The organism is Paludisphaera rhizosphaerae (assembly GCF_011065895.1).
Taxonomy (GTDB): domain Bacteria; phylum Planctomycetota; class Planctomycetia; order Isosphaerales; family Isosphaeraceae; genus Paludisphaera; species Paludisphaera rhizosphaerae.
Window position 1 is genome coordinate 285,994 of sequence record NZ_JAALCR010000006.1, and the last position, 56,093, is coordinate 342,086.

Genomic DNA, 56,093 nt, shown 5'->3' on the forward strand with positions numbered 1-56,093 from the left:
CCCGCGAACTGGCCCGGGAAGGCGTCGTCGCCGTCGGCTTCGACCCTGCGCTGATCGCCTACCCGAAGCCCGAGGGGCCTTATCTGGAGATGGGTCTGATCGACGGTTCCCGACTCGGCGTGGTCGGGGCTAAGCTGGAGCGGGGACGGGTGTCTGGGGTTTCGCGGTTCGCGGCGAAGGTGGACGTCCCGATCGACTCCGTGATCCAGGCGACGCCTCGGACGGAGGCCGTCCAGTATCTCTCCGAGCGTCCGGTCGACGGCAAGATCTACGTACCGTTCTTCGACATCGTCCGTCCGTTCCAGGTCGACGCCTCGGTTGAGGGCCGGCCGCTGCTGCTCAACGGATTGACGTATGATCGGGGCTTCGGCGCGTCGAGCCGGACGCTGCTGGCCTTCAAGCTCAAGCCGGGCGACCGGCGATTCCAGGCCCTCGTGGGGGTCGACGGTCGCGCCGGACCGTCGGGGAGCGTCGTCTTCCGCGTTCTGACCGACGGCAAGGCTCGCTTCACGAGCGATCCGCTCACGTACCGCGATGCGCCCATCGCCGTCGACGTGGACCTGGAAGGCGCCAAGCTCCTGATCCTGGCCACCGAATTCGGCGAGCGCGGCGACGCCCGCGACCTGGCCGATTGGGTCGAGGCCCGCATCGTCCGCAATCCCTGATTCACCCTCGCCGAGCCCGACCCGCCATGATCGAAACTCCCCAGGGCCCGACGACGAAAGCCGCCCTCCCCGAGGTCCGGCCGGACGTGCTGGGTCACGTGGCTTCGGCCGTCGTCCACAGCGTCATCAACCGCTTCAGTGCGATCGTCAGCCAGGCGGAGATGCTCAAGGCCCGGCGGCCCACTCCCGCCGAGGCGGCCCGCCAGGCCGACGCCATCATCGCCGCCGCGCTCGAAGGTTCGACCCTCGCCCGCCGACTGGCCGAGTACGCCCGCAGCTCGACCGTCTCCGCGATGACGTCCGTCGATCTTGACGCTCTGATCACGTCCCGCCTGGCCGTCCGCCGCAACGACGCTCCCGACGGCGTCGCCCTGGTCGGCGACCTCGCCGCGCGCGCCGTCTTCCCCGGCGATGCTCCGAGGCTGTCGATCATGCTCGATTGCCTGATCGACAACGCCTTCGAGGCTCTCGAATCGGTCGGGAGAGGCGGCCTGGTCACCGTCGCCACCCGGACCGACCCCCAGGGCTGGCTGGAACTGGACGTCCGCGACGACGGACCCGGCATGGCCCCGGACGTTCTGGAACTGGCCCTGGAGCCCTTCTTCAGCACCAAGGCGGAGCACTCCGGCCTGGGCCTCCCCCTGGCCCGCAGCCTCTGGCGCCGCCACCGGGGCGCCTTCTCCATCGACGCCCCCCTCGGCCGAGGAGCGCTGGTCAGGCTCACCCGGCCCCTTTCGGATTGAGGCTCGGCCCGGCGGCGGTTGGCGTTCTCAGGTCGTCACGGACCCTCGCAGGCGGTCGCCGCCTTCGCACGTGTCAAACCGACCTTGCATCGCGGCCCGACCTCACCGAGGATGTGGCGCTTCACAACCCAGTCCGGGAGACGACTGCGCGATGTTCCCACAGGATCAGCCCACCCTCGGCACGGATGCTCGCCGCCGGTTCCTACCCGTGCTGCTTCTTCTCTTCGTCGGCAGCGGCTGCGCAGCGATGATCTATGAGGTCGTCTGGCTGCAGCTTCTCCAACTCGTGATCGGCTCGACGGCCGTCTCGTTGGGCGTGGTGCTGGCGTCGTTCATGGGAGGCATGGGGGCGGGGAGTCTGCTCCTTCCCCGGCTGGTTTCGGCCCGGCGAAACCCCTTGCGGGTCTACGCCCTGCTCGAACTGGCCATCGGTCTGATGGGGTTGATGCTGCTGTACGGCATGCCCTACGTTGAACACGTCTACGTGCTTTACGCCGGTCGCGGTGCGCTGGACGTGTTCTTTCGAGGCGTCGTCGCCGGGGTTTGCCTGTTGCCCCCCACGCTCCTGATGGGAGCGACCCTCCCGGCGATCGCCCGGCGGGTCGAGACCGATCCGGAAGGGGTCTCGTGGTTGGGGTTCTTCTACGGCGGCAACCTCGCCGGAGCCGTGCTCGGCTGCCTGGCGGCAGGCTTCTACCTTCTTCGCGTCTACGACATGGCGACGGCGACCTACGCGGCCGTCGCTCTGAATGTGGCCGTCGCCGCGATCGCGCTGGCCCTCTCGGTGGTGCCTGGGGGCTCGGAGGCTCCGTCCGAGCCGGGACCCTTTGAGATCTCTTCACGGGGCGACCGAGCCGTCTATCTGGCGATCGGTCTCTCAGGCATGTCGGCCCTGGGCGCGGAGGTTGTCTGGACGCGTCTGCTCTCGCTGATGCTCGGCGGTACGGTGTACACGTTCTCCCTGATCCTGGCCGTCTTCCTGACGGGACTGGGGATCGGCGGCAGCGTCGGGGCGCTGGTGGCTCGGCGGGCCGAATCGGCCCGAGCGGGACTGGTCGCCTGCCAGTGGCTGCTCACCCTGGCGATCGCCTGGACTGCGCTGATGATTTCGCAGTCCCTCCCCTACTGGCCGATCCTGCCGGAGGTTTCCTCCAGCCCCTGGTACACATTCCAGCTCGACCTGGCGCGCTGCCTCTGGGCGGTCCTGCCGCCGGCCTGCCTCTGGGGAGCGAGTTTTCCGCTGGCCCTGGCGGCGGTCGCCTCGCCGGGTCAGGATCCGGGGCGGCTCGTCGGCCGGGTCTACGCGTCGAACACAGTCGGTGCGTTGCTCGGGGCGCTCGTGTTCAGCCTGCTGCTGGTCCCGGCGGTTGGCACGGCTCATGCGGAACGCGTGCTGATCGGCCTGGCCGCGGCGGCCGCGCTGGCGGCGTCGATTCCCCTGCTCCGTTCATCGTCGAGGGGGCCGATCCGTCCCAGCCTCGTGCTCGGGTCGGCGGCGGCGACGGTCGTGGCCGGTCTGCTGGCCTGGTACCTGGCGCCTTTGCCGTGGCAGGTCGTCGCATTCGGACGACAGACTGCGAGCGCCCTGCCTCAGGCCGTGCCCGGCATCCATCAAGAGAAGCCGGCCGACCTGGGCGAGGCCGACTTCTTCTGCCGGTACGTCGGCGAGGGAGCGAACGTTTCTGTGGCCGTCACCGAGTCCTCGGACGGCTATCGCAGCTTCCACGGCGCGGGCAAGGTCCAGGCGTCGACCCGCCCCGTCGATATGCGGCTCCAGCGGATGCTCGGGCATATCCCGGCTCTGGTTCATCCCAAGCCGGAGTCCGTGCTGGTCGTGGCCTGCGGCGCGGGGGTTACCGCCGGCTCCTTCATTCCGCACCCCGAAGTCCGCCGCATCACCATCTGCGACATCGAGCCCCTGGTGCCCCAGGTCGTCACGCCGATGTTCGGTGAGGCGAACTACCACGTCGTGGATGGGATCGCCCGCGAGAACCCGCATAACGTCGACGGCAAGCAGGTCGAGGTGATCTACGACGACGGCCGCCACTTCCTCCGCACCACCCGCGAGAAGTTCGACGTCATCACCTCCGACCCGATCGACCCCTGGGTCAAGGGATGCGCTGCGCTGAACACGGTTGAATATTATCAGATGTGCAAAGAGCATCTGAAGCCGGGCGGGATCGTCGCCCTCTGGATCCCCCTCTACGAATGCAACGAGGAGACGGCCAAGAGCATCATCGCCACGTTTTTCGAGGCCTTCCCCAACGGCATCCTCTGGAGCAACGACCGCGAGGGGATCATCTACGACGCCGTTCTCTTCGGCCAGGTGGAGCCCACGGTGATCGACGTCGACGCCCTCCAGGCCCGGCTCGACCGACCCGATCACAAGGTGGTAAAGCAGTCGCTCCGCGAGGTCGGATTCGGACCGGCTCGCGAGGACGGCCTGGAAGAGGGCGTGGACCTGCTCAACACTTACGCCGGTCAGGCGTCCATGCTGAAGGAATGGACGCGAGGCGCCCAGATCAACACCGACCGCAACCTTCGGCTCCAGTATCTGGCCGGCATGTGGCTGAACTCCAGCCTGGACGAGCGCATCCTCCGCGGCATCCGCTCCGAGTATCGTTTCCCCGAGCAGACCTTCGTCGGCTCTCCGGAGCGTATCGCCGTTTTGAAGAAGCTCCGGCACCGACCGACCCGGTGGGAGTGAGGCCCGACGGGACCCTCAGCCCTCGCCTCGATACCCGCGCAGCTCCGGCGGCGTCGGGGGTGAGACCCCGGGCGGCGGCCCGTGGCGAAAGCTCGGGTCGGGAGTCCCGCGCCATAGGCGGGGGATGAAGGGAAATTCGTCCGTCAGCACATAATAATACGTGCCGTCCGGAAATTCGGGAGTCGGGCCGGTGCGGCCGTTGCATTCGTCGAGGTCGCCTCGGCCCGGGTCGTACTCGAAATCCTCGACGAACCGCCCGTCGAATCGCCCGCCGGGGCCGTCGCTGCGACGACCGCCGCGCAGGCGGTAGCTGGAGCGCAGCCGTCGAGTCCGACTCTTCACGTCGACCGGGTCGCCCGGGCATTCGGGCCCGTAGATCGGGAAGCCGTCGGCCGCGAAGCCCAGCAGGTGCATGGGGCGCCCTGGATCGGCGACGGAGCGGTTCCAGAGCAAGCCTGTGGGGAGTCCGTGGTAATGGTAGGCTCCCCTCCCCTGGGTATGGGCATGGTTGCCGTCGATCCCCAGCGCCCGGGCGTTCGCGGGGTGGAGCACCTCGAACTGCCAGCCGCTGCGGCCGTCGGCGTTCCAGAACGGCCCCGAGGGGTCGAACGGCACCCCGTTTACCGCCACGCCGAACAACCACATGGCGATCGGCGAAGGATGCTCCGCCGCGACCGGCGCCGTCGGGGTCTCCAGCACATACCTTTGCGGCCGGAGCGATACCGGGTCGTGGGGGTTGGGAAAGTCTCCGGCGGGGTGGTCGGGAATCCCGTTCGACGTGATCCTCCGCCGGCCGTCCGCCGCGACGATCAAGACCTCCGCCGGGTTGTCTCCCCCCGAGCCCGCTAGCAGCCGGACGCCGCCGGCCGCGACGACCGGCGCGGCGAATCCTCCGACGATCAGCTTGCGACGATCCAGCTTCATCGGTCCCCCCCTTCAACGATCAGGTTACTCGGCCCACTCGCCGACTTCGACCATAATCGCTCGAGCGTCGGGTATAATGGACGCGTGGACACAGTGGGAGTCGTTCGGGAGGGAGCAGGCTGATGGCTCGGGAATCGACGGGCTCGCTGTTCGGCAGGTCGGACGAGCCGGCGTGGGCGGAGGAATCGGCGGCGCCGGTCGTATCGGCCGACGCCCCGTTGGCCGAGCGCATGCGTCCTCGGTCGCTCGACGAGTATGTGGGGCAGCAGCATCTCGTCGGTCCGGGGCGATTGGTCCGCAGGCTGGTTGAGGGGGGCGGGCCGATGCCCTCGTTGATCTTCTGGGGAGGCCCGGGCGCAGGCAAGACGACGCTCGCCCGCCTCGTCGCCGGCCCCAGCGGGGCGCGGTTCGTGCAGCTTTCGGCGGTGCTCTCGGGCGTGAAGGAGCTTCGCGAGGCCATCGCCGAAGCCCGCACCCGGCGCAACCGAGGCGTGCGGACCGTCCTCTTCATCGACGAGATCCACCGCTACAACAAGGCCCAGCAAGACGCCTTGCTCCAGGCGGTTGAGGAGGGCGTCGTCAGCCTGATCGGCGCGACGACGGAGAACCCGTCGTTCGAGGTGAACTCAGCGTTACTCTCGAGGTCGCGAGTCTTGACGCTGGAACCGTTGACGCCCGACGACGTCGCCATGATCCTCCGCCGCGCGTTGACCGACGCCGACCGCGGACTTGGCACGCTCAATCCCCAGGTCGCCGAAGTCGAGCTAGCCCGCCTGGCGAAAGCCGCCGGCGGCGACGCCAGAGTCGCGCTCACGGCCCTGGAAACCGCCGTCCTCGCCACGCCCCCCGCCGAGGACGGCTCGCGGACGGTCGAGCCCGAGACCCTCGTCGAGGCCCTCGGCCGCGCCCGATACGCCTATGACAAGGGGGGCGAGGAGCACTACAACCTGGCCAGCGCTCTGATCAAGAGCCTGCGCAACTCCGACGCCAACGCCGCGCTCTACTGGCTGGCCCGCTTGATCGAGGGAGGGGCGGATCCGATCTTCATCGCCCGCCGGCTCTGCATCCTGGCGTCTGAAGACGTCGGCCTGGCCGATCCCCAGGCGATCGTCCAGGCCGCAAGCGCCGCTCAGATCGTCCAGCTCATCGGCCTCCCCGAGGGTCTCTACCCCCTCGCCCAGGCGACGATCTACCTGGCGAACGCCCCCAAATCCAATGCCATCAAACGAGCCTACTTCGCCGCCGCCGAAGACGCCGCCGCCACCGCCCGCGAACCCGTCCCCCTGCACCTCCGTAACGCCGTGACCTCACTGATGAAGGCGAACGGCTACGGCCAGGGCTATCGCTACGCCCACGACGACCCCGCTGCGAAGGACGAGATGCCTTGCCTCCCTTCGGCTCTGCGAGGAAAGACCTACTTTCGTCCATAACCGTACCGCGACGACCTGGCCGCGGGACTGGCGTCCCATCCCGAATCGAGGACCTTTTGCACCTCTTGTCAGGCTATAAAAGGCTTGATCGAGGTGTTCGTTTTTTGAATGGCGTTCTGCCGACGGTGGTACACCTTCGGCGTTGGTCTTGCATCAAGACATACGATGCCTCGACGATGCAGGGAGCCCTGGCCCCAAGCGGCAACCTCGGCCGGGCTCCAAAGCCGCGATCTGGGACGATAACGTCGGATGTGCGTCGCAGACGCTCGTAAATCCTTTCACTCTCGGCGTTTTGCTCGACCGACGACTGGTCCGGGTGTGTCCGGAGGAGTACTCATGGAGGGGCGTCTCTGGTCTCTTCGTTGGAATTCCCATAGCTCCCATCGACGTCCCCCTCTGTGTCCGATTTCCCAACTCCTCCTGTAACGCCTACCTAACCTTTGAGGCGGCGGGAATTTTCCGATGGACGGCGTCGATTAGGTCGATTTATCTTGTTCGTCGACGCCTCTCACCCCGGCGGCCGATTCGATCGGCCCGTCCTCACCGTTTCTACCGGATTGCGAAGGACCCGCCCGATGAGCGACCGTTACCCGTGCGGCACGTTGAAGCGTCGAGCCTTCCTGGGAGCCGCCGCGGCGGCGGCTGGTGCGCCCTGGATCGCCCGCGGGCCCGTTCGGGCCGGCGCGATCGACGATCCGGCCGGAGCGACGGCTCACGGGCCGAAGGTTGAAAAAAGCAAGTTCGACCTCCCCGGCCTGTATCCCGGTCGCGTGGTCGAGGTTCGGAACGCGGCCATGATCCGCGACATGAAGAAGGATCGCGCCGCCATCAAGACGAGCCTCGACAAGGGGCTGACCTCGCTCACCGGTGCGGACGACGCGGTCTCCGCTTGGCGGACCTTCTTCGAGCCCGGCGACGTTGTCGGCATCAAGGTCGTTCCGAACGGGTATCCTCACTCCTTCTCTTCGTACGAGCTGGTGCTGGAGACGATCGAGGGACTCAAGGCGTGCGGCGTCAAGCCGACCGACATCTTCGTCTATGAGCGGTTCCGCTCCGAGATGCAGTCCGCCGGCTACGATAAGATCCTCCCCGACGGCGTCCGCTGGGGCGGTCTCACCGCGACGGGCGGCCCGCAGATCCAGATGGAATTCGACGGCTTCAAGGACGACCCGATCGCCGGCTACGACCGCGACGTTTACATCCAGATGGACCTCGTTCACTACGGCGAGGACCCCAAGGACGACCGCCAGTATCGCTCGCACGTCGGCAAGCTGCTGACGAAGCACGTCAACAAGGTCGTGGCGATTCCCTGCCTGAAGGACCATCGCTCCGCCGGCGTGACCGGGGCCCTGAAGAACATCAGCCATGGTTCGGTGAACAACGTGGCGCGGTCGCACGCCAACAACTTCACCAACACCTGCAACCAGTTCATCCCCCAGGTGGTCAGCCACCCGCTGCTCCGCTCGAAGTTCGTCCTCCAGATCATGGACGGTATTCGCGGCATCTACAACGGCGGGCCGCAGGGGACGAAGGACGGCCGTTGGAGCTGGGACGAGAACGCCCTCTTCCTCGCCACCGACCCCGTCGCCATGGACCGCATCGAATGGGCGCGGATCGACGAGCGGCGGAAGATCCAGAATCTTCCGCCCGTGGCCGCCACCGGCAAGACGGCGCTCGATCCTCTCAGCATGGAAGGCTTTGACGTCCGTCAGCCGCAGCACATCGCGCTGGCCGGGACGCTTGGCCTGGGGACCTACCTGTTCGAGGGGAAGAAGGGCCCGTTCATCCGCCACGACGTAATCACGGTTTGACGACCTCGGCCGCCCGCCTCGTCAGCGACGGCAAGAACGCCAGCGCGGCGAGGCCGGCGGCCAGGATCAGGAACAAGGGCGACCAACCGGCGGCCGGAACGACCATCCCCGGGATGAACACGGCCGTCTCGCCCACCTTGCGGCTCCCCCGGTGGATCACCTGCACCGGGCGGAGCGTGCCGTCGGGGATGCGACGGTCGCTCTGGTAGGTCAGCGAATAGCCGGCGCCCAGGCGTTCGGCGATCGCCTCGTAGACCTTCCGCAACTCCTCCGCTCGACGCGCCGGGTAGTACTCTCCACGAGTCCCCGCGGCGAGCTGCTTCAGGCCGTTGACGTCGATCTCGCGCTCATTGCCGAAGCCCAGGGTGTAAATCGGCAGGCCGAGCTGTTGGCCGCTCGCGACGTCGTCCTCCAACGGGGTCGAGCTTGAGGTGTCCAACCCGTCGGTCAGGGCGACGATCACGCGCCGGCCGGTCTGGTCTTCGAGCAGCTTCAGCGCCATGGCGACGGCGTCGTAGAACCGCGTTGGTCCGTCGGCGAACAACTCGTCGACGGCCTTGCCGACCTTCACGCGGTCGGTGGTGAACGGCCGGATCAACTCAACCTGCGAGCTGAAGGCGATCACGGCGATCTTGGAGCCCTGGGGAATCTTCTCCAGGAACCGGGCCACCGCGCCCTTCAGCGAGGCGAGTTTCGCCTCCTCGTTCATGCTGCCGCTGCGGTCGACGACCAGGACGATCGTGGTCGGGACGTTCTCCTTGGTGAGCGGGGCCTGGAAATCCAGGATCGGCCGCTCCTGGCCCTCCTCAGTGACGCGAAACTCGTCCTTCGTCGCATCGCGGACGAACGTCCCGTCCGGCTTTCGCAGCTCGAACTGCACGCCGATTTTGGGGAAGTCGTCCTGGCTCGCACCGGTGACGACGACGGAGAGGTCGTCGGAGGCGGGGGGAGCAGGAGCGTCTTGCGCGCGGACGGATGTTGCTGCGACGAGGAAGAGAACCAGGAACAGGATGCCTCCGATCGGGAACCCGACGGCCTTCCCCCCTCGCGGGGGAAGGTGGCCGCGCAGCGGTCGGATGAGGGGGGATAGGCGCGGCTTCGAAGTTAATGTGCCGGATGCGCGAGCGACGCCGGTCGCCCCCTCATCCGGCCCTTCGGGCCACCTTCCCCCGCAAGGGGGGAAGGCCGGTTGGGACTGAATCGAACTCGTTCTTCGGTCGTTCATACGGTCCCCCCCTTCCCCGGCGGGAACGCCAGGCACGAGGCCGTCGCCAACGCCAGACCGAGCGCCGCGGCCGAGAGTGCCGGCGATCCGAAGAGGCTCTCGAAACTCCGCATCGCGGCGAAGACGACCGAGGCCGCCAGCACGCCGACGACGGCGCCGGCGAACGTGGAGGCGATCGAATCGCGGACGCCTCCGCTCATGCCGACGGCCCAGCCAAGGACCGCACCGACCAGCGCGGGGAACGCCGCTGCGCCCGTGAGGCGGGTTTCGCCCCCGCTTGCCAGGAACGGCAGCCGGTTTCCCAGGGCTGCCAGGCCGCGGAGGGCCAGGACGACCACCGGGAACATCCAGAGCCGATTGGCGACCGAGATCCCTCCCAGTCGATCGCCAAGAGGACGCATCGGCGACCACCCGGGGCCGACCGGCTCGGGCGAGTCTGGGATCGTCTCCACGCGAGGCCGCTCGACGCGGACTCCGACTCGGCGCGAGACCCCCCCGGCGGTGATGACCACCGCACCGAGCGTGGCGTCGAAGGCGCCTTCGGGCGGTTCAATCTCGACGACGATCTCGGCTTCGTCGACGATCGCCCGTGCCTTGTCCTTCGATCCGGGCGCAACGCGGATGGCGTCCGGCGATCCGACGGCAGCTTCGACGGTGATCGTCGGCCGCAGGATGCGATAGCCGACGTTGGCGATCCGGATCGACTTCCGAACCACGCCGCCGACCGTGTTCGACGGAACGCGCAATTCATCGGGATGGACGTCCAACTCGGGAGCCGCCGGCTTCGTCGTCGGCAGTCGGCCGAGCCAGTCGTCGAGCACGTCGTCAGGCGACCAACCCGGCTCCCGGCGCGGGAGGAGATCGGTCCTTCCCACGCGCTTGAGGTGCTCGCCGATCCTTCCCGTCGCCAGCTCGTCGCGGACCGTCGTCCACTTCTGTGCGGAGAGCGTCAGGAAGTCGTCCCAGGTCCGGCACGCCGAACCGTCCTGGAAGGCGTAGGGGATTGAAAGCGGGCCGGTTCTGACCGGTGGCGGCGTGGGTTGTGGTGGCGATGGAGGCGGCGGCGAGGGTTTCGGTTTCTCGGCCGCCGGGGCGGGGCGGGCCGCGCCGTTCGTGGGGGCCGAGGCAGGTTGGGGCTCGGGCTTCTTCGCGGCCTCGGAGCGGACGACGAGTTGGATCGCGCCGATCTGCACGACGTCGCCGGGGGCGAGCGCTCGCTCCTGCTTCGTGAACAACCGCTGTCGGTTGACGAACGTGCCGCCGGGGCTCTCAAGGTCACGGATCGAGAGAATCTCGCCGGCCAGCGTCAGCACGGCCTGTCTCGGCGCCATCTTGCGCGGGGTGTCGCCTTCCTGGTCGGCCAGGCTGATGAATGAGGGAGCCCAGGGGCCGTTGCCGAGGATCGTCTCGCCGCCGTCCAGCGAGTATCGGCGGCCGGGCTCGCGGCCCTTGGCGATCTCCAGGATCCATCGCGTCTTGGTCGTGGTGGTCGCGGCCATGAGGTCCTACCGTCGTCGAAAGATCATGGAGGTCTTCCCCAGCTCGATCCGGTCGCCGTCGCCGAGCTTGCGTTCGCTGGGGCAAGGCGAGCCGTTGACGCGGGTCGCGCCGGAGCGGGAGAGGTTGCGCAGGACGTAGCCGTCTCCGGAGCGGACGATCTCCGCGTGAGAACGCTCCACGGCCGAATCGCCGAAGACGCCCACGTCGGCCTGTTCGTCCAGTCCCAGCCGATTCACCGACCGCGCCAGCAAATAAATCCGTCCTTCCTGGCGACCGCTGGCGATCTGGATCCAGGCCCGTCGCAGGGCTTGCTCCACCAGGGCCAGAAACAGTCCCAGGCCCGCGCCCAGGATCACGATCCCGAGCGACTGGCTGACGCTGTATCGATTCCCGAGCGCGATCCGCAGCGCCTCGAAGCAGAGCCCGCCGATGAACCCACCGATCCCGCCGCCGATGAGGCCGAAGACGAGTCGTTGGAACGACCGATCGGCGATCCCCTGCCCCAGCCCGATGCCCAGCCCGAGCACCGCCCATGAGAGGGCCCGGCCCATCAGACCGCCCTGGAAGACGCCGATGACGACCTCGCCCAGCAACAGCCCGATCGCGCCGCCGATCGCGGAGGCCGGCGTGGCTCTCGCCACGGCGCGGGCCGTCTTCCGCCAGGAGCCGTCGCGCAGCGGTCCCCAGGCGTTGAGGAAGAAGCCGATCGCCCCGCCGATGATCGCCCCGGCCCAGGCGTCGCGGACGTAGACGGATTTGGCGTCGACCGTCTCGACATAGAGGTAGAGGCCGAACAGAGCCCCCAGCGCGCCGGCCAGCGCCAGGTCATAAGCCTGACGGACGCTCGGCCAGAAGCGGCCGGGCTGGAGGGCCTGGGCCATGATGTAGGGATTCGGGTTGGCTGCTGCTGTGGTCATCGGCTCATGATCCGCAACGAGCGGCCCCCTTCGGCGATTACGCGGGCGATGTGGCCGAACGTCCGGACCAGTTCGCCGCCGCCCTGGACGAAGATCGATGCGGCCTCGCTGGAGGCCAGGCTGTCGAGATAGTCGCGATCCGCGTCGCCCATGCCAATGGCGACGATCTCGATCCCCTGTCCCTTGGCCGCCTCGGCCTGCTCCAGGGCGCTCTTGGCGGCGTCTGGGTAGCCGTCGGTCAGGACGACGATGTAACGGCGGGCGTCGTCGGCGACCATCTCGCCTCGGGCCAACTCCAGGGCGTCGGAGAGATTTGTCGACCCTTCGGCGTCGAGCCGGTGGATCGCCGCGTGCAGCCGGCGGACGTTGTTGGTGGCCGGGGCCATCAGCGCGACGTTCGTGGCGAACGAGATCAGGCCGACCTCCATCGACGTGAAATCGCAGCGCTCCAGAAACTCGCGGGCGGCCTGCTGGGCTTCGGCCAGCGGTTCGCCCATCATGCTCGAGGACCCGTCGATCAGGAGCATGACGCGGACCTTCTCGCCCGTCGATCCCTCGGCGGCCGTCCGAGGCGGCCCGGCGAGCCAGGAGAGGTCGTCGGGGACGGGCTCAACGCTCATTTCCAGCCGGTGTCCGGTGTCGCGCTGGGAGGCGTGGACCTGCACCACACCGTCGGCGTCGTACGAGAGCCCCACGTCGACGGCGACCTCGGCGTCGGTCGCGGCGATGCCGTGGAAGGCGTACTTGCCCAGGATCGTGCAATCGAGCGGCGCGGCGCTCTCGCCCTGGGTCAGATAGACCTCCAGCTTCGTGTTCATGCCGCCGTGGGTCTCGTGCATGTAAGTGCGGACGGCCTCGGCGGGGATGGGGACGTTGCGGCGGACGACCACGTCATTGACGTACTCCGAACCATCAGCCGAGACGGCGACGACCCCCAGGCTGTGCGACATCACGTCGATGACCTTCCGGGCCGGCGGCGGGGCGGCCGTCATGCCCAGAGTGAATTTCGGCAGCGCGTCGCCGATGGTCTCGCCGGCCTCGGTCGCCGCCTGCACGGCCGCGCCGAGGGCGACGACCTCGTCGACGTTCACGCCGGTCCGGGGCGGCTTGCCGGCCATGTGGGCGACGTAGGAGCGGACCATCGGCATGCGGGTCGAGCCGCCGACGAGCAGGACGCCGTCAAGCCGGAGCCAGTCGAGCCCGGCCTCGCCGAGGGCTTCTTCAGTGAGCCTTCGGGTGCGGTCCATCAGTGGGGCGGTCATGCCCTCGAACTCGTCGCGGGTGATCTCGAAAGTCCGGCGCTCGGAGCCGAGTTGCAGGGTGACGCGGGCGGTGGTGCGTTCGGAGAGGGTCCACTTGGCCTGCTCGCTGCGGACGAGGACTTCATTCAGGGCGACGGGGTCGTCGAGCGGGTCGAAGCCGGTCTCCTCGGCGAACTTCTCGGCGAAGTAGGTGGCGATCCGATCGTCCCAGTTCTTGCCGCCGAGGTCGTGGTCGCCGGCCGTCGCCAGCACGGCGACGTCCTCCGGCGTGATCCGAGCCACGGTGACGTCGAACGTGCCGCCGCCGAGGTCGTAGATGAGCACGGTCTCGTCGACGTCGGCCGAGCGGTTCAGGCCGTAGGCGAGGCTGGCGGCGGTGGGCTCGTTGATGATCCGCATGACGCGGAGCCCGGCGGCCTCGCCGGCGGCGATCGTCGCCTTGCGCTGGGCGTCGCCGAAGTACGCCGGGACGGTGATGACGGCGCGGTCGACCTCCTCCCCCATCGCGGCCTCGGCGTCCTCCTTGAGCCGCCTGAGGACGATGGCGGAGAGGTCGGCGGCCGAGTACGACTGCCCCTTGAACTCCAACTGATAGAGCGGGCTCCCCATGTGGGGCTTGAAGAAGCTGGCGATCTCCGAGTCGCCCAGCCGCGCCCACTCCTTCGCCTCCTGTCCGACCGCCGGCGGGTCGACGCCGAAGTAGATCACCGACGGCGTGATGTTCGCCCCCTCGCGATTCGCGATCACCTCCGGCCGCCCGTACGCGTTCCGCCGCGCCACCACGGAATTCGTCGTCCCCAGGTCGATCCCCACGAACGCGGCCATCGGTTCAGCCCTCCTTGCCCGGTGCGACGATTTCGCGGACCCAGCGGCGAAACTCCTTGATCCACGCTCGGTCGGTTCCTGAGCGGTAATCGCGAACGAATGCCGCGAGTTGCTCTGTCGGGACGATCGGGAAGCTAGGACTCTGCTTTGACGTCGAGTAAAGCTCATCCCGCAGGATGTAGACGACGATCGACGATCCGTCGAACCGCCATACCTCTGGGACCTTCAGCGCGGCGTATATTCCGAGGCGTTTTCGGGAATCACTCGTCACGTCGATCTCGACGGCCAGATCCGGCGGCGGGTCGGTCGCTGGATCGTACTCGCGCCAATCATCGACACGGGAGGCGCTGGCGATCAAAAAGCAAGCGTCGGGTTCTAACCCTTGTTCGAGGGCCTGACTGGCGAACGTCGTGGATCCGAGCGCGAAATAGTCGACCTCCAACTCGTCGGCAATGGTCTCGATCATGCGAGTGAACAGCGACTTGTATCTCTCGTGGATCGGGAGCGGCGTCATGAGTTCGAGCATCCCTCGATCATAAGTCAGGCGCAGGGAGCGATCCTTGAACAGGTCAAGAAGGGTTTCGTATTGCGACCACGGGACGCCGTGGAGCACCAATCGGCGGCCCTCGGTATCGGTATGCTCGGCGATGGACATAGCGGCTCCTGACGCGGCTTTACCGATCCGGCTTCGATTCGACAGTGGCCGGAGCTTGCAGCGTCTCGAAATACTTCCACATCATATCGAGGACGGCTGGAAACTCGCCGTAGCAGGAATAATAGATCTTGATCCAACGGTCATCGTGACGGGCGGCCAGCGTCGATCTGAGATAGCCATGGCGACTGATCGCGTTGGTTTGACGGCGATCACTTCCTATGTAGAACGAGGAATCAGGGGCTTGATACTTAGTCGTGAGTCAAGCGGATCGACCCAAGAAAGAGATCTCGTGGCCGACGGCCTCTCTCTCCGGCTCCTTCAAGGACCACTCTCCGGACAGAAAAGGGCTGTTCCTCGTCTGAATCCAGAAGGTGAAGTCGCCGTGAGAGACGTCAGGATTCTCTGACAGCTTCACCTCCCATCCAGAGGGCCGGACCATTAACCACGCGCTTGGAAGGTAGACACGGTACGACTCGTCGGGTGGGGATGTCGGGACGACCGGCGTCGAATACGGGAGCTGAAGAATGGGAGGAATGAGAAAGCAGATTAGTAGCCCGAGCACTGAGGCGACCACTAGCATTTCGCCCAGGCGGGATCTCAATCGGCGTTCCTCGGCCATGCCATTCTCTCCGGGACCTCACGACACCGTCAGCAGCCGGAGCGCCGTGGAGCGTTCCTCGACGGCCTCGGAGTCGCTGACGGCCTCGGTCTGGAAGTCGACCTCGATGGCGCCGCCGGCGGTCAGGTCCAGGGCGGTGACGTTGAGGCGGCCGTCTCTCGTGATGGCGAACTTGACGCGGATCGGGCTGTGGGCGGGGAGGCGTTCGGGGAGGTTCAGCGTCGCCACGCCGACTTCCTGGCAGTCGGTCGGCTCGGGGCTGTCGCGCTCGCCCGACATAACCTTGATGTCCACGGCCATCTGATTGTCGGCGTCGGTGCCGAAGTCGGTCGAGCGTTCGAAGGGGACCTCGGTGTTCCTCGGCAGGAGATAGACGACGACCTCTTGCCGTTTGTCGTTCAGGGCCACCACGCCCAGGCTCTTGGACAGGACGTTGACGATCTTCGTTCCGACCAACTCGCGGACCGGGCCCGTCAGTGTGAAGCCGAGCTGCTTCTCCAGGCGGTCGAGGGCCTCGGCCACCTCTTCCTCGGGGACGTCGCTCAGCTCGATGGGAGCCCGGTCGGCGTCGGCCGACGCCTCACCCGCTTCGGCGGCCTCGGCGGCGAGGATCTCCTGCACGCCCTGCTGGAGCGACTCCTTCAGGCCGTAGAGCGCCGCGCCCTTGGCGACGGCCTCGTCCGGGTCGTAGCTCTCGGGCTCGACGTTGAACTCGGCGATGATCCGGTCGCGGACCTGGGGCATTCGCGTGGCGCCGCCGACGAGGATGATCTTGTCGAAGGTCTGGCAGCCCTTGGCGCGGGCGTCGTCGAGCATCTCGCGGGTCAGCTCGATCGTGCGGTCGAGGAGGTGCTTCGTGACCTCCTCGAACTTCGCCCGGTCCAGTTCGACGCGGGCCTGCTTGCCGGCGTGGGTCACGCGGAACGGGGCCTTGTCGCGCTGGGAGAGCGTCTTCTTGCCGCGCTCGGCCTGGAGCGTCAGATCGTTGAGGACCTCAGGGTCGTCGAGCGGGTCGGACTCCTCGCCGGTCTGCTCGCGGAATTGTTCGGCGAGGTACATCACGACGGCCTCGTCCCAGAGCACGCCGCCGAGCCGGTGGTCGCCGCCGGTGCAGACCACGCGGATGAGCCGGTCCTTGATTTCGATCATCGTGACGTCGAAGGTGCCGCCGCCGAGGTCGTAGACGAGGACCGTCTGGTCGGCCCCCTGCTCCAGCCCATAAGCGACGGCCGCGGCGGTGGGCTCGTTGAGGATCGCCCGGACGTTCAGCCCGGCGAGCCGGCCGGCGTTCGCGGTGGCCTCGCGCTCGGGCGTCCCGAAGTAGGCCGGGCAGGTGATGACGACGTCGGTCACCGATTCGCCGAGCGCGACCTCGGCGTCGCCGACGATCTTGCGGAGGATGAACGAGGAGACGTCCTCTGCGTTGTACGTCTTCCCCTCGTTCTCGAAGACGAAGTTGGGGTCGCCCATGTGCTGCTTGACCCGCGAGACGACCCGGTGCGGCTCCACCTTGGCCGACTCCTTGGCCGTGTCGCCCACGATCACGGCGTCGCCGTCGAACAGGACGACCGAGGGGGTGATCCGCTCGCTCTCCTGGTTCGGCACCACCACCGCCTTGCCGTGCTCGTCGACGTACGAGATCACGGAGTACGTCGTCCCCAGGTCGATCCCGTAGACGCGCTTCAAACCCTCGGGCTGAGACATGTGGGGCGCTCCCGCTGGGTGCTGGATCAGGGCCGGCGATCGAGAAGGTGCGACGGCCTTCGTCGTGAACTGGACATGGACGCCTGGGTCGAGGGGCTCGATCGGTCGTGGCTGCGGCGACGGCCCTTCGGAGTGTTCGCCGTCCGCCTCCGTTTCTTCAACCGACTTCCCTATATTATTCGGATCGCCGGCGACTGATGGAAGCGCGCAGGCTCTTTGGAATCTCGGATCGGCGGTCGCCACGAGCGCCGGCCTCTCCCGTCGCGTCGGTCGACCGCCGATCGGCTCTGGACGGAGGAGCCTGGAATCCCTACGCTATAGATTGACCGGGAGCCGTGGGCGGCTCAGGCGTCCTCTCTCCTTCCCAACTGGTTTCCCGAGGCGGCGAACGGAATGCGCTAAATCAAGCGTGATTTCGGCGCGGCGATCGGTCGGGGCGGGCCACGGAACAGTCATCGGGACGACTCGGCGGTTCGTCTTATGCTCAAAGGCATCGGTGTCAGTCCTGGCGTGGTGGTGGGCGTCGCCTACCGGGTGGAGTCGGTGCTCGGCGCTGGGGAGCCTCAGTCGCTCGAGAGCGCGGCCATGGTCCCCGGCGAGATCGCCCGGTTCGACCGCGCGGTCGAGGAGACCACGGTCGAGCTGGAGACGTTCGTCCAGCGGATCGCCCTGGAACTGGGGACGCCCGCGGCCGACATCTTCAAGACCCACCTCCAGATGGTCAACGACCCGGAGATGACCGCGCGGGTCCATGCGGCGATTGAGAAGAAGCGGCTGACGGCGCTCTCGGCCTTGCAGTCGGTGATGAACGCCTACGCGGCGCAGTTCGCCCGGATCGATCAGGACTACTTCCGCGAGCGCGTCACCGACGTTCGCGACGTGATGACCCGGATCGGCTCACACCTGACGCGCAAGCCCGGCCCGGCCGAAAACGGCAACGGCGCAACCGAGTCGCATGCCGGCGAGGAGCCGGTGATCCTGGTGGCTCATGAGATCCTCCCCAGCCAGGCGATGAGCCTGGGGAACCTGGCGATCGCCGGGATCGTCACCGAGACCGGCGGCTCGACGAGCCACGCCGCGATCCTCGCCCGCAGCCGAGGCATCCCCGCCGTCTCAGGCGTCGACGGGATCATGAACGACGTCGTCGCCGGTGACCTCATGGTCGTCGACGGTCGCGAGGGCCACGTGATCGTTCGCCCCGACCGCGAGGCCACTTCCGCCTACCGCAAGGTCCAGCGCGAGTTCTTCCTGCTGAAGGATCGGCTGGTCGCCAATCGCGATCAGCCCGCCGTGAGTTGCGACGGCACCCACGTCGAAGTCCTGGCCAACATCAACAACCTCGCCGACGCGCAGGCCGCCGATTCCGTCGGCGCCGCCGGCGTGGGCCTCTTTCGGACCGAGTATCTCTTCCTCACTCACCACGACGTTCCCGGTGAGGAAGAACAGTACGAGTACTACCGTCAGATCGTCCTCAGCTCCCCCAACAAGACGACCACGATCCGCACCCTCGACCTCGGCGGCGACAAGACGGTCCCCTACCTGGGACGCCGCAACGAGCCGAACCCGTTCATGGGCTGGCGCTCGGTCCGGATCTTCTTCGAGAACCCCAAGCTCCTGGTGACCCAGATCCGCGCCATCCTCCGCGCAGGAAGGCACGGCAAGGTCTCCATGCTCTTTCCGATGATCACGACCGTGGAGGAGCTGCGTCGGCTCAACACGATGGTCAAGGAGGCCAAGAGCAACCTCAGGCGCGAGGGGGTCCCGTTCGCCGACGACGTCAAGACGGGCGTCATGGTCGAGGTCCCCGCAGCCGCCGTCTGCATCGACGCGCTCCTGCGCGAGACCGACTTCATCTCGATCGGCTCCAACGACCTCATCCAGTACCTGGTCGCCGCCGATCGCGACAATCCCAAGGTCGCCCACCTCTGCGAGCCCCTCAGCCCGTCGATCTTCCGGATTATCAACATGGTCCTGGAGGCCTGCCAGCGCACGGGGACGCCGGTCACGGTCTGCGGCGAGATGGCCGGCCAGCCCAGGGCGGCGCTGGTCCTCTTCGGCATGGGCCTGCGGCGGTTCAGCATGAGCCCCGCCTTCGTCCCCCAGATCAAGGCGCTGATCGCCTCCGTGACGACCGCTCAGGCCGAACGGTTCGCCCACCACGTCCTTCAGCTCTCCACGAGCGACGAGATCCGGGCCTACCTCTCCGAGCGGCTGCACGAGGTTTCCGCCGAGCTGGAAGCCATCGACTTCGCCTGACCCTCACGCCCGCTGGAAGAGCCGGGCGACGGCGAAACAAACCAGCGGCGCCAGGTTGACCAGGGCGATGAACGGGAACCCGCGATACCCGATCGTCGCGAAAAACACCGCCGTCGCCGCGACGGTCGCGAACGCGCCGGGCCACGCCCAAACCGTCGTCGCGGCGAGCGCCAGCAGCATTCCGAAGTGGAGCGCCTGCACCCACCAGACCCAGAGCAGCGGCCAGGCCGTGCCGCTGGCGAGGAACCATTCTCCCAGGTGCTCGACGAAGAAAGCGCCCCAGAACAGGAAGAGCAGCAAGGCGAATCCACGCCCCGCCCACTCGAATGCATCGGCGAACCAATTTGATGTCTGTTGCATGGTGAATCTCCCGGGGGCGATGATTCTCCCCGAATGATTCATGCTCAAAGGTCGACCGACTGTGCCGTCGGGCGGATGAATCCGCGAGCGTCGTGGGTCGTCCTCCTTGACCCAGTCTGCCCGTTGTGAAGCGCAGGCGGCAAGAAGACCGCGCCAGCCGTGAAATCCACGGTTGTCCGGGCGTTAAGGCCGATTCTACAATGATCGGTAGCGGCGAGAATGACCGTGCGCTCCCTGGGCGAAAGCGAGGCTGCCGTGGGTCGCGGAATGCTGGGGCTGGGCGTCGGTCTGTCGCTCGCACTCTCGGCTGCCGTCGCCGCGACGCGGGCCGATCTGATCGCGCTGAAAGGGGGCGGTCAGGTGCAGGGGAAGGTGGTCCCAGACCCTGACGACAAAAAGGGCGAGCGCATTTTCGTGGTTCTCCCCCGTGGGAAGACCCCCCTGACGCTCCGGAAGGACCAGATCCTCGACGTGCTGGCCCAACCCTCGCCGCTCGACGGGTACGCGGAGCGACGGGCGAAACTCGCCCCCTCGGCTCAGGCCGATTACGACCTCGGTGTTTGGTGCCAATCGCACGAACTCCCGGATCTGGCCGAGGTCCATTTCGAGGCCGCACTGAAACGCGACCCTGACTTCGCCGACGCCCACCGCAAGCTCGGACACGTCGAGCATGACGGCAAATGGCTGACGGCCGACGAACAGCGGCGGGCGGCGGGGATGGTCCTGCACAAGGGGAAGTGGGTCCTCGCTGAAGAGAAGGCGAAGGACGACGAGCAGGCCCAGAACTCGGCCGGATTCGCCTCCTGGGTGCGTCGGATCAAGGTGCTCGTGCAGGGGACTCAGTCCGAGTCGCCCGACCGCCGCCGCGACAGCATCGACCAACTGATGCAGCTCAGGGATCCGGAGGCCGTCGGCCCGCTGGTCAAGGTTCTGGGCGAGCAGGACCAGGACCTCCGAACCATGTTGGCGCAGGTTCTTGGCGAGATCCCAGGCGACGCCGCCGCCAGGTCCCTTGTGGACATGATCCTGCGCGATCCTGACGACGCCGTCCGCAACGTGGTCGTCGATCGGCTCCGGAAGCGGGAGGAAGCCATCGTTCCCTCGCGGCTGGTCAAGGCGCTCAAGTCGTCGGACGTCTCGGTCATCAACCGTGCGGCCTGGGCGCTGGGGCGTCTGGACGTCTTCTCCTCCGTGCCGAGGCTGCTGGAGGTCCTCGTCACGACGGAGGAGCGGGTCGTTCTGATCCCATCCAGTCGACCGGCCTATCCCGGGTACGGCCAGCCTCCCCTGATCGCCTACAACGGTAGTTCGGCGGCTTACATGACGGGCCCGGTGGTCGGACCGGGAGCCGTGGCGTATGGGGCGTTCGTCGTTCCCAACGTGATCGGTTTCGACCCACTGAACGGCGGGGCGCCGATCAGCGTCGGCGATGGCATGACCTCTGGTGGGGTGTTTGGCGCCGGGGTGGGCGCCGATCGCGGCCCACAGCCGGGAATCGTGTACATTACCTCGCAGAACGTGGAGGTCCGCACCGCGTTGAACAAGCTCACGGGTCAGGACTTCGAATACGACGTCGCCGCGTGGCGGGCGTGGATCTCTCGGTTCTTCAACCCTCGTCCCGACCCCATCCGTCGCGCCCCTCAGCCTTGACTTGATCCCGCGACGGCCTCGACGTACCATTCGGGCTCGGGACCGGGGGCCCTGGGGGAGAGGCTGACATGGAGGTCGAGATCGACGACGAACGCGACATCGAGCGGATCCGGCTGATCCGCGAGGTTCGCCAACGCCTCGAATCATTGGCAAGGGCCGGGGTCTCCACGCTGCCGAAGTCCCCGGAACGTCCGCCCGTTCCGCGTTCGGCCGTCGTTGAGCCCCCGCGCGAGGCCCCCCCCGTCATCTCCGCCCCTGCCTCTCCACCGGTGGTCGAGCAGCCCAAACCGGCGGCGGCCCCTCCGCCGCCGCCGAGGCCCGCCCCGCCGCCCAAGCAGAGACCGGTCGAAGCCCCGGGCTCCCTTTTCGGCGCCGTCGAATTCAAGGCTCCCTTCATCGAGCCGGCGGATCGTTCGGCGGCCCTGGCGGTGATCGCACAGGAAGTCGCCGCCTGCGTCCGCTGCCCGGTCCTGGTGCAGAACCGAACGCAGACCGTCTTCGCCGATGGATCGCCCACGGCCCGGCTCATGTTCATCGGCGAAGCGCCCGGAGCCGACGAAGATCGCCGCGGCGTCCCGTTCGTCGGCAAGGCGGGCCAACTCCTGACGGACATGATCACCAAGGGGATGGGCCTGCGCCGGGAGGACGTCTACATCGCCAACATCCTCAAATGCCGTCCCCCTGAGAACCGCGACCCCACGCCCGAGGAATCGTCGAACTGCTTCGGGTATCTCGAACGACAGATCGAGATCGTCCGCCCCGAATATCTCTGCTTGTTGGGGAGGATTTCGGCGACGACCCTTCTCAACACGGCTCTGAGCATGAGCCGGCTTCGAGGGCGCTGGCACCGCGTCTTCGGCGTCCCGACGATCGCCACGTACCACCCCGCCTACCTCCTCCGCAACCCTGCGGCGAAGAAGGACTCGTGGGAGGACCTGCAAATGCTCATGAGGGCGATGGGGCTGGTCGTGCCGAAGAAGAAGGGTTGATCGACCGCGTCCGCGGCTGTCTCGCCTGGATGATTCGTTACGTCCGTAAATCCGTTTTTCACTTCGGAAACTTGCGGCGGGGCCTGCTAAGATCATCCCATCCGACGCTCTGAGGGCTCTCAGCCCGCGGCTGGACCTCGACGGCTCGGCGTGGGAGGTCCTGGAAGATGAGCGAGCGATCACCCGAGGAGACCCACGGGCCTTCGCCCTCCGAGGTCCAGCGCATGGCCGAGGCCTGCGCGCGCTTTGAAGAGGCATGGCGGCGAGGCGATCGGCCCGATTTGGAAGAGAGCCTGGCGGACGCGGGGCCGCAAGCGGACCAACTGCTGGAACGGCTGCTGTCGCTGGAGTTGACCTTTCGCGCCGATGCCGGCGAGGAGCCGAAGCCGGAAGAATACATCTCTCGATTCCCGGCTTCTCGCGGCCTCGTGGAAGCGGCCTTCGCCGAGCTTTCGACGGCGGGCGGGGCGAGTCGCAAGGCCCCTCTGAGGGGTGTGAATTCCCGCAACCTGCTGGTCGGTATTCTTGCGCTTCAGAACGGGTTCATCGACCACGCGTCTCTCATCGCGGCGATCCAGGCGTGGGCGGTGGACAAGTCGCGGCGGCTCGGCGAGATCCTCCTGCGCGCCGGCAAACTGGACGCCAGGCAACTCGAACTGCTGGAGGCTCTAGCCGAGGAGCATCGCCGGCGGTTTGGCGACGACGTCCACAAGAGCCTCGCCGCCTTCGGCTCGCTCGCCCCGGTGATTCGAGCCGTCGAGGGGATGGGCGACCCCGACGTCGAGGCGAGTCTCACCACGCCGCCGACGACCGGCGACACAGATGCCACCACGGCCCACGATGCACCCGATGCCGAGGCCGGCGAGAATCCAGCCGGAGGCGGTGGAGCACGCGGCAGATCCTGGTCGTCCTCGCGGTTCCGAATTCTCCGCTTCCACGACGCCGGGATGCTCGGTCGGATTTTCATCGCTCTGGACCAGGAGTTGAACCGCAACGTCGCCCTGAAGGAGATCCAGGAAAAGCACGCTTACCATCCAGTCAGCCGAGACCAGTTCGTGCTAGAGGGGATGGTCACCGGCGCCCTGGAGCACCCGGGCATCGTGCCGGTCTACAGCCTCGGTACGCATGAGGACGGCACCCCGTTCTACGCGATGCGGTTCATCCAGGGGCCCAGTCTGCGCGAAAAGCTGAAGCAACTCCACGGCGCGACCGACGCTGCACCGCCGCCGCCCGGTGAGCCGCCCGTCACGCTCCCCAGGCTGCTCCGGCATTTCGTGAGCGCCTGCCAGGCGATGGCCTACGCTCACAGTCGGGGGGTGCTGCATCGCGACCTGAAGCCGGACCACATCCTCCTGGGTCCGTTCGGCGAGACCCTCGTCGTTGACTGGGGGCTGGCCATGCCGATCCCCCGGAAGGAGGGCGAATCGGCCGTCGTCGGCGACTCGATTCATCTGCCGCCAGGCGGATACGACTCGACCCTGGCGCAGGATGGCGTCGTCGTCGGAACGGTCGCCTACATGAGCCCGGAACAGGCGGGCGGCTTCATCAGTCGGATGGATCAGACCAGCGACGTCTACGCGCTGGGGGCCATTCTCTACGCGATCCTGACAGGGAAGGCTCCGTTCACCGGCGGAGACTTCGCCACCATGCTCGGCCGCGTCCGAAGGGGCGACTTCGCCCGGCCTCGCGAGATCAACCGCGACGTCCCTACCGCGCTGGAAGCCGTCTGCCTGAAGGCCATGGGCCATAATCCCGGAGATCGTTACCCCACGGCCGCCGACCTGGCGCAGGACGTCGAGCGATGGCTCGACGACGAGCCCACGATGGCGTTTCTCGAACCGCTTCCGATACGCGCCGGCCGCTGGCTCCGCCGGCATCAAACCACGGCTGCGGCGGCGGCCGTTGCGCTGATTTCCACGCTCGTCGGGCTCGCCGCGTTGAACGTCCAGACGGCTCGGGCCAATGCGGCGATCCGCAGCGAACGCGATCTGGCCGCCGTCGCGCGAGACCAAGCTGTGGCGGCTCGACGAGAAGTGGAGGAGAACTACGCGAAATCGCTGGATCTGACCGAACGCTTCCTCGAACGGATTGCGGCCGAGGATCTCCTCCTCATCCCGGCAGCGATCCCCCTGCGCGAGGACACGGCTGGGATGGCGGCCGGTTTTCTGGATTCGATCTCGAAGTGGAAACCGGCTGACCCAGAGGTCCGCTTCCAGACCGCGAGAAACTATCGAGAACTGGCCAATATCCGGAGGATTCAGGGGAAGCTGGACGAACAATCTTACGACCGGGCCGTTGCACTCCTCCGCGAAGCAGCGGTGATCCGGCCCGACGTTCCGAGGTACCGTGACTTCCTGGCGGAGACTCTGCTGGATCTGGGTGGGGCCCACCGCATCCGGAACGACCCCGATCGGGCCGCTCCGTTTCTCGCCGAGGCCGCGAAACTGAGCGAGGCGCTCCGCTTGGAATACCCCAAGGAGCCCAGGTACCAACGGACCGAGGCGAGGGTCTCCAACTCGTTGGCGAACAATCACCTCGGCGTCGGGAGCTTCAAGGAGGCTGCGGAAGCGGCCGAGCACGCTGTCGGTCTCATGAAACCACTGGCCGATTCCGAGAATCCGGGGAGGACCGACAGGCTTGAGGTGGTCTTGTTTCAGGATACCCTGGGCGAAGCGCTCCTGGAGTTGCGGGAATTCGCTCGGGCCGCCGCTGAACTCGGCGAGGTCGTCCGTCGGGCCGACGACGAAGTGCAGAAGAACCCGACCGACAAGCTCAAAACCGTCTTCCGGCAGCAACGTTCGAACGCGCGGACGAAGCTCGCGCGTTCGCTCGCCGGGGCGGGCGGGCAGGCCGAGCAGGCGAAGAAGGCCGTTGATGGGGCGGTCGGCGAACTGAGTGAGCTGTCGCGAATCAGCCCCAAGAACACGAACTACCGCAGGGCCCTCATCGAGGCCTTGCTCGCCCGCGCCGAATTGCAGGCCGCTGCGGGGGCCCTGCCGGAAGCTCGCAGCGACCTTACGCGCGCCGACGAGGAGGCTCAGGAGTTGATCAAGGCCGACGCGAAGAATTCGGCCTTCTCCGCGTTGAAAGGGCGGGCCCTCGGCAAGCTCGCTCTTCTGGACGTTCGCCAGTCGAACGTGAAGGCGGCGCGGCCCCGGCTGGAGGAGGCCCTCGTTCATCTCCGCTCAGCCCGAGATGTGAATCCCCGTAACGCGCGGACGCAGAGAAGCCTCGAAGAATTCGAGGTCGCATTGAGCGGCCTGCCGGCGGCCGGCGACTGAGAGCCTAGGTCTCTCCACTTGTTCTGTCAGGTATTCACGAGGACGTCATCGTCGGGAAGCTCGGGCGACTCGTTCTCCTCGGTGCTGGGATCTTCATCCGTCGCGACGATGTCGATGTCGACCGGATCGCTGCCGTTGGGCGGCTCATTCGTCAGGGTGATGTCTACCGAGGCTTGATCTTCCTTGACGTCGCCGTCCGCCTGCCCCTTCGTCGCCTTCTGCTCGATCAAAACGTATGGGTCTTTTTCGTATTTGAACCCCACGACAAGCAGAATGTACGTGGTCTTCTTGCCGAGCGACTGCTGACGAACGAGCAAACGTGTGATCTTATGTTTGCCATCGCCAAGTTGGACGTAGGGGATGGTGCCCTCTTTAATCGAGAGATCTCCTATGCCCTTCGCGAAGTGGAGAGCGACGCCTCGCCGGGACTTTTTGAAGATCTTGACGTGAGAGTCGGCCATGAAAGCGACCTCCCGATGTGGAGTTGCACAAATCCTTCTCGCACTATTACGCGTCTTGGTTTACTTCGTTGCAAGAAAAAATCGATATAGTCCGATCTGGGGCGTGGCGGCTGCGTTCGTTCGTGATTCAGTTGCTGAAGAGGAAATCGTCGAGCGGGTTTGGGACGTCGTTCGGTTCGGAGTCAACGCTGACGGCGGTCTCATGAATCGTCACGTTGCTCGGCGTGGTGCTTCCGGGCGGCGTATTTGTAACCGTGATATCGATGTCCGCTGTGTCGCCGAAAGTCACTTTCTCTTTTCTCTTGCTGAGCTTGCCGAAATGGTCGGCGTAGAATAAGCCGGCGATTAGTATGGAGTGTTTCGATCCGGGCCCAAGCGAGAGCTTTCGGATGACCGACCGAAGAATCGCTCGAGGATGCGTGGGATCGTTGCTCAGGGTCACTGTTCCCTGATTGGGAGCGACGGTGATGCGTCCGACGTTCTTCACGATCGCGACAATGACGACGGCACGCGCCTCCGCGAAGATTTTGACCCGAGGCGGCAACGCGGGCATGGCAGGGCTCCTCACGGTGTCTGGCGTCAGAGGTGGGCTTCGCGAGTTCTGCGTCTCGATGAAGTACAACGCCGAAGACGTGATGTTGCTTCTTCACCAGGCGAGGCGGGCTCTGCTCCGCGATCGTGCGAGTCCCGCCAACGAATCACTGCGGCAGAGTCAGGCGTTGGGGCGAATTGGTTCGGAATGATATTGTTGATCCGGATCCCATCGTATGCTCTCTGTCCGCCGCCGCAAGGGTGCAGAGATGCAGGATCGTCACGAATTCTCAACTCCAGCCATCCGCTCGAACTCAGCCTCGTCGAGTACGGCGACGCCCAGGGCGTGGGCCTTGTCGAGCTTGCTGCCGGGATCGGCGCCGGCCAGGACGTAGCCGGTCGATTTGGAGACGGAGCCGGTCACCTTGCCGCCCAGGCTCTTGATGAGCGTCTCGGCCTCCGCGCGCGAGCGTTTCGGAAGCGTTCCGGTCAGGACGAACGTCTTGCCCAGGAACGGGAGATTGGCGGCCGTTGATGAAACCGGGGTGTAGGGCTGCGGGTCGACGCCGAGTTCGGTCAACTCGTCGAGCAGGCGCTGGTGGTCGGGTTCCTGGAGGAACTCGTGAACGCTCGCCGCGACGACGGCGCCGACCTCGGGGACGGCTTCCAGATCGGCGAGGGACGCGTTGCGCAGCTCGGCGAGCGTCCGGAAACGCGTGGCCAGGACTTCGGACATCCGCACGCCGACGTGGCGGATCGCCAGACCGTTGATGAAGCGGTCGAGCGTCTTGCGCTTGCTCTGCTCGACGCCCGCCAACAAGTTCTCAGCCGACTTCTCCCCCATGCGCTCCAGTCCGGCGAGCGTCGCCGCGTCCAGCCGGTAGAGGTCGGGGAGGCTCCGGACGAGGTTGGTCTTCACCAGTTGATCGACGAGCTTGTCGCCGAGGCCCTCGATGTCCAGCGAGTCGCGGTGGGCGTACTGCCGCAGCCTCCGCTCGAACTGCTGGGAGCAGGCCGAGGGCCGGTTCGAGCAGCGGTAGTCGACCTCGCCGGGGTCGCGGACGACGGGGGCCTCGCAACTCGGGCAGCGGTCGGGGAAGACGAATTCGACTTCGTTGCCGGTGCGTGCCTCGGTCTCGACGCGGACGACCTGGGGGATGATCTCGCCGGCCTTCTGGACGACGACCGTGTCCCCTTCGCGGACGTCCTTGCGGCGGATCTCATCCGCGTTGTGGAGCGTGGCGCGCTTGACGGTCGTGCCGGCCAGGCGGACGGGTTCCAGCTCGGCGACCGGCGTGAGCTTTCCGGTCTTGCCGACCTGCACGGTGATCTGGGTGATCTTCGTGATCGCCTGCTCGGCCTCGTATTTGAACGCGATCACCCACCGCGGCGACTTGCTCCGCGATCCCAGCCGGTTGCGCTGGCCGAGGTCGTCCACCTTCACCACCAGGCCGTCGGTCTGGAAGTCGAGCGTGTTCCGCCGCGTCTCCCACTCCTTGGCGTGCTCGATGACCTCGTCGATCGAATCGCAGCGGACGACGTGCGGGCTGACCGGGATTCCCAGGGCTTTCAGCTTCTGGAATACGTCGTAGAAGGACGTCTCGTCGAGCCCTCGGACCTCGCCCAGGCCGTGGCCGATGAACTTGAGTCGGCGGCGGGCGCAGAGGCGGGAATCCAGCAGCTTGAGCGAGCCGGCCGTGGAGTTTCGCGGGTTCTCGAAAGGCTTGTCGCCGGCCTCCTTGCGCAGCTCGTTCAGGCGTGCCAGCTCGGCGTTGGTCATGTAGACCTCGCCGCGGACTTCCAAGACCTCGGGGGCCTTCCCGTGCAGCTTCAGGGGGAGGTCGCGGACGGTCCGCAGATTGGCCGAGATGTCGTCGCCGCGCTCGCCGTCGCCGCGGGTCGACCCTAGCACGAACTTCCCGTCTTCATAGCGGACGGAAACGGCCACGCCATCGACCTTCAACTCGACGACGTAGCGGACCGTCTCTCCTGCGTTGAGGCCGCGACGGACGCGTGCGTCCCACTCGCGAACCTCGTCGTAGTTGTAGGTGTTGTCGATCGAGAGCATCGGGACGGCGTGGACGACCGTCGCGAACTGGGATAGCGGCTCGCCGCCGACGCGCTGGGTGGGGCTGTCGGGTGTGGCGAGTTCCGGATGCTCGGCCTCGATCTCGGTCAGCCGCTGCATCAGCCGATCGTAGTCGCGGTCGCTGATCTCGGGGGCGGCTTCCTGATAGTAGAGCCGGTTGTGCCGCTCGATCTCGGCGCGGAGGGACTCGGCCTCGCGCTTCACGTCGTCCGTCGCCATCGTTCGGGCCTCCCTTCGCGCTTCTCATCTTATCGGCCCGAACCGGCCTCGGGGATCAGGACGAGCCTGTCGCGAGGAGGCGAAGCAGCCAGAGGACGACCGCGCCAAGGCCGACCCAGCCCGCGATCGTCCACCAGGTCGCGTAGATCAACATCCCGCGGCCGTCGACATGCACCTGCGAGCGAATCGGCGGCTCGATCCTGACATCCGGCGCGGAGGGCCGAGCCGGAGCCGCTGAATGGTCGAAAATGGGGCGGACGACAATGGTTGCGGCGGGCGGGCGGGTCGCGGCTTCCTCGGCTTTCTTCGCGCCGGTGCGTCGCAGGGCCTCGGCGAGGTCCTTCGTGTCGGTGATCTCACCGAGCGGGGGTAGCTCTCGATCGGCCGCAGGCGAAGCGACGGGCGAAGTTTCGGCCGGCGCAGTCGCCGGCTTCTGGGGGACCGGCTGGGCCGCCAGGCCTCTCGCCGCGGCGAGCTTGTCCTTCACGGACATCTTGCCGGCCGGCGCGGTCGGTGCCGGAGCGGGAGCCGCGGGAGGCGGCGTCGCGGCCGGCGACCCCTCGCCACGCGCGGCGGCCAGCTTCTCCTGGAGCGTCAGCTTGCGGCCCGGCGCAGCGGCGGCGGCGGCCGGTGCGGCTGCCGACGCCTGGGCCGGTGCGGGTGCCGTCAGGATGGTCGCGGGCTTGCGTTCGGCGCGAGCTTTCTCCAGCTTCTCGCGGAGCGTCAGCCGGCCCGGGGCGGCGGGAACGTCGGCGACGACCGGATCGCTGGACGCCGCCGCGCCGTTGCGGGCCGCGATGCGGGCCCCGCGCTCGACATTCGCCTGATCGAGCTTCTCCTGGAGCGTGAGGCGTCGGGCCGGTTCGGCCGTTGACGCGCCTGCGCGGGCCTCGCGCTCGAGCTGGGCCTGACCGAGCTTCTCCTGGAGGCTCAGCCGGGGCTGAGGACCGGCGGCCTTGGGCGTGGGCTCGGGAGCCGGCGGCGAAGGAGACGGCGCCGCTGGTTTCTGGGACTCGGCGGGGGTCTGGCCTCCGCGTCGGGCGGCTTCCAGGATCTCCTGAACACTCGGTCGTCTGGCCATCGTTCGCTTCCGGCCTGTCTGGCTCGAATCGCCCGAATCCGGCCGGCGTCCTCGGGACGTCGGTCGATCAGGCTCGGAGAGGTCCCGCGCGGGGGAAGGTCGGGGGCGTCGAGGACGCCCGCGCCGTTGCTCGCCGCCCACGACCCGACGCACCGGCCGCGGCGAAAATGGCGGGGCCGCGGGGCGTCGGACGACCTTCAGACTAGCACTTTCGCCCCCCTTGGTTCAACGTCGCTCACTTCATGGCGCTGTAGTCGGTGGGGGCCAGGAAGACGGATTCGACCTTCTCGGTGAGCGAGCCGTTCTTCTCGCTCTCGGCCTTGGCCTTGATCCACTCCGGATCTTCGCGGAAAGCCTTCCAGGTCTTGGTCGCGGCCTCGCGGTTGGGGTACGCGACGAGATAGATGAGGGTCTTGTCCTTGGCGTCCTTGTCGTCGGTGGGCACCCAGAAGCCGACTAATTCGGCCCCGTGCTTCTTGAGCAGGGCGCAGGTGTGGTCGCGGAACCGCTTGTGGAGGTCGACGAGCTTGCCGTCGGGCGTGTGATACGTGCGCAGCTCGAAGACGCGGTGGGGCTCGTCGGCCTTGGCCGAGAGGGTCATGGCGAATCCCAGCAGGAGCGTGGTCAGGGCGAGTCGCATCGTGATCGTCTCCCAGGTTCGGACGGCCGTCGCAATGGGCGGCGGCGGTTCGGGTTGTACCACGCGCCGAGCCGTCGACTCAAGGGAGCGGGCCTCCCGGTCGGTTGCGACCGAGACGATTGTTGAATAGAATTTGGATCGGGCGGAAGCCCAAGCCGATCCCCTCTCAACGGAGGACCCGCCATGACCTCACGACGGCTGTGGGTCGCCGCGTGGTCGGGGCTCACCCTGGGCCTGACCGCGGCGAACGCCCTGGGCGACGACGCATTCGAGGCCCAGATCCGACCCCTGCTCGTGGAACGTTGCCAGTCCTGCCATGGCCCCGACAAGCAGAAGGGGAGTCTGCGGGTCGACAGTCGCGAGGCGCTGCTGGAGGGAGGCGACAACGGCCCGGCCGTCGTCGCCGGCGACCCCGCGGGCTCGCCCCTGATCGAAGCCGTCCGGCGATCGGGCGAGCTGAAGATGCCGCCCGACGAGAAGCAGAAGCTGTCGCCCGAGGCCGTCGCCGCTTTGGAGCGTTGGATCGCCGCCGGCGCGCCGTGGCCGAAGTCGGCCGCGACGCCTGTCACGACTCGCAAGGACCTCTGGGCTCGCCACTGGGCATTCCAGCCGGTCGTCGATCCGCCGGTGCCGAAACCAGCCGAGACGTCCCTCATCCGGACCCCCGTCGACGCGTTCGTCCAATCACGGCTCGACGCCGCCGGGATTCCCCCGGCTTCCGAGGCCGATCGCCGCACGCTCATCCGCCGCGTCTCCTACGACCTGAACGGCCTGCCGCCGACGAATGACGAGGTCGCCGCGTTCGTCGCCGACCCCGATCCGGACGCCTATGAGAAGCTCGTCGACCGGCTACTCTCCAGCCCGAGGTACGGCGAGCAGTGGGGGCGGCTCTGGCTGGACGTCGCCCGGTACTCCGACACCAAGGGGTACGTCTACGCCCGCGAAGAACGCTTCTCCGTCCCCGCCCCCGCCTATCGCGATTGGGTGGTGAAGGCGTTCAACGACGACATGCCCTACGATCGTTTCCTCGTCGATCAGATCGCCGCCGACCAGTCTGATCCCTCGGCTGCCGCGGCCATGGGATTCCTGACCGTCGGCCGGCGGTTCCTGGGGGTGACGCACGACGTGATCGACGATCGTATCGACGTGGTCTGTCGCGGCACGATGGGACTTACGGTCGGCTGCGCGCGCTGCCACGATCACAAGTACGACCCGATCCCCACGGCCGATTATTACTCGCTCTACGGCGTCTTCATGAACGCCACCGAGCGGCTCGTCCGCGTGGGCGACGGCCCCCTGGAGGGGCAAAAGCGGGAGGCCTTTGAGGCCGAACTGCTCAAGCGACAGGAGGCCATGCGCAAGGGGATGGCCGAGGCTCGAGCGGAAGCGGCGAAACGCGCCCGGGCGAAGATCGTCGATTACCTCCTTGCCCAGCTCGATCTGGCGAGCGTGCCGCAGGAAGGGTTTGACATCGTCGTCGGCAAGGACGATGTCGTGCCCGCCTTCGTCCGCCGCTGGACGGCCTATCTCGATCGCCAGGCGAAGGCCGACGATCCCATCTTCCGCCCCTGGCGTCAGATCGTCGCCAAGGAGCCGATCACGTCCGCAGCGCCGCTCAATCCTCGCGTCGCCTCGGCTTTCGCGACGCCGCCGGCCTCGCCGCGCGAGGCGGCCGAGCGTTACGCCAAGCTCTTCGCCGAGGTCGACGAGCAGTGGCAAGCCAGCCTCAAGACGTCAGCCGACGCTCTCGCCCTACCCGATCCGGACGCCGAGGCCCTCCGTCGGGTCCTCTACGCTGAGGACTCCCCCTGCCTGGTCCCCGACGAGCCGATCGTCTCGACCGAAGGTTATTTCGACACCGGAACCATCGATGCGATGTGGAAGCTCCAGGGCGAGGTGGATCGTTGGCTGATCCAGCCTCAGGCGCCCCCCTTCGCCGTGGAGGTCGTCGATCGAGCCGACCTGCGCGAGGCCCGCGTCTTCCGCCGCGGCTCGCCGGCCAATCAGGGGGAAACAGTCCCGCGTCGGTTCCTTCGCGCCGTCGCCGGCTCGGACGCGGAGCCCTTCGATCACGGCGCGGGGCGGCTCGACCTGGCCCGAGCCATCGTCGATCCCTCGAACCCACTGACGGCCCGCGTCTGGGTTAACCGGATCTGGGCCCGCCACTTCGGCGCCGGTCTGGTGCGAACGCCCAGCGATTTCGGCATCCGCGCCGAGGCCCCGAGCCATCCCGAAATGCTGGACTGGCTGGCGAGCCGACTGGTTGAATCGGGATGGAGCACCAAGGCGATCCACCGCCTCATCGTCCTGTCCTCGGCCTATCGCCGCCGGTCCGACGCACCGACCTCGGCCAAGGCGGAGGCCGTCGACCCCGAGAACCGCCTGCTCTGGAAGATGAACCCCCATCGCCTGACCTTCGAGGAACTGCGCGACTCGCTGCTGGCCGTCTCCGGCGAACTCGACGACCGGATGGGCGGCCGGGCTACGGCCCTCTTCGGCGGATCGTCCAACAGGCGGCGGACGCTCTACGGCCTGGTCGATCGCCAGTTCCTGCCGGGCGTCTTCCGGACCTTCGACTTCGCCAACCCCGACCTTCACACGCCCAGCCGCAGCGAGACCACCGTTCCGCAGCAGGCCCTCTTCGCCCTCAACAACCCGTTCGTCGCCGACCGGGCGCGGAGCCTCGCCGCGAAGCTCCCGAAAGATGACTTCGAAGCCGGCGTGCAGCGACTGTACGAGGCGATCTACCAGCGACCGCCGACTTCCTCGCAGTCCTCGGCGGCCGTCGGCTTCCTGCAATCGTCGACCGCCGCTCCCGAGCCCTCGCCATCGCCTGAGTCGCTCGCCTGGAGCTACGGTTATGGCGCCGTCGACCCGAAGGAGGGCCCTTCCACGGCGTCGTTCACCCCCCTGCCCCACTTCGACGGCGAGGGCTGGGGGGGCGGCCCGAAGTGGCCCGACAAGAAACTCGGATGGGCGCGGATCACGGCCGAGGGGGGCCACCCGGGCGACGACCTCAAGCGCTCCATCTACCGCCGATGGACCTCGCCCGTTCGAGGCGAGGTCGCCGTGGCCTCGACTCTCGTTCACGAAGAAGCTGCCGGCGACGGCGTGCGGGGATGGCTCATCCACGGTCGACGGGGCGTCCTCAAATCGGCCGCCGTCCACAATGGTCGCGAGGACTTCTCGGTCGACTCCATCGCCGTCGAGCCGGGCGATACGCTCGACTTCGTCGTCGATATTCGCGACGGCCTGAACAACGATCAGCACCTCTGGGCGCCGACGATTCGGGTCGTGAAGGCCGAGCCGCCGTCGCCTTCTGCCTGGGACGCCCATCGCGACTTCGGCGGTCCGCCGCCCCGCCGGCTCAGCCCGTGGGAGCAGCTCGCCCAGGTGCTGCTGATGTCCAACGAGTTTACATTCGTCGATTGAAGGAGGGCCGGATCGTGAGCCACGACTTTGAAGGTCCGCTGTTCAGTCGACGGGCGATCCTGCAACGCTCGGCGCTGGGGCTTGGCGCCCTCGGCCTGGGCGGGCTGTTGAGCGATGAGAAGGCCTTCGCCGGCGAGGCGACCCCAGGCGGGTTGCTTGCCGCGAAACCACCGCATTTCCCCGGCAAGGCGAAGCGGGTCATCCACTTCTTCCTCAACGGAGGCCCGAGCCAGGTCGACACCTTCGACCCCAAGCCGGCGCTCGCGAAATACGCGGGACAGCCGATCCCCATCAATCTGACGACCGAGCGCAAAACCGGTGCGGCGTTTCCCTCGCCCTTCAAGTTCAAGCGTTACGGCGAGAGCGGCATCGAGGTTTCCGAACTCTTCGCACGGACGGCCGAGCACATCGACGACATCGCCGTGATTCGGTCGATGGTCGCCCAGGTGCCGAACCACGAGCCGTCGCTGATGCTGATGAACTGCGGCGATTCCGTCTTGCCGCGCCCCAGCGTCGGCGCGTGGGTCCTGTACGGGCTCGGCGTGGAGAACCAGAACCTCCCCGGCTTCGTCGCCATGTGCCCCGGCGGATTTCCGATCAAGGACGCTGAAAACTGGAATTCCGGCTTCCTTCCCGGCGTCTACCAGGGGACGTTCGTCGATCCCAAGAACCGCGAGATCGACAAGCTTATCGAGAACGTCCGCAGCCCCCACGCCTCGCGTGAGTCGCAGCGACGGCAACTCGACCTGCTCCGCACGCTTGATGAGGAGCATCGCCGCGAGCGTCGAGACCCCCGGCTGGAGGCCCGCATCCAGTCGTTCGAGACGGCTTTCCGGATGCAGGTCGAAGCGGCCGACGCCTTCGACGTGGACCGTGAGCCCCAGCGCATCCGCGAGATGTACGGCGACACCGTCCACGGCCGCCAGACGCTCATCGCCCGACGGCTTTTGGAGCGGGGAGTCCGCTACGTCCAGCTCTGGCACGGGGCCGGCCAGCCCTGGGACGATCACGCGGCCATTGAGAAGAACCACCGCGCCCACGCTGCCGACATCGACGGCCCCATCGCCGCCCTGCTGACCGACCTCAAGCAGCGTGGGCTGTTCGAGGACACGCTCGTCATCTGGGGGGGCGAGTTCGGCCGCACGCCGACCGTCGAACTGGACGGCTCCGGCAAGGCGGCCCTCGGCCGCGACCACAACCACTACGGCTTCACCGTCTGGATGGCCGGCGGCGGCGTGAAGGGGGGGACGATCCACGGCGCGACCGACGAGTTCGGCTTCAAGGCCGTGGAGGACGTCGTCGACGTCCACGACCTCCACGCGACGATCCTCCACCTGCTGGGCTTCGACCACGAGCGCCTGACGTACCGCTACGCCGGCCGCGACTTCCGCCTGACCGACGTCGCCGGCCGCGTCATCCGCCCGATCCTGGCCTGATGGGAATCCATCAAGGACGAGAACCATGAGCAAGGGACGATCCGTCGACGAGCATCGAGCCGAAGCCCCGAAGTCGCTCACCCTGGCCGTCCTGACCGTCTCCGACACCCGGACGACCGCAACCGACGCTTCCGGCGCGCTGATCGTCGAACTGGCCGAGACTGCTGGCCATCGCGTCATCGCCCGCGCCATCACCCCCGACGAACCCGAGGCCGTCCGCGCCTTCATCACGGCCCGCGTTGGCGAACATCCCGCGCAGCCGGCCGTCGACGCGGTCCTCGTCACCGGCGGGACTGGCATCAGCCCGCGCGATCAAACCTACGAAACGGTCTCCGCCTTGTTGACGAAGCCCCTTCCCGGTTACGGCGAGCTGTTCCGGATGCTCAGCTACGAGCAGATCGGCCCCGCCTGCATGCTCAGCCGGGCCGTCGGCGGCCTGATGGACCGGACCGTGATCCTCGTCATGCCCGGCTCCCGCGCGGCCGTCGAACTGGCGATGACGAAGATCATCCTGCCGGAATTGCCCCATCTGGTTCGCGAGGCGCGGAAGGGCTGAGCGGTTGTCGCTTCGGGCGATAGGTTTGCGGTTCGACGGTCTTCCCCCCTCGCGGGGGAAGACAGACCGCGCAGCGGTCAGATGAGGGGGCGACCGGCATGGGTCGAGAATCGAAGCATCGGACTTCGATCCGATGCCGATCCCCCCTCATCCGGCCCTTCGAGCCACCAGGGGGGAAGGCCGTTGATCTCCCTACCCGGGCTGTTGGTGCCAGGCCCAGACGCTTAGCCCCGCGACCGTCGCGACCACTCATAAAGCGCCACGGCCGTCGCCGTCGCCGCGTTGAGGGACTCGACGCCCTCGGCGATGGGGATCCGTCGCTTGGGCCCGCGTCGGAGGTGTTCGGGCAGTCCGGGACCCTCCACGCCGACGACCAGGCCGAACGTCTCGGGGAAAGGCTGGGCGTCGATCGATTCGCCGGCGGCGTCGAGCGCGATCAGCGGGTGGGTCGATGAAGACAACTCGCGGATGGACGGCCCCGTCGTCAGCTCGACCTGAAACAGGGCAGGGCCGGCGGCTCGGCTGGCGCGGGGGTGGAAGGGGTGGGCGGCCTCCTGGAGCAGCACCACGCGAGGGACGCCGAACGCCGCCGCCGACCTCACCACCGCGCCGACGTTCTCCGGGTCCTGGAAGGGGACGAAAAGCGTGCACCCCTCTGGCCAGGGTTCGGCGTCCGACCAGGGTTTCAACTCGGGCGCGCGGACCAGCAGCAACGGGGCGTGAGTTCCAGCGACGTCCAGGGTTTTGAAAAGCGGCCCGGCGAGACGGTGCCAGGTCCAGGATGAGTCGGGCGGCGGAGGGCCCTCGGGGTCGGTGATCCAACCCTCGACGCGCTCCGGGAAGCGCTCGGCGACCTCGCCGGTGATTCTCGGACCAGCCAGGATCGCCAGCCCGTGCTTGCGGACGCCCCGGCCGGCGAGCAAGTCGGACAGGAGCCGAAACGTCGCGTTCGACTCGCTGGCGATCTCGCGGATGGTCCCGGAGAACGACCGAGCGGCGCGGGCGGAATCGCTATGGCTCTTCTCGATCAGCGGCGCGTCGGCGTCGGTCCGCTCGTAGACGACCAGCCGGCGGTCGTGGGTCGTGCCGGGGATCGTGTAGGCGTGGTCGGCTTCCAGGCGGAACCAGGTCTTCCAGTCGCGCTCGGCCTCGGCGATCTCCGGGTCGCAGCCGGGCCCTTTCATGAAGATCATCTTGCCGCCGGGCTTGATGCAGGCGGCGACGCGCTCGAACGTCTCGGGGATCGCGGCGACCGCCCGGGTGACGACGCCTCCGACCTGACCGGGGTAGTCGGGCCCCAGCTTGTGGGCGTAGACCTCCACGTCCTTCAGGCCGAGACGCTCGCAGACCTGGCCCAGGAACTCGGCGCGGGCGGAGCGGGGCTCGCAGAGGATCATGTGGACGTCGGGCCGGGCGATCTTGAGCGGCACGCCGGGAAGCCCCGGACCGGAGCCCATGTCGATGATCGGCGACGGCAGATCGGCGAACTGCAGGACCAGCAGGCTGTCGACGTAGTGCTTCAGCACCATGTTCTCAAAGTTGTGGATCCGCGTCATGTTCAGCGACGCGTTCGCGGCGCGGAGCATCTGGTGGTAGGTCCACAAGGCGTCGTACTGGTCGGACGCCAGTTCCACGCCGCAGTCGCGCAGGATCGCTTCCAGTCCGCCTCGCCCGGGTCTCAACGCCGCCTCCAGCATCATTGGATCGCTTGCGCCCGTCGCGTCGCGGGCGAGGAACCATGTTACTCGCCCCGGCCTCTCCGCGACGACGCCAACCGGCGAACGCTTTTGACCTCGCGCTAGAATTGAGACGTCCGGGCGACGACCGCCCGAGGAGGTTCCGAGCGCCATGACCGCTGACAAACCCGGCCGACGCCTGCCCGTTCTCTTCATCCCCCACGGCGGGGGACCTTGCTTCTTCATGGACTGGACGATGGGGCCCCGCGACACCTGGGATCGGCTCGCCGCCTGGCTGCGGTCGGCGCCGGATCTCGTCGGCGTCCGGCCCCGGGCGATCCTGATCATCTCCGGCCATTGGGAGACCCGCGGCTTTCGGGTCACTTCGGGGGAACATCCCGAACTGATCTACGATTATTCCGGGTTCCCGCCCCACACCTATGAGTTGACCTATCCAGCACCGGGCGACCCTGCCCTGGCGAGTCGCGTGGTCGAACTGCTCTCCAACGCAGGGTTATCCGCCGCGCCCGACCCGGATCGAGGCTTCGACCACGGCGTTTTCATCCCCCTGAAGGTAGCTTTCCCAGACGCCGACGTCCCGGTCGTCGCCCTCTCCGTCGATCGATCACTCGACCCAGACCTGCATGCGCAGGCTGGCGCAGCGCTCGCTCCCCTGCGGGACGAAGGCGTGCTGATCGTCGGCAGCGGGATGAGCTTCCACAACCTCCGGGCGTTCTTCGGCGGCGAGGGCTCGGATCAATCGGACCGCTTCGACGCCTGGCTGACCGGCGCTGTGGAGGCTCCCTCGGCCGACGATCGACGGCGACTGCTCGATGATTGGGCTGCGGCTCCCGGCGCACGGTTCGCCCATCCGAGGGAGGAGCATTTGATCCCCCTGATGACGGTCGCCGGCGCGGCGGGGGCGGATCTGGGCCGCAAAGTGTTCGAAGACCGGATCATGGGGCATCTCTGCTCGGCCTTCGCGTTTGGGATCGACGGCTCCCCGCCTACCCCCTGACCTTTCGGCCGATCTTCGCTACAATTCCCAAATGAGCGCCTGTCGGCCGGCGTCGCCCGCTGCGCCGGGACCGATCGGGTCGAGACGAGAAGTCTCCCGGGCGACGTGAGAGAAACTGCCTGATCCCATAGAGTGAGATCGCATGGAGAACCGACCGCAACAGCCGGAGCCCCCCCGTCGTCCTTCGCCCCCTCCGGTGCGGAAGCCGAACGGCGCAGGAGGTTCGCCGACGCCCCCGTGGCTCTGGGTGATCCTCCTCCTGGGAGTCGCCTTCATCCTGTGGCAGTTCAAGCCGATGAACGAGACGCCCGTCGTCTACTCGCCCTGGTTCCTGGACCAGGTCGAGCAAGACAACATCAAGAGCGTCTCGCTGATGGGGACGGAGATCCGGGGTGAACTCCGCGAAGCGAAGGATTACAAGCCTTCGCCGAGTTCGCAGACGCAGGAAACTGTTCGCAAGTTCATCACGTACTTCCCCTCCGACGAGGCGATCCAACCCGTCATCGACCGGCTAAGCAAGAAGCCGGCCAAGGCCGGGGTGGAGCCGGTGCGGATCGACCCCAGCCCGGCCAACCAGGCGAGCGGGATCGTCTGGCTGATGCTGTTGCTCCCCACGTTCCTGATCCTCGGCTTCATCTACCTGATGATGCGTCGGGCGCGTGACCAGTTCGACGGCGGCATCCTCGGCAGCTTCGTGAAGAGCCCGGCCAAGCGGCACGACAAGTCCAAGCAGCGGACGACCTTCGACGAGGTCGCCGGCCTGGAGAACGCCAAGGGCGAGTTGCAGGAAATCGTCGAGTTCCTCAAGAACCCGGAGAAATTCCAGCGCCTGGGCGGGCGGATCCCCAAGGGCGTCCTGCTGATCGGACCTCCGGGCACCGGCAAGACCCTTCTCGGCCGCGCGGTGGCCGGCGAGGCGGGCGTGCCCTTCTACTCGATCTCGGGCTCCGAATTCATCCAGATGTTCGTCGGCGTCGGCGCCAGCCGGGTCCGCGACATGTTCAAGACGGCCAAGGAAAACAGCCCCTGCATCCTGTTCATCGACGAGATCGACGCCGTCGGCCGGATCCGAGGCGCCGGGCTCGGCGGCGGGCATGACGAGCGTGAGCAGACCCTCAACCAGATCCTGACCGAGATGGACGGGTTCTCGCCGAGCGAGAGCGTGATCGTCCTGGCCGCGACCAACCGGCCCGACGTCCTCGACCCCGCCCTGCTCCGTCCCGGCCGGTTCGACCGCCACGTCACCGTCGATCTTCCGACCAAGAAGGGGCGGCTGGAGATCCTCAAGGTCCACGCCCGCAACGTCCCGCTCGCGGCCGACGTCGACCTGGACCGGATCGCCCGCAACACCGTCGGGATGAGCGGCGCCGACCTGGCGAACCTCGTTAACGAGGCCGCGCTGCTGGCCACCCGCGAGGACAAGGCGGCCGTCGACGACAAGGATATGGAGGCGGCTCTCGACAAGGTCGTCCTCGGCGCCAAGCGCGAGGAGGCCATCACCGACCGCGACAAGCGCGCCACCGCCTACCACGAGGTCGGCCACGCCCTGGTCGGCTGGCTCACCCCCCGCTCCGACCCGGTCCACAAGGTCACCATCATCCCCCGAGGCCGCTCGCTGGGCGTCACCCACTTCATGCCCGAGGAAGACCGGCTCAGCCTCAACGAGAGCCAGATCCGGGCCAAGCTCTACATGACGATGGGGGGACGGGCCGCCGAGCGCCTGATCTACAACGACCTCAGCACCGGCGCCGCCCAGGACCTGAACCAGGCCACCCGGCTCGCCCGCATGATGGTCACCCAGTGGGGCATGTCCGAGCGCGTCGGCCCGGTTTCCTTCCGCTCCAGCTCCGAGCATCCGTTCCTGGGCCGGGAGATGTCCGAGCCCCGCGACCACTCGGAGCACATGCAGCAGATCATCGACGAGGAGGTCGCCCGGATCCTTCGCGAGGCCGAGGAGCACGCCTTCAGCCTGCTTCAGGAGCACCGCAGGGAGCTAGAGAAGCTGACCGAGGCCCTCATCGAGAAGGAAGTCCTCACCGAGGCCGAGATCACCCAACTCATTGGCAAACGCGCTGGACACGTCGAGCCCGAGCCCGACACCAGTGCGACCGTCGATACCAAGGACCCCAACCCGGACGAGGTGGTGGCGTCGATCGACAATCCGAGTTGAGCGTCGACAAGGTTTTCTCGATCCCGACTCGCCGATCATTCGTTGCAGGTGGACGTTCGTGTTCCTCGGTCTTGATCCTCGAACGCTCCACCTGCCTCCTTCCCTCCGATTCGGGGCCGATCCCGCGAAGCCCCAGCGACAGATCGCTCGATTTGTGAAGAAGACCGACGGGATGCCAGCCATCTGGGTTCAGCGAGGAGTGGACGGCGAGTTGGTGATCTCCGACGGCGTCACCCGCGCAACGCGGGTGGCGAAGCTTTTGCCGGGAGTCCTCGTCCGTGTCGAGGTGATTGGCGACCTGAAAGTGCCAGTAGGCCACTATCCAACGGTCGAAGAACGGCTCCCATGATGGACCTCGAGCGAGGAGAACTGCTGCGAGTCCTCGAAGAATTGAGTCAGGCCTGTCCTGAGTATCGCTTCGGGCAGATGATCGCCAATCTCGTCATGATGGCCCGGGGGGACGCGGAGGGCGCTCTTTGGGATCTGGACGACGACGAACTTCTCGATGCGGCCAGAAAACACCTGGCTGATATCAACGCCCGTCGAGAGCCAGCCGTCTGATTTTTCCCTCTCGACCATGCCGGCAAATGCTCTCCTCACGTCGTTTGATCCCCCGGAGATAGGCTGGCTCGGCCTCAGGCGATGCGCCTCGGGTCGTGCCTTGCGGCCGGGCTGGCTGCTGGTAAGGTAGATCGGCCGGGGCTTTGGCCCTGCGAGCGCCATCCGTTCGCGCGCATCGTCGCCTTCCACTTCGGGGACAGCCATCCGTGTCGACGCCCTCCTCTCCCTCGTCGCGACCCCCCGTCATCTCCGCGGGGATGGTTCTGGTCGACCATCTGACGCCGCCGATCCCTCGGATGCCGAAGGCCGGCGAGTTGATCGCCGTGGAACAGCTTTATCTCGCCACCGGCGGCGGTGTGTCGAACACGAGCATGGCGCTGGGGAGGCTGGGAGTGCCGGTCTCGGCGTCGGCCCGGATCGGCGACGACGCCTTCGGGCGGTTCATCGTCGAGACGCTGCAATCAGGAGGGGTCGGGACGGAGTACATCCAGGTCGACCCGGAGCGCGAGACCAGCCAGACGCTCATCGTGAACGTCCAGGGGGAGGACCGCCGGTTCATCCACACCCTGGGGGCGAACCGCGGCTATGAAGCGGCCGACATGGACGAGGCCCTCTCCGTCCCGCCCAAGGTCCTGCACATCGGCTACTTCCTGATCCTGCCGAAGCTGGACGGGGCCGAGTTGGCGAAGCGGCTCGCCCGCGTGCAGCAGGCCGGCGGCCACACGATCCTGGACGTCGTCACCCCGGGCGAGGGGGACTACATCACTCCCCTGCGCGAGGTGCTCCCCTACACCGACGTCTTCGTCCCCAACACCGACGAGGCCGCTCTCATCCTGGGCGAGCACGACCCGATCCGCCAGGCCCGCGCCTTCCGCGACATGGGAGCCCGCCGCGTTGTGGTGACGATGGGCGACCGGGGTCTGGTCTCGCTCTCGGACGACAACGAGGTCCGCATGGGCACCTTCCCCGTCACCTTCGTCGACGGCACCGGCGGCGGCGACTCGTTCAACGCCGGCTACATCGTCGGTCTTCTGGAAGGTCGCAATGAGATCGACTGCCTCACCCTCGCCAGTGCCGTCGGCGCGAGCTGCGTGCGTGAGGTCGGCGCCACCACCGGCGTCTTCCGCCGTGGCGAGGTCGACGAGTTTCTCGCCCGCCACGAGATCCCTGTCGACCGGATCGCGGTGAGCTGAGTTGGCGGGAAGTCGGCGAACCGTCGTCAGCGAGGCCGATAGTTGCTCCTGTCGAGACAGGCATCGTACAGGGGCCGATCGATTTCGATAGGGGTTGTGCCTCGGATTGGGTGCGGGTTCCTGGTTTTTCGACTCACCGGAAACGCGCTGAACATCTCGACGGAGCGGTTTTGGGATTTCGCAATTCCGCGAATCTCGGATACCGCCTCGGAGAGGTCTTGATCCTGACTGAAGACGACGCCGACGTCGTAGTCACTCCTCAGGGCGAGGCTGATCATATCCAGGGCGATGCGAACGTCGATTCCCTTTTCCTCGCCGGATCGCAAGATAATCTCACCTGGAATGCTTCGTCCATTGGGGAGCAGCAAGGACGTCGCCCTGTCCATCGGAGTTCCATCGCCAAGAGTCAAACGGGCGTGATCCCGGGCGAAGGAGATTCTTCGACTTCGAAACCGCAGGTCACGAGTGAAGACGTGCATGCGGGGGTGTCGACTCAGGAACCGCTTCTTGGCTGCCCAGAAATTGTGCCAGTATGGATCGTCGTCGAACTTGGGTACGCCCGTGTAAAAGCGAACCTGCCGGCATTCCCATCCCCGACCTTCGCAGATTCGGTCGGTCAGGGCGAGCGGATGATAATTCGGATAGTTGTAGTCGAACGCCTCGACGACCGAATGAAAGAGGTTCTGGCCGTCGACGAACGCCACCACTCGTTTGGGTGGAGTTGGAGGAACATGAGACGTTGAGACGGCGTCGTCTGGATTCACGTCATAAAAAAACCCTGCCCGGGGTCTCACTTTCATGAGACGAAGCGAGCAGGGGTTGAAAAGCCAATTTCAAGCACCCCATCCGGGGCCGGACGGCGAAGCGGATAGAGACGCAGATGGAGCGAAGAAACGATTGCCCGGGGCCTTTCGGCGATGCGTGCAACCATATTCCTCGTGGCTCTATTATCGTCGTCGACGCGGTGAGGTCAACAGATTTCTCCGAAGACTCAACCTCGCTTGGAGAGGTCGCTCCCGCCTTTCCATCTAGATAATACGATCCAAATGAGATAGTGGTTCGTGAATCGACCGGTCATCTCAGATGTCGACGATCACCTCGGCTCGCCAGCTATCCCCGGCCGGCTCCAGAACGAGCCCGTGATAGGTCGCGGCCTTGACCTCGTGGTCGAGGACGTGACGGTCGGGATCGATCGGTTCCCCGGCGATCGTCGCCGTGAGCGATCGGCCGTCGGGGGCGACCGAGACGTCGAACCGGCCGTAGAGCGCGTGACGAGTCTCGATCCGGAAGATCAGTTCATTGAGCCAGTCGACGAGCAGATGCGCGGGGGAGTCGGAGCCCAGTTCGACGATCTCTTCCTCGCGCGGCTCGATCGTCGAGCGGTCGGCGGTGACGACGTCGAACAGGCCCTCGGCGGCCGTGCGGAAGACGTCGTCAAGGTCGTCGGCCTCGATGCGCAGGCCCAGGTCGGCCGTATGGTCGAAGACTTCCACGCGTCCCACCGCAACCTCCCCTCGACGGCCGCCGCCGCCCCGATTACAAACGACCATCCGCCCGAAATCAGGAGCCTTCCCGCCATGCTCGAAACCGGTAAGCTCGCCCCCGACTTCACCCTCCCCGACCAGGACGGCAAGGAAACGACCCTCTCCAAGCTGAAAGGTTCGCCGGTCGTCCTTTACTTCTACCCCAAGGATGACACCTCCGGCTGCACCAAGGAAGCCTGCGCCTTCCGCGACGGCCACCCCGACTTCCAGGCCGCTGGTGCGACGGTCCTTGGGATCAGCCCGGATTCCTCGGCCTCGCACGCGAAGTTCGTCGGCAAGTACTCGCTCCCCTTCACGCTCCTGGCCGACGTCGACAAGACCGTCTGCGAGGCGTACGGCGTCTGGAAGGAGAAGAGCATGTACGGGCGTAAGTACATGGGCGTCGAGCGGACCACGTTCGTCATCGACCGCGACGGCAAGATCTCCCGGATCTTCCCCAAGGTCAAGGTTCCTGGCCATGCCGAGGCCGTCCTGGAAGCGGTCCGCGAGTTGAAGTGACCGCAGCTTGTTACGGTTGTGCGGATCGCGGGGCGTGTGCCGTTGCATACGCCGCGGTGTGCCGGAATCGCCGCGACGGAACCGTCGGTTCGGTGCCATTGTTAGTTGCGGGGATAATCCATCCCCGCGCTCTTTGGCATCCCGGTGGATACGAATGCCGACAGCGAATCATCGCGCGTTGTTTGCCGATCGAAGCCAACGGCGATGGTAGTAAACCCTTGGACCTCAGCGGGTTGCTGCCGAAACGAGGTTGGCTTCGATTGGAATCGAAGCCAAGCTGTCGGTGAGGCCCGCGGATTATGGTTCAGGCCGTCTCGCGCTGGGAACACTCAGCGCCGGGTGCCATGGCCACGCTTGCGTGGCCATGAACCGGTGTGAGACTAGAGAGCGACCGTCGGCGACGCATGGCCACGCAAGTGTGGCCATGGTACCCAGAGCCTACCTCATTCCGGCGGCGTTGAACGAGAAGCGTCGGAGACTGCGAGTCGAATCAATCCGGCCTGAAGTCGACTCCGGCGACTCGTCCATTCTTGATCGTGACGACTCCACACGCGACGTGAGATCGCGGGGCTGTCGGGTCTCGGAAGTCGATTGAGCCGTCGGAGATTAGACGCTCATCGGTCATGACTTCGCCGGATTCCTGGTAGCCCGCCATGTGACGGCGAACTTCCTCCACGGTCATTCCCGGCTTTATCGTGTCGAGTCGATGGCGAAGCGACCCCATCCCCGTCTGCGTTGCTTTGAAGGCAACAGCTAGGACAACCACAGCCAGTGCCAGTTGCTTGACGGAGAAACGCCTTCCAAGTAGACCGCCGATCAGGGCCAGATTCGCAAACCCATAGACGAAGCCTGAGACGGTCGAGAATTCGCCCTTCTCCACGAAGGCGGAGATCAGGATGGTGACAAGCCCACCCACGACAAGAGCCTGACGCATCGATCGAAGGGCCTCGTTACCCAGGATCGTCCCGCGATCCGCCTAAGAGGTTCCTCTGGTCGTGCCTTACATCGTCGCCTCAGGCCGTCTCGCGCTGGGAAGACTCAGCGCGGACCTGGGTTTCGGTGAAGGCGTCAAGCTCGTGACCGTGGCGGAGGTGTTGTTCGAGCTTGCGGAGGGCCTTGTACTTCTCGTCGCTGACCCGGTTGACGGCGATTTTGAGGTCGGCGCCGATTTCGGGGACCGACCAGCCGCGCATCCAGAGTTCGACGATCCGGTCCTGGCGGGGCGTCAGCACGGCGCGGCGGGCGGACTCGAGGATCTCGCCGAGTTCCAGGCGGTCTCGATGACGCTGCTCGGCGTCGGGGGCGGGAAGGGCCAGGGAGTCGAGCGGCTGGTGCCGCTTGGCGCGCTGGACGCGCTTGCGGACCATGTCGATCGCCCGGACGAGTTCCCGGCGTTCCGGGGTGTCGTCGGCGAGAACCTGGGCGAGGTCGAGCCGGCCGTCGCGAGCCTTGGTAAGCAGGCGGCAGCAGACTTCCTGGGTGCAGTCGTCCCAGACGCGGGGGTCGAGCCGGGCGTTCCGCCAGCAGACCGTGCAGTAGCGCTGGATGTCGCGCACCAGGTCCGATTCGGACGCCTGGGCCGTCAGCGCGGCCAGGCCGATGACCAGGGCCATCGCGGCCGGGCCGGCTTTATACGTGCGAGCCAGTACGCCTGCTCCACCTTCGGGAGTAGGCTGTTCGGGCTGGGCCGTCTTGTCGGTGGTTGCTTCCTTCATGTCGCCTGCGGCCTGATGGTTCGGGCAGGAATGACGGGGCCGCCGTCTTCGTCTTCTACAAGACGAGCGTCCGGCCGATCCTCGCCGGAAATCAACCCGATCTCTTTGGATTCGTGTCCTGGTTCTACACTAAGCCGGGACGGAATCGCAAGTTGAAATCGATCCAGTGGAGGGGCTTGTTGCCTAGCGGCGGTTCTCTTGAAGCAGAATGCGGCGGACTTCGGCGATCATCTGGGGGGAGTCCAGGCAGAAGTGGCCGGCCGGGATGATGGTTTCCGAGGCCGCGCCCTCAACGTGGGCGCTGGAGTAGGCGACCACGCCGTCGTTTCCGCTTGGACCGGCAGGGCCGTTCTTGACGGGGATGATCGAATGCCAGGAGACGGTCGCTGGAGGCCGCAACTCAACCATCTCGCGGATGATGGGTGAATTCCACCGCATGTCGTCGATGCTCGTCGTCAGGCTTCCCCGGAACGTCGGCTTGAAGAAGTTCGGAGGGTTGGCGGCGACCAGGCGGTCGTGGGCCTTCAGCAAGGCGTCTGGTCGTGGGACGAACCGTGTCGCAACGTCGTGGAGGAGCCACTGATTGGGGGTGCCGCCGCGATGGGGGGTGGCGAGGAAGACGACCGTCTTGACTTCGGGGATCGCCCGGAACATCAGCGTCTCTCTTGCGAGGGACAGGTCGGCGGGATCACCCGTGAGCTTCGAGGGCTCCTCGTCGCTGACGAGCCGCCAGAACCGGTCGCCGCCGTCGACGGCCGCGAGCTTGGCCACCAGCCCTCCCATGCTGTGGCCGATGAGGATCATGCGATCGAGTGCCGGGTCGCGTCGGTCGGGGTCGACTCGGTGGCGGGTCTCGGCGATCGCTCGTCGCAAGATCATGGTCGAGTAGGCGAGCGGGTCGTTGCTGGCGTAGCCGAAGGTCCAGATCTGATAGGCCGAGGTGAACTGGGGATCGGCCTCCAGGGCTCGGATCAGAGGCGTCCAGCAGGTGGGGTTGAACCAGAGCCCCGGAATCAGCACGACGGGGATTTTCCCCGGTTGGTAGGGGGAAGGGATCGACAGCCCCATCGGCTCGATTCGGAGCCGGTTGACCGATGTGGGGGATGGCGTCGACTCGTCCTCGCGAGCCTTGGCCGGCCCCGCCGAGACGGACAACGCGACGATCAGTCCCCAGATCGCAAGACGATGCACCGGACTCATGCCGTCCTTCCTTCATACGAGACTTCGAGAACGCCCTCGGTCGCCTGGAGCTTCGCCGTCAGGGCGAGCAGCGAAGCGTCGGACAGGCCGACGACCATCGCCTCCAATCGACGCGTCCCAGGCTTGTCGCCAGGACAGGATTTGAGCGAAGGAACGTCCAGGCCGGCTTCGACAAAGGCGGATCGCAGCACGCGGTCCGCCGCCTCAGGACTCTCCATCAGCAATGATACAACGCGGAGTCCAGGGCCGACGACGATTCGATCCTCGACCCACTTCATCAAGGTCAAGACGACCAGGATGATCGCGGTCGCCGCGACCGCCGCCGTGAACATGCCCCCTCCCGCCGCCAGGCCGACCGCCGCGACGGCCCAGATGTTCGCCGCCGTGGTCAGCCCCAACACGGCCTCATTGCGGCGGAGGATCGCCCCCGCGCCGAGGAAGCCGATCCCGCTGACCACCTGGGCGGCGACCCGCGAGGGATCGAGCTGGACCAGAGACGGCCGCAGAACCGGATCGAACCCGTGAGCCGAGACGATCATGAACAGGGCCGAGCCCAGGCAGACCAGCATGTGCGTCCGCAGGCCCGCCGCCTTATCCGCGCGATGACGCTCAACCCCGATCGCCCCGCCCAGCGCCGCAGCCGTCGTCAGCCGGATCATCAGGTCCAACGTCGTCATCGTCGACCCCCAGGATCAGCCGCCGGTCCGGCAGGCGCGGAAGAGCGGCCAGAGATGGACCCGATCGGCGGGCTCTTCCGGCGGCTCGCCTCCGGGATGGGCCGCAAGCCAGGCGTCCCACGCCGTGACGACTTCCGCGGGCGCGACGGCCGTTGCCTCCAACGTCTTCCCACGCCGGGCCATCCAGACGAGATGCCTCACGACCACTGTGGGATCGATCCCCCGGATCGCAGCCGCCTCGTCGATCGAGAACCCCCGATCCACCAGCCGCCAGGTCCACTCCTCGGTCGAGACGTGGTCGGAGGCCGTCGCGGGCCGTGGCTTCGGAGCCTGGGGCGGGACGGACACGGTGGGAGCCGGGGAGGGAGCGGGTCGCGCGGGAGGCTCCTCCGGGGTCGGCTCGATCGGGGGATTTCCGGCGGGAGGCGCGGTCGGCCGAGGTTTCGGCGGGGCCTCGGTCTTGGGGGGCGTCGCGGCGGGAAAGCCGGCGATGGCGGCGAGGATCGCGTCGCCGTAGCGATCGATCCGGGCTCGCCCGAGGCCTTTGACGTCGTTCAACTCGGCCGGCGAGGCGGGACGCTGGCGGACCAGGGCTTCCAGGGTTTGGTTGGTGAAGATGCAGTAGGCGGGCTGGGAGACCTCGCGAGCCCACTGCTGGCGGAGAGCCTTGAGCCGCTCATAGGCCGGATCGCCGGCGAGATCGGACGCTTCGGAGGACCCTCCGGCAGGTTCCGAGGTCGCCTTCGACGGGGAGGAGGAAGACCGGTGCAGCGAGCCGAACTTGCGGGCCACGTCTCGGGGGAGCGACAGGCTCAGCGCGGGGGCCTCGTCGCGGTCGCGGAGCCAGTTCAGGCCGGCCTCGCTCAGAGCGACGACCGGCTTGAAGCCGTCGACCGCCTGGCTTTCGACCATCCCCGCACCTCCGAGGGCCTCGATCAGGTCAGCGATTTCCTTGTGGGTGAGGCCGCTGTTGCGGAGGATGCCGTAGGTACTCAGGTTTTGGAGGCCGCTCCGGCTCATCTTCTCCGAGTCCGAGCCCGCGAGCATCTGGGCGACCGCCGTCTTGCCGAACTTCCCCTTCGCCCGGGCCACTCCGGAGAGGACCTTCTGGATCGTCTCGCGAGTCTCGGGGCTGTCGATCACCGTGGCGTCGACGCGGGCCGAGCCGCCGTCGTCGGACCGGCAGTTGTCGCAGCCGCCGCAGTGCTCGGAGAGGTTCGCTCGCTCGCCGAAGTAGCTGAGAATCAGCGACCGGCGGCAGATCGGGCTCATCGCGTACTGGGTCATCCGGTCGAGCTTCTCGTACTCGTGCCGCTTGCGGGCTTCCAGCCGGCGGAAGTCGATCTCCAGGTCGCGGGCCTTTCGCGTGCGGTCGACGACCCGGAGGGCGTTGCCTCGGAACGGGGGGACGTAGACGATCGGCAGTTCGGCGGTGAGCCCCTTCATCGCCCGGTTGAACGCCGGCCGGTCGATCGCCAGAGCGGTGGCCAGCTCGTCGGGGCGGAAGTAGCAGGATTCACCCACGCGGCCTCGGGCCATCGCCTCGAGCCCCGCCAGGACCGCCCGTTTCACCGGGGCCTGAGGGCTGACGCGGTCGACGAGGCTCCCCTCCAACTCATCCGCCTCGACGTTGAACCGCACGATCGCCATGTTCTCTCGGGGGGAGAATTTCTCGATCGCCCCGCAGTCGTCGAGAATCTTGAGGGCGGCTCCCACGCCCGATTCCTTCACATCCACGTCCGACTGCTCCAGGATCTGGGCGTGGGTCAGCTCGATCGGGTCGTCGTCAAGGGCTCGGAGGAACTCGTAGACCTGGTTCACGGCCTGTCGCGGCGGGAACTCATTCTCGATGAACATCTCCTGGAGCCGGCGGTCGCCCCCGGAGTACAGGAGGACGCAGACCGAGCGTTCGCCGTCGCGGCCTGCGCGGCCGGCCTCCTGGTAGTAGGCCTCAATGGTGCCGGGCATGTTGAAATGGACGACCGAGCGGATGTCCGGCTTGTCGACCCCCATCCCGAAGGCGTTGGTCGCGACGACGACGTCGGCATCGCCGTTCATGAAGGCGTCCTGGGCCTGGGCTCTCGCGTCGCGATCCAGCCCGGCGTGATAGACGACGACCCGCCTCTTCAGCTCCCGAGAGACGTAGCCGGCGACGGTCTCGCAGCGGGCCCGGCTGGATGCATAAATCACCGAGGCGCCTGGATTTCGGTCGAGGACCCGGCTCAACTCCTCCAGCTTGGCCTCATCGCGGCCGGTCCGGGCGACGACGTACCGGAGGTTGGGGCGGTCGAAGCCGGTGACGAAGAGGCGAGGGTCTTGAAGACCCAGTTGCTCGGCCACGTCGCGCTGGACGACGTCGGTGGCGGTCGCGGTCAGGGCGATGCAAGGGGGCGACCCAATCCGTCGGCGGGCTTCGCCAAGGCGGGCGTAGTCGGGACGGAAGTCGTGTCCCCACTGGCTGATGCAGTGCGCCTCGTCGATCGCCAGGAGGGCCGGCCGTACCCGGGCCATCAGGTTCGTGAACCGGCCGCCGCGGAACCGCTCGGGGGCGACGTAGACGAGGTCGTAAAGGCCCGCCTCGATCTCGGCCATCCGCTGCGTCTGGACGGCCGGGTCGATGGTGCTGTTGAGCAGCGTCGCTCTCACCCCGCGCTGGGTGAGGGCGTCCACCTGATCCTTCATGAGGGCGATGAGTGGACTGACGACGAGGGTCAACCCGGGAACGACCACCGCCGGAAGCTGATAGCAAAGGCTTTTGCCGCCGCCGGTGGGCATGACGCAAAGGACGTCTCGACCGGCCAGAACGGCCTCGATGACGTCGCGTTGGCCGGGACGGAAGTCCTTCAGCCCAAACCGCCCGCGGAGCGCCTGCTCCAGATCGACCGTCCCACCGACGAGACTCATGGACGCGGCCCCCGCCCTCCCCTCGGCCGCGAACCCAACGGGGGTCGCCGCCCTCAGACTTATTATAGACGGCGCGTCGGGGATCGCGTCAGACCAGCCCGACGCGTCGGCCGTGGTCGTGTCGCCTCCGAGGCTCGGATTTCGAAGACATCAGGACGATCAGAATAATGACGTAATTTTATTTGACATGCGCGTCGGCGGCTTGTAGCTTTTTCCTTCGAGCCACCCGCTTCAACCCGAAGCGGCCGGACCTCCGACCCCGTTGAGGGTCGCTCGCCCGACCCTTCCCGTTCCTTCGGGAGGGCTCCCCCTCACCTCGGTTTCGTACCGCAGAGATTTTGGGCGCGAGTTTTGCTCAACTTCCGACGGCCGAATCAGTCCAGTTGAGACGGCCTCTTCTTTGTGGACGACGATCGACGTGATTGTGGATTCCGACAGCCGACTCAGGATTCATGCCATGAACTCCGGTCTCGACTGCCAACTCGACGAAGCCGCTGTAGCGCAGTTTAAACTGCGGCGCCGCCAGGCAAGGAGGTTGGCCCATGCAGCTTCTCGCACTTCAAATTGGAATCCCTCGGATTCTTCGTATTGTTGTTGAGCCCTCCCGCAGGAGAAAGCGTTCCTCTCCCGGACCGCTTTCACGCCTCCTCTCCTGCGAATGTGTACTACCCGTTGAATAGCATTCGTCGATCCGCCGCCTCCGGTCATCGATGATCTCGCCGGGAGACGCCGGACGCCACCACCGAAGACCGCCGATCAGCGCGTCGCATCGCCCAGGGAACGGCCTGCAACGCCCCTCGCTCGCCGCGAGGTCGACCGGATGGTTCCACTCTCTCTTGAAACATTTGCCGTTAAAGTTGTTAGGACGATGGGCCAAGACATGAATTCGACTTCCTCCTCACGTTCCGAGTCGCCGGTCGCGGCCTCCCACGAGGGCCTCGACCTGCTGGACTCCCGCCTCTGGGAGCGGGCTCGCCGCAACCTGCGGTTGCTGTACAACGGCGGACGGCTCGCACCGGCCGTCGCTCAGACTCCGAGCACCGGCGTCGGTCCGCTCGCCGTCGCGAATACGAAGATCTGAAGAAGTCGCTCACCCGCCTCTGATCGCTCCCCGCCGGGCTGAACCCCTCGCGGTTCGCTCTCAATCCCTTCTTGGATTTGCATGCATTAACGACGGCCGAACGTCGTTCACGCCCTGACGCTCTCCCGCCGATCCGCCTGATAGACCCAGGCGTTGCCCCGTTTCCCGACGGTTTTCACCGCGCCGGAGAGACGCAAGCAGTAAGCGACTCGCTGAGCAAACGGGACGGAGTTGCCTAGTTTGCGCGCAAGTTCGGCCGTGGTGAACGGCTCGGAATGAGAAATTCCGAGAGGAAGCAGTTCCCAAAGATCGTCGGCCGTAACGATCGAGAGGGTTGAAAGCACAGAAACCAGGCGGCGATCGACGACCGCGTATCCCGGCCTCCGCCTTCGGGGCACTCGGACCTCTTCAACGGCCACCCCGATCAGTTCGACGGTCAGGTTCGGCTCGGGGATTAGCACTGCGAGGCCCACAAGGTCGTCAAAGGCTTTGACGAGCTGTCCGCGCCAGGGGCTATGCCGTTTCGACAGATCGGGGCCGTCCGGAGTCGCTCGGCGGATGACCACTCGCCGTGTGACGATCGGTTTGACCACTCGGATCCGATGCTGAGGAAGCAGGCTTCGCAACTTCGGCTTCAACGGCCCCAGTGCGCCGGACTGGATTTCGACGAGCGAGCCGTCGCCGGCGACGGCGTCGATCCGGAAGCCGGCCACGGCGACCTCGCACTGGCCGCCGCTTTCGATCCCGTGGATTTCCTTGAGCCGGCGGTGCAGGCTGGTCTCCATCCCTGTCGGTCCATCCTTGGGGCGTGGGTCAGTCGCGGGCGAGGGGTTCGACGCCGAGGTCGCGGATCGTCAGAAGGCTCTTGAACGCGAGCCCCCGGGCGGCGAAGTTCTCGGCGGCCCCTTCCAGGCGGTCGAGCACGGCGATCACGACGGCCACCTTGCAGCCCATGGCTTCGACGGCGTCCACGGCCTGGAGCGACGAGCCGCCGGTGGTGGCGACGTCGTCCACGATCGCGACGGTCGAGCCCGGCTCCAGCGGGCCCTCAACGAGGTTCCCCGTTCCGTGCCCCTTGGCCTGCTTGCGGACGAGGAAGCCCCGGAGGCTCCCCAGCCCCACCTCAGGCGCGATGGCCAGCGAAGCGCCGACGATCGGGTCAGCGCCCATCGTGAGCCCCCCCACGGCGGCGATTTCGGGGTGGTCCTTGAGCGTGTGCAGCATCCCCCGGGCGATCAGCCGGACCCCCTCGGCCCCCAGCGTGACCTTGCGGCCGTCGATGTAATAGTGGGAGCTTCGTCCGCTCGCCAGGGTGAACTGGCCGAGTCGCAGCGAGTCGCGCTTGAGCAATTCGACGAGCCGGCCGCGGCCCTCGTCGTTCCATTCCACGGACATGGGCGCGGATCCTTTCGTGCCGTCGTCGGAGTCGAGTGAGGCTTAGCCATCCAGGCTAGCACCCCAGGCGATCCGATCCAAGGCCCCTGCTCCGCGACGTCGCGTCCCCGATCGGGGCGTGCGCATCTGGTCATCGGTGCAGACGGCGCGGCACAATAGTCGTGCCAGTGGGGGAGCAAGCCTCCGCCCCACCCTCGTCGTCCCGGACCCTCGGCGATGATTTTGCGATGTTGAAGACAACCGAAATGTCCTGAACCCTGGCGAGATCCAGGAATGTCTCGGTTTTCCCCTCCCCGGACCGACGGGCGAGGAAGACGGAAAAATGAACTGACACCGGTTTTCCCCCCCCGGACCGACGGGCGAGGAAGACGGAAAAATGAACTGACACCGGTTTTCCCCGGACACCGGTTTTCCCCGAGAAAGCCGCCGGCCGTCATCCGCTGGCCTACGGGGATTAGGCCGACCGACCCCGAGGGGAAGCTGAGATTGGCCCCCTTGAACGGGAGGACCAGGGCCGCGAGGTTGACGTACTCCTGGCCGATCTGATCGGAGTCTCCGTCGACCAGGGCCTGGACGAACCGGCCGGGCGTCTACACTTTTCTTGCTCGGCTTGACTCTGTCAGGAGGAAATGCACGCCTTCCAGGCCTCAATGCAGTCACGAAACACATCGCAGGGAAGGTGGGCGTCACCAAGGCCGTCGTCCCACTCATTGTGGATGACTACCGCTTCAGGTCGAATCGTCACAGTGTGCGCATTGCCGGTGCCTGACCACTCGGCTCGATGCCCAGCCTTGACATCTTCAAGGATATCGAGCAGGTTTTGGCACGCGCTTAGGCTACGCTGAACGTCCTGTTCGAGATAAGCGGCGATCAGGGGGTGCAGGTCATTGGCGTCCACCCGGAAGCATCCCTCTTCATCTCGGTAGCAATTGATGATAAGTTTGCCTCAGGGCGGAAAATCGGTGTCAGTTCTATTTCCAAGGGCGGAAAATCGGTGTCAGTTCTATTTCCTCGGAAAATCGGTGTCAGTTCTATTTCCTCGGAAAATCGGTGTCAGTTCTATTTCCTGGAAAAAGGCGGAAAATCGGTGGACGGAAAAATGAACTGGCACCGGTTTTCTGCGGAAAAATGAACTGACACCGGTTTTCTCCCGGAAAAATGAACTGACACCGGTTTTCTCCCCTGAACTGACACCGGTTTTCTCCCCCTAACGGACACCGGTTTTCTCCCCCTGGGTCGAGCGGCGGAATACTGGGCTCTGGAAGGTCGTCGACGAGAAGTCCGGCAAGGCTCGATACGTCCGGTTCAGCGAGCCGGGTGCGGCCGACCTCTCCGGATGCTTCCCCGACGGCCGACGCTTTGAGCTGGAGGTCAAGCGGAAGGACGAACGACCTCGCCTCGAACAGGTCCGCTGGCTCAGAAGCGTCAACCGCTGGGCCCCCGCCTTCTGGGTCGATTCGGTCGACTGGCTCAAGCGGATCCTGCCGCCGCTCCTCGAAGGGGCGATCGTCGAATACCTGCCCGATCGTTGGCGGTTCAGCGAGAAGCTGAAGCTTCCCAACGGGGCGGAGCACTCGATCTGGCTCTTCGAGGCGGGCGGCGACTATGACCTCGGCTGGCCCAAACGGCCGGAAGGACGAGGATGACGGTCCGCGGCGGGGGGCGTCAGTGCCTCCAAGTATCGGCGAGATCAGCTCCGGACCGAGTTGCGCCGCAACTTTGCGACGGCCAGGCCGACGACCCCGGCAATGCCCGCGAGGGCGATCGACGACGGCTCGGGGACCACCGGCGAATCCAGCCGAAATAGGGGGACGAAACCGTCCAACGCGCCGGTGAAGAAGGGATTGGAGTAATAGGTTCGCAGGAAGGTTGCGCCAGGACCTGTCGGCAGGCCTCTGTCGGAGGCCCAACCGAAGTCACCCCCGGTCACTGAGAGTTGGAGCCAGTAACTCGTCTGGGCTTGCAGGAGGATCGGCGTCGTCGCCGTAAACGTGATCGGGAGCGAATCAATCCGATCCATGCCGACCGCCGTGCTGTTCAGCGTCGCCAGGAGGGCGCCGGGAGTATTGGGATCCGCGTCATTGGTCGTGCGCAGAGTGGCCGTCACATGGGCCCCGAGACGGATCGACAACTCGAACGTAGCGGAGTCCAACCATTGGGGCGAATCCCCGACCTTGAACTCCACCGCGAGTCTTAGGTCAATGGATGTGGCAGCACCTGCCGTCCAATACGGCGTGTAGTTGCCGATGATCAGATCCGCCTTAGCAGGGACCGCCGCCCCAAACGCCAGCACGAACGTCAGACTCGCGAACCCGATCCATCTCGAAACGGCCATCTCAACAACCTCTGCATCGTAGGTATCATCCTGGCCCGCCCCGACATGCCATCGTCGGCGATTGGCGAGCAACCATGGTTGGTAGTCATCTTAACGAAATTCATAGTAGAGTCCCATGGGGAGGCAGCTTAAGTGAATGCATGCTATCGCTGTGTGGC

At 66.6% G+C, this 56,093-nt stretch carries 46 protein-coding genes (1 of these 46 running past the window's edge); 19 read left to right on the forward strand and 27 right to left on the reverse strand.

Annotated elements, in window-relative coordinates:
• From G5C50_RS10195 to G5C50_RS10205, 3 genes are all read left to right on the forward strand, one after another.
• Window positions 1-665, forward strand: the 3' portion of a protein-coding gene (locus G5C50_RS10195) for an NPCBM/NEW2 domain-containing protein (protein WP_165068543.1). Its footprint begins 460 nt before the window's first position; the window shows 665 of its 1,125 coding nt (coding positions 461-1,125); its start codon lies beyond the left edge, outside the window; it ends in the stop codon at window positions 663-665.
• Window positions 666-691: 26 nt separating this feature from the next.
• Window positions 692-1,408, forward strand: a complete 717-nt coding sequence (locus G5C50_RS10200; protein WP_165068546.1) for a sensor histidine kinase — start codon at window positions 692-694, stop codon at window positions 1,406-1,408.
• A 151-nt stretch (window positions 1,409-1,559) separates the two neighbouring features.
• A complete protein-coding gene (locus tag G5C50_RS10205) occupies window positions 1,560-4,115 on the forward strand; it encodes a fused MFS/spermidine synthase (RefSeq protein ID WP_165068548.1) in 2,556 nt (851 codons plus the stop codon).
• A gap of 15 nt (window positions 4,116-4,130) precedes the next feature.
• On the opposite strand, the gene G5C50_RS10210 is transcribed toward G5C50_RS10205, so the two are convergent.
• Entirely contained in the window at window positions 4,131-5,039 is a 909-nt protein-coding gene (locus tag G5C50_RS10210) for a YHYH protein (RefSeq protein WP_165068551.1), read from the reverse strand.
• 122 nt (window positions 5,040-5,161) lie between these two features.
• On the opposite strand from G5C50_RS10210, the gene G5C50_RS10215 reads away from it, so the two are divergent.
• Both G5C50_RS10215 and G5C50_RS10220 read left to right on the forward strand, forming a co-directional pair.
• A complete protein-coding gene (locus G5C50_RS10215; protein ID WP_165068554.1) occupies window positions 5,162-6,469 on the forward strand; it encodes a replication-associated recombination protein A in 1,308 nt (435 codons plus the stop codon).
• Between the two features lie 575 nt (window positions 6,470-7,044).
• Complete coding sequence (locus G5C50_RS10220; RefSeq protein ID WP_165068557.1) at window positions 7,045-8,280, forward strand: DUF362 domain-containing protein; 1,236 nt, start codon at window positions 7,045-7,047, stop codon at window positions 8,278-8,280.
• Here the strand turns inward: G5C50_RS10220 and G5C50_RS10225 are convergent.
• The 7 genes from G5C50_RS10225 to G5C50_RS10255 all read right to left on the reverse strand — a co-directional run bounded on the left by G5C50_RS10225 (window position 8,270) and on the right by G5C50_RS10255 (window position 16,987).
• Window positions 8,270-9,505, reverse strand: a complete 1,236-nt coding sequence (locus tag G5C50_RS10225) for a vWA domain-containing protein (RefSeq protein ID WP_165068560.1) — start codon at window positions 9,503-9,505, stop codon at window positions 8,270-8,272. The two genes, G5C50_RS10220 and G5C50_RS10225, sit on opposite strands and share 11 nt — an antisense overlap.
• Window positions 9,502-11,004, reverse strand: a complete 1,503-nt coding sequence (locus G5C50_RS10230) for an FHA domain-containing protein (RefSeq protein ID WP_165068562.1) — start codon at window positions 11,002-11,004, stop codon at window positions 9,502-9,504. Before G5C50_RS10230 ends, G5C50_RS10225 begins: the two co-directional genes overlap by 4 nt.
• A 6-nt stretch (window positions 11,005-11,010) precedes the next feature.
• Window positions 11,011-11,922, reverse strand: a complete 912-nt coding sequence (locus G5C50_RS10235) for an FHA domain-containing protein (RefSeq protein WP_240907040.1) — start codon at window positions 11,920-11,922, stop codon at window positions 11,011-11,013.
• A complete protein-coding gene (locus G5C50_RS10240) occupies window positions 11,919-14,009 on the reverse strand; it encodes an Hsp70 family protein (protein ID WP_165068565.1) in 2,091 nt (696 codons plus the stop codon). Before G5C50_RS10240 ends, G5C50_RS10235 begins: the two co-directional genes overlap by 4 nt.
• A 4-nt stretch (window positions 14,010-14,013) precedes the next feature.
• The gene (locus G5C50_RS10245; RefSeq protein ID WP_165068568.1) at window positions 14,014-14,664 is read right to left on the reverse strand and encodes a Uma2 family endonuclease; all 651 of its coding nucleotides are present in this window, start codon (window positions 14,662-14,664) and stop codon (window positions 14,014-14,016) included.
• A 259-nt stretch (window positions 14,665-14,923) separates the two neighbouring features.
• Entirely contained in the window at window positions 14,924-15,283 is a 360-nt protein-coding gene (locus G5C50_RS10250) for a hypothetical protein (RefSeq protein ID WP_165068571.1), read from the reverse strand.
• Window positions 15,284-15,301: 18 nt separating this feature from the next.
• Window positions 15,302-16,987, reverse strand: a complete 1,686-nt coding sequence (locus G5C50_RS10255) for an Hsp70 family protein (protein WP_165068573.1) — start codon at window positions 16,985-16,987, stop codon at window positions 15,302-15,304.
• A 480-nt stretch (window positions 16,988-17,467) separates the two neighbouring features.
• Between G5C50_RS10255 and ptsP the strand changes: the two genes are divergently transcribed.
• Complete coding sequence (gene ptsP, locus G5C50_RS10260) at window positions 17,468-19,243, forward strand: phosphoenolpyruvate--protein phosphotransferase (protein ID WP_165068575.1); 1,776 nt, start codon at window positions 17,468-17,470, stop codon at window positions 19,241-19,243.
• A gap of 3 nt (window positions 19,244-19,246) precedes the next feature.
• Here ptsP and G5C50_RS10265 read toward each other — a convergent pair whose 3' ends face one another.
• Complete coding sequence (locus G5C50_RS10265; protein ID WP_165068577.1) at window positions 19,247-19,603, reverse strand: hypothetical protein; 357 nt, start codon at window positions 19,601-19,603, stop codon at window positions 19,247-19,249.
• A 255-nt stretch (window positions 19,604-19,858) separates the two neighbouring features.
• Between G5C50_RS10265 and G5C50_RS10270 the strand changes: the two genes are divergently transcribed.
• The 3 genes from G5C50_RS10270 (at window position 19,859) to G5C50_RS10280 (ending at window position 25,523) form a co-directional block, all read left to right on the forward strand.
• Window positions 19,859-21,253, forward strand: coding sequence for a HEAT repeat domain-containing protein (locus tag G5C50_RS10270; protein WP_165068580.1), 1,395 nt, complete (start codon window positions 19,859-19,861; stop codon window positions 21,251-21,253).
• Between the two features lie 68 nt (window positions 21,254-21,321).
• Window positions 21,322-22,242 carry a uracil-DNA glycosylase gene (locus tag G5C50_RS33025; protein WP_261349406.1) on the forward strand — a complete coding sequence of 307 codons (921 nt, stop codon included), beginning with the start codon at window positions 21,322-21,324 and terminating at the stop codon, window positions 22,240-22,242.
• A 167-nt stretch (window positions 22,243-22,409) separates the two neighbouring features.
• Window positions 22,410-25,523: a serine/threonine-protein kinase gene (locus G5C50_RS10280; protein WP_165068582.1), complete on the forward strand. Its 3,114-nt coding sequence runs from the start codon at window positions 22,410-22,412 to the stop codon at window positions 25,521-25,523.
• Between the two features lie 26 nt (window positions 25,524-25,549).
• Here G5C50_RS10280 and G5C50_RS10285 read toward each other — a convergent pair whose 3' ends face one another.
• The 5 genes from G5C50_RS10285 to G5C50_RS10305 form a co-directional block, all read right to left on the reverse strand.
• Window positions 25,550-25,984 carry a hypothetical protein gene (locus G5C50_RS10285; RefSeq protein WP_165068585.1) on the reverse strand — a complete coding sequence of 145 codons (435 nt, stop codon included), beginning with the start codon at window positions 25,982-25,984 and terminating at the stop codon, window positions 25,550-25,552.
• Window positions 25,985-26,111: 127 nt separating this feature from the next.
• The gene (locus G5C50_RS10290; RefSeq protein ID WP_165068587.1) at window positions 26,112-26,537 is read right to left on the reverse strand and encodes a hypothetical protein; all 426 of its coding nucleotides are present in this window, start codon (window positions 26,535-26,537) and stop codon (window positions 26,112-26,114) included.
• A 258-nt stretch (window positions 26,538-26,795) separates the two neighbouring features.
• Window positions 26,796-28,823, reverse strand: coding sequence for an NAD-dependent DNA ligase LigA (ligA, locus tag G5C50_RS10295; protein ID WP_165068590.1), 2,028 nt, complete (start codon window positions 28,821-28,823; stop codon window positions 26,796-26,798).
• A 55-nt stretch (window positions 28,824-28,878) separates the two neighbouring features.
• Entirely contained in the window at window positions 28,879-29,904 is a 1,026-nt protein-coding gene (locus tag G5C50_RS10300) for a hypothetical protein (RefSeq protein WP_165068592.1), read from the reverse strand.
• Between the two features lie 235 nt (window positions 29,905-30,139).
• On the reverse strand, window positions 30,140-30,544 hold the full coding sequence (locus G5C50_RS10305; RefSeq protein ID WP_165068595.1) for an NIPSNAP family protein: 405 nt from the start codon (window positions 30,542-30,544) through the stop codon (window positions 30,140-30,142).
• Window positions 30,545-30,727: 183 nt separating this feature from the next.
• On the opposite strand from G5C50_RS10305, the gene G5C50_RS10310 reads away from it, so the two are divergent.
• The 3 genes from G5C50_RS10310 to G5C50_RS10320 are packed head-to-tail and all read left to right on the forward strand — an operon-like array spanning window position 30,728 to window position 35,968.
• Window positions 30,728-33,976, forward strand: a complete 3,249-nt coding sequence (locus G5C50_RS10310; protein ID WP_165068597.1) for a PSD1 and planctomycete cytochrome C domain-containing protein — start codon at window positions 30,728-30,730, stop codon at window positions 33,974-33,976.
• A gap of 14 nt (window positions 33,977-33,990) precedes the next feature.
• Window positions 33,991-35,412 (forward strand): DUF1501 domain-containing protein, encoded by a 1,422-nt coding sequence (locus G5C50_RS10315; protein ID WP_165068600.1) that lies wholly within the window; start codon window positions 33,991-33,993, stop codon window positions 35,410-35,412.
• A 25-nt stretch (window positions 35,413-35,437) separates the two neighbouring features.
• Window positions 35,438-35,968, forward strand: coding sequence for a MogA/MoaB family molybdenum cofactor biosynthesis protein (locus G5C50_RS10320; RefSeq protein ID WP_165068604.1), 531 nt, complete (start codon window positions 35,438-35,440; stop codon window positions 35,966-35,968).
• Between the two features lie 224 nt (window positions 35,969-36,192).
• On the opposite strand, the gene rsmG is transcribed toward G5C50_RS10320, so the two are convergent.
• Entirely contained in the window at window positions 36,193-37,650 is a 1,458-nt protein-coding gene (gene rsmG / locus G5C50_RS10325) for a 16S rRNA (guanine(527)-N(7))-methyltransferase RsmG (RefSeq protein ID WP_240907041.1), read from the reverse strand.
• A gap of 166 nt (window positions 37,651-37,816) precedes the next feature.
• On the opposite strand from rsmG, the gene G5C50_RS10330 reads away from it, so the two are divergent.
• The 3 genes from G5C50_RS10330 (at window position 37,817) to G5C50_RS10340 (ending at window position 41,181) form a co-directional block, all read left to right on the forward strand.
• On the forward strand, window positions 37,817-38,662 hold the full coding sequence (locus tag G5C50_RS10330; RefSeq protein ID WP_165068610.1) for a DODA-type extradiol aromatic ring-opening family dioxygenase: 846 nt from the start codon (window positions 37,817-37,819) through the stop codon (window positions 38,660-38,662).
• A 142-nt stretch (window positions 38,663-38,804) separates the two neighbouring features.
• The gene (gene ftsH / locus G5C50_RS10335; protein ID WP_165068612.1) at window positions 38,805-40,832 is read left to right on the forward strand and encodes an ATP-dependent zinc metalloprotease FtsH; all 2,028 of its coding nucleotides are present in this window, start codon (window positions 38,805-38,807) and stop codon (window positions 40,830-40,832) included.
• 172 nt (window positions 40,833-41,004) lie between these two features.
• Window positions 41,005-41,181: a hypothetical protein gene (locus G5C50_RS10340; RefSeq protein ID WP_165068615.1), complete on the forward strand. Its 177-nt coding sequence runs from the start codon at window positions 41,005-41,007 to the stop codon at window positions 41,179-41,181.
• Here G5C50_RS10340 and G5C50_RS10345 read toward each other — a convergent pair.
• Entirely contained in the window at window positions 41,151-41,597 is a 447-nt protein-coding gene (locus G5C50_RS10345; protein WP_165068617.1) for a hypothetical protein, read from the reverse strand. The two genes, G5C50_RS10340 and G5C50_RS10345, sit on opposite strands and share 31 nt — an antisense overlap.
• Before the next feature lie 2 nt (window positions 41,598-41,599).
• Between G5C50_RS10345 and G5C50_RS10350 the strand changes: the two genes are divergently transcribed.
• The gene (locus tag G5C50_RS10350; RefSeq protein WP_240907042.1) at window positions 41,600-42,586 is read left to right on the forward strand and encodes a carbohydrate kinase family protein; all 987 of its coding nucleotides are present in this window, start codon (window positions 41,600-41,602) and stop codon (window positions 42,584-42,586) included.
• A gap of 26 nt (window positions 42,587-42,612) precedes the next feature.
• Here G5C50_RS10350 and G5C50_RS33185 read toward each other — a convergent pair whose 3' ends face one another.
• Window positions 42,613-42,864, reverse strand: coding sequence for a hypothetical protein (locus G5C50_RS33185; RefSeq protein ID WP_407673514.1), 252 nt, complete (start codon window positions 42,862-42,864; stop codon window positions 42,613-42,615).
• On the opposite strand from G5C50_RS33185, the gene G5C50_RS32585 reads away from it, so the two are divergent.
• Window positions 42,805-43,329 (forward strand): hypothetical protein, encoded by a 525-nt coding sequence (locus G5C50_RS32585; protein ID WP_240907043.1) that lies wholly within the window; start codon window positions 42,805-42,807, stop codon window positions 43,327-43,329. The genes G5C50_RS33185 and G5C50_RS32585 overlap by 60 nt on opposite strands.
• Before the next feature lie 336 nt (window positions 43,330-43,665).
• On the opposite strand, the gene G5C50_RS10360 is transcribed toward G5C50_RS32585, so the two are convergent.
• Window positions 43,666-44,088, reverse strand: a complete 423-nt coding sequence (locus tag G5C50_RS10360) for an archease (protein WP_240907044.1) — start codon at window positions 44,086-44,088, stop codon at window positions 43,666-43,668.
• 75 nt (window positions 44,089-44,163) lie between these two features.
• On the opposite strand from G5C50_RS10360, the gene bcp reads away from it, so the two are divergent.
• Window positions 44,164-44,628 carry a thioredoxin-dependent thiol peroxidase gene (bcp, locus tag G5C50_RS10365; RefSeq protein ID WP_165068625.1) on the forward strand — a complete coding sequence of 155 codons (465 nt, stop codon included), beginning with the start codon at window positions 44,164-44,166 and terminating at the stop codon, window positions 44,626-44,628.
• 490 nt (window positions 44,629-45,118) lie between these two features.
• Here the strand turns inward: bcp and G5C50_RS10370 are convergent, their stop codons facing one another.
• The 5 genes from G5C50_RS10370 to G5C50_RS10390 form a co-directional block, all read right to left on the reverse strand.
• Entirely contained in the window at window positions 45,119-45,544 is a 426-nt protein-coding gene (locus G5C50_RS10370) for a hypothetical protein (RefSeq protein WP_165068628.1), read from the reverse strand.
• 97 nt (window positions 45,545-45,641) lie between these two features.
• Window positions 45,642-46,343 (reverse strand): sigma-70 family RNA polymerase sigma factor, encoded by a 702-nt coding sequence (locus G5C50_RS10375; RefSeq protein WP_240907045.1) that lies wholly within the window; start codon window positions 46,341-46,343, stop codon window positions 45,642-45,644.
• A 183-nt stretch (window positions 46,344-46,526) separates the two neighbouring features.
• Complete coding sequence (locus G5C50_RS10380; RefSeq protein WP_165068630.1) at window positions 46,527-47,543, reverse strand: esterase/lipase family protein; 1,017 nt, start codon at window positions 47,541-47,543, stop codon at window positions 46,527-46,529.
• Window positions 47,540-48,220, reverse strand: a complete 681-nt coding sequence (locus G5C50_RS10385; protein ID WP_206107634.1) for an MgtC/SapB family protein — start codon at window positions 48,218-48,220, stop codon at window positions 47,540-47,542. The genes G5C50_RS10380 and G5C50_RS10385 overlap by 4 nt, the downstream gene beginning before the upstream one ends.
• 15 nt (window positions 48,221-48,235) lie before the next feature.
• Window positions 48,236-51,124 (reverse strand): ATP-dependent DNA helicase RecQ, encoded by a 2,889-nt coding sequence (locus G5C50_RS10390; protein WP_165068633.1) that lies wholly within the window; start codon window positions 51,122-51,124, stop codon window positions 48,236-48,238.
• An 880-nt stretch (window positions 51,125-52,004) separates the two neighbouring features.
• On the opposite strand from G5C50_RS10390, the gene G5C50_RS10395 reads away from it, so the two are divergent.
• Window positions 52,005-52,205 (forward strand): hypothetical protein, encoded by a 201-nt coding sequence (locus tag G5C50_RS10395; RefSeq protein WP_165068636.1) that lies wholly within the window; start codon window positions 52,005-52,007, stop codon window positions 52,203-52,205.
• Between the two features lie 107 nt (window positions 52,206-52,312).
• Here G5C50_RS10395 and G5C50_RS10400 read toward each other — a convergent pair whose 3' ends face one another.
• The 4 genes from G5C50_RS10400 to G5C50_RS10415 form a co-directional block, all read right to left on the reverse strand.
• Window positions 52,313-52,990 carry a hypothetical protein gene (locus tag G5C50_RS10400; protein WP_165068638.1) on the reverse strand — a complete coding sequence of 226 codons (678 nt, stop codon included), beginning with the start codon at window positions 52,988-52,990 and terminating at the stop codon, window positions 52,313-52,315.
• 28 nt (window positions 52,991-53,018) lie between these two features.
• A complete protein-coding gene (gene pyrE / locus G5C50_RS10405) occupies window positions 53,019-53,600 on the reverse strand; it encodes an orotate phosphoribosyltransferase (protein ID WP_165068641.1) in 582 nt (193 codons plus the stop codon).
• A 619-nt stretch (window positions 53,601-54,219) separates the two neighbouring features.
• Complete coding sequence (locus G5C50_RS10410; protein ID WP_315852310.1) at window positions 54,220-54,537, reverse strand: YacL family protein; 318 nt, start codon at window positions 54,535-54,537, stop codon at window positions 54,220-54,222.
• A 753-nt stretch (window positions 54,538-55,290) separates the two neighbouring features.
• Entirely contained in the window at window positions 55,291-55,935 is a 645-nt protein-coding gene (locus tag G5C50_RS10415; protein ID WP_165068646.1) for a choice-of-anchor R domain-containing protein, read from the reverse strand.
• Window positions 55,936-56,093: the final 158 nt, after the last annotated feature.

What these genes read in the sequence shown, in the direction of transcription:
- G5C50_RS10200 (WP_165068546.1), top strand. Translation starts at nt 692, where the DNA reads ATGATCGAAACTCCCCAGGGCCCGACGACGAAAGCCGCCCTCCCCGAG.
- G5C50_RS10205 (WP_165068548.1), top strand. Translation starts at nt 1,560, where the DNA reads ATGTTCCCACAGGATCAGCCCACCCTCGGCACGGATGCTCGCCGCCGG.
- G5C50_RS10210 (WP_165068551.1), bottom strand. Translation starts at nt 5,039, where the DNA reads ATGAAGCTGGATCGTCGCAAGCTGATCGTCGGAGGATTCGCCGCGCCG.
- G5C50_RS10215 (WP_165068554.1), top strand. Translation starts at nt 5,162, where the DNA reads ATGGCTCGGGAATCGACGGGCTCGCTGTTCGGCAGGTCGGACGAGCCG.
- G5C50_RS10220 (WP_165068557.1), top strand. Translation starts at nt 7,045, where the DNA reads ATGAGCGACCGTTACCCGTGCGGCACGTTGAAGCGTCGAGCCTTCCTG.
- G5C50_RS10225 (WP_165068560.1), bottom strand. Translation starts at nt 9,505, where the DNA reads ATGAACGACCGAAGAACGAGTTCGATTCAGTCCCAACCGGCCTTCCCC.
- G5C50_RS10230 (WP_165068562.1), bottom strand. Translation starts at nt 11,004, where the DNA reads ATGGCCGCGACCACCACGACCAAGACGCGATGGATCCTGGAGATCGCC.
- G5C50_RS10235 (WP_240907040.1), bottom strand. Translation starts at nt 11,922, where the DNA reads ATGACCACAGCAGCAGCCAACCCGAATCCCTACATCATGGCCCAGGCC.
- G5C50_RS10240 (WP_165068565.1), bottom strand. Translation starts at nt 14,009, where the DNA reads ATGGCCGCGTTCGTGGGGATCGACCTGGGGACGACGAATTCCGTGGTG.
- G5C50_RS10245 (WP_165068568.1), bottom strand. Translation starts at nt 14,664, where the DNA reads ATGTCCATCGCCGAGCATACCGATACCGAGGGCCGCCGATTGGTGCTC.
- G5C50_RS10250 (WP_165068571.1), bottom strand. Translation starts at nt 15,283, where the DNA reads ATGGCCGAGGAACGCCGATTGAGATCCCGCCTGGGCGAAATGCTAGTG.
- G5C50_RS10255 (WP_165068573.1), bottom strand. Translation starts at nt 16,987, where the DNA reads ATGTCTCAGCCCGAGGGTTTGAAGCGCGTCTACGGGATCGACCTGGGG.
- ptsP (WP_165068575.1), top strand. Translation starts at nt 17,468, where the DNA reads ATGCTCAAAGGCATCGGTGTCAGTCCTGGCGTGGTGGTGGGCGTCGCC.
- G5C50_RS10265 (WP_165068577.1), bottom strand. Translation starts at nt 19,603, where the DNA reads ATGCAACAGACATCAAATTGGTTCGCCGATGCATTCGAGTGGGCGGGG.
- G5C50_RS33025 (WP_261349406.1), top strand. Translation starts at nt 21,322, where the DNA reads ATGGAGGTCGAGATCGACGACGAACGCGACATCGAGCGGATCCGGCTG.
- G5C50_RS10280 (WP_165068582.1), top strand. Translation starts at nt 22,410, where the DNA reads ATGAGCGAGCGATCACCCGAGGAGACCCACGGGCCTTCGCCCTCCGAG.
- G5C50_RS10285 (WP_165068585.1), bottom strand. Translation starts at nt 25,984, where the DNA reads ATGGCCGACTCTCACGTCAAGATCTTCAAAAAGTCCCGGCGAGGCGTC.
- G5C50_RS10290 (WP_165068587.1), bottom strand. Translation starts at nt 26,537, where the DNA reads ATGCCCGCGTTGCCGCCTCGGGTCAAAATCTTCGCGGAGGCGCGTGCC.
- ligA (WP_165068590.1), bottom strand. Translation starts at nt 28,823, where the DNA reads ATGGCGACGGACGACGTGAAGCGCGAGGCCGAGTCCCTCCGCGCCGAG.
- G5C50_RS10300 (WP_165068592.1), bottom strand. Translation starts at nt 29,904, where the DNA reads ATGGCCAGACGACCGAGTGTTCAGGAGATCCTGGAAGCCGCCCGACGC.
- G5C50_RS10305 (WP_165068595.1), bottom strand. Translation starts at nt 30,544, where the DNA reads ATGCGACTCGCCCTGACCACGCTCCTGCTGGGATTCGCCATGACCCTC.
- G5C50_RS10310 (WP_165068597.1), top strand. Translation starts at nt 30,728, where the DNA reads ATGACCTCACGACGGCTGTGGGTCGCCGCGTGGTCGGGGCTCACCCTG.
- G5C50_RS10320 (WP_165068604.1), top strand. Translation starts at nt 35,438, where the DNA reads ATGAGCAAGGGACGATCCGTCGACGAGCATCGAGCCGAAGCCCCGAAG.
- G5C50_RS10330 (WP_165068610.1), top strand. Translation starts at nt 37,817, where the DNA reads ATGACCGCTGACAAACCCGGCCGACGCCTGCCCGTTCTCTTCATCCCC.
- ftsH (WP_165068612.1), top strand. Translation starts at nt 38,805, where the DNA reads ATGGAGAACCGACCGCAACAGCCGGAGCCCCCCCGTCGTCCTTCGCCC.
- G5C50_RS10340 (WP_165068615.1), top strand. Translation starts at nt 41,005, where the DNA reads ATGCCAGCCATCTGGGTTCAGCGAGGAGTGGACGGCGAGTTGGTGATC.
- G5C50_RS10345 (WP_165068617.1), bottom strand. Translation starts at nt 41,597, where the DNA reads ATGGCTGTCCCCGAAGTGGAAGGCGACGATGCGCGCGAACGGATGGCG.
- G5C50_RS33185 (WP_407673514.1), bottom strand. Translation starts at nt 42,864, where the DNA reads ATGATCAGCCTCGCCCTGAGGAGTGACTACGACGTCGGCGTCGTCTTC.
- bcp (WP_165068625.1), top strand. Translation starts at nt 44,164, where the DNA reads ATGCTCGAAACCGGTAAGCTCGCCCCCGACTTCACCCTCCCCGACCAG.
- G5C50_RS10375 (WP_240907045.1), bottom strand. Translation starts at nt 46,343, where the DNA reads ATGAAGGAAGCAACCACCGACAAGACGGCCCAGCCCGAACAGCCTACT.
- G5C50_RS10380 (WP_165068630.1), bottom strand. Translation starts at nt 47,543, where the DNA reads ATGAGTCCGGTGCATCGTCTTGCGATCTGGGGACTGATCGTCGCGTTG.
- G5C50_RS10385 (WP_206107634.1), bottom strand. Translation starts at nt 48,220, where the DNA reads ATGACGACGTTGGACCTGATGATCCGGCTGACGACGGCTGCGGCGCTG.
- G5C50_RS10390 (WP_165068633.1), bottom strand. Translation starts at nt 51,124, where the DNA reads ATGAGTCTCGTCGGTGGGACGGTCGATCTGGAGCAGGCGCTCCGCGGG.
- G5C50_RS10395 (WP_165068636.1), top strand. Translation starts at nt 52,005, where the DNA reads ATGAATTCGACTTCCTCCTCACGTTCCGAGTCGCCGGTCGCGGCCTCC.
- G5C50_RS10400 (WP_165068638.1), bottom strand. Translation starts at nt 52,990, where the DNA reads ATGGAGACCAGCCTGCACCGCCGGCTCAAGGAAATCCACGGGATCGAA.
- pyrE (WP_165068641.1), bottom strand. Translation starts at nt 53,600, where the DNA reads ATGTCCGTGGAATGGAACGACGAGGGCCGCGGCCGGCTCGTCGAATTG.
- G5C50_RS10415 (WP_165068646.1), bottom strand. Translation starts at nt 55,935, where the DNA reads ATGGCCGTTTCGAGATGGATCGGGTTCGCGAGTCTGACGTTCGTGCTG.